At 51.4% G+C, this 57671-nt stretch carries 52 protein-coding genes, 1 tRNA gene and 1 riboswitch (2 of these 54 cut by a window edge); of the genes, 25 read left to right on the forward strand and 28 right to left on the reverse strand.

The genetic code is table 11. The features are described 5' to 3' along the window. Together OUY18_RS04940 and OUY18_RS04945 are read right to left on the reverse strand one after the other, a co-directional pair. Positions 1-918, reverse strand: partial view of a hypothetical protein gene (locus OUY18_RS04940; protein ID WP_268057623.1) — the 5' portion only. 429 nt of this gene lie to the left of the window's left edge; only the first 918 of its 1347 coding nucleotides appear in the window; the start codon lies at positions 916-918; its stop codon lies off the left edge, out of view. Positions 919-1311: 393 nt separating this feature from the next. Beyond that, entirely contained in the window at positions 1312-3753 is a 2442-nt protein-coding gene (locus OUY18_RS04945) for a DsrE/DsrF/DrsH-like family protein (protein ID WP_268057624.1), read from the reverse strand. Positions 3754-3960: 207 nt separating this feature from the next. Between OUY18_RS04945 and OUY18_RS04950 the strand changes: the two genes are divergently transcribed. From OUY18_RS04950 to OUY18_RS04960, 3 genes are all read left to right on the forward strand, one after another. Further along, positions 3961-4836 carry an NAD(P)/FAD-dependent oxidoreductase gene (locus tag OUY18_RS04950; protein ID WP_268057625.1) on the forward strand — a complete coding sequence of 292 codons (876 nt, stop codon included), beginning with the start codon at positions 3961-3963 and terminating at the stop codon, positions 4834-4836. A 216-nt stretch (positions 4837-5052) separates the two neighbouring features. Further along, positions 5053-5385: a thioredoxin gene (trxA, locus tag OUY18_RS04955; RefSeq protein WP_326492980.1), complete on the forward strand. Its 333-nt coding sequence runs from the start codon at positions 5053-5055 to the stop codon at positions 5383-5385. Positions 5386-5558: 173 nt separating this feature from the next. After that, on the forward strand, positions 5559-6242 hold the full coding sequence (locus OUY18_RS04960; RefSeq protein WP_268057627.1) for a Crp/Fnr family transcriptional regulator: 684 nt from the start codon (positions 5559-5561) through the stop codon (positions 6240-6242). 203 nt (positions 6243-6445) lie between these two features. On the opposite strand, the gene OUY18_RS04965 is transcribed toward OUY18_RS04960, so the two are convergent. Continuing rightward, on the reverse strand, positions 6446-7117 hold the full coding sequence (locus OUY18_RS04965) for a hypothetical protein (protein ID WP_268057628.1): 672 nt from the start codon (positions 7115-7117) through the stop codon (positions 6446-6448). Positions 7118-7361: 244 nt separating this feature from the next. On the opposite strand from OUY18_RS04965, the gene OUY18_RS04970 reads away from it, so the two are divergent. After that, positions 7362-9440, forward strand: coding sequence for a cell division protein FtsA (locus OUY18_RS04970; RefSeq protein ID WP_268057629.1), 2079 nt, complete (start codon positions 7362-7364; stop codon positions 9438-9440). A gap of 55 nt (positions 9441-9495) precedes the next feature. Here OUY18_RS04970 and OUY18_RS04975 read toward each other — a convergent pair whose 3' ends face one another. Both OUY18_RS04975 and OUY18_RS04980 read right to left on the reverse strand, forming a co-directional pair. Next, the gene (locus OUY18_RS04975) at positions 9496-10365 is read right to left on the reverse strand and encodes a flagellin (RefSeq protein ID WP_268057630.1); all 870 of its coding nucleotides are present in this window, start codon (positions 10363-10365) and stop codon (positions 9496-9498) included. 128 nt (positions 10366-10493) lie between these two features. Continuing rightward, entirely contained in the window at positions 10494-11738 is a 1245-nt protein-coding gene (locus tag OUY18_RS04980) for a serpin family protein (protein ID WP_268057631.1), read from the reverse strand. Positions 11739-11964: 226 nt separating this feature from the next. Between OUY18_RS04980 and OUY18_RS04985 the strand changes: the two genes are divergently transcribed. The 5 genes from OUY18_RS04985 (at position 11965) to OUY18_RS05005 (ending at position 17294) form a co-directional block, all read left to right on the forward strand. Continuing rightward, positions 11965-13251, forward strand: coding sequence for a galactokinase (locus tag OUY18_RS04985; RefSeq protein ID WP_268057632.1), 1287 nt, complete (start codon positions 11965-11967; stop codon positions 13249-13251). Positions 13252-13268: 17 nt separating this feature from the next. Continuing rightward, the gene (gene galT / locus OUY18_RS04990) at positions 13269-14240 is read left to right on the forward strand and encodes a galactose-1-phosphate uridylyltransferase (protein ID WP_268057633.1); all 972 of its coding nucleotides are present in this window, start codon (positions 13269-13271) and stop codon (positions 14238-14240) included. Beyond that, positions 14237-15235 carry a UDP-glucose 4-epimerase GalE gene (gene galE, locus OUY18_RS04995; RefSeq protein WP_268057634.1) on the forward strand — a complete coding sequence of 333 codons (999 nt, stop codon included), beginning with the start codon at positions 14237-14239 and terminating at the stop codon, positions 15233-15235. Before galT ends, galE begins: the two co-directional genes overlap by 4 nt. A 183-nt stretch (positions 15236-15418) precedes the next feature. Continuing rightward, positions 15419-15970, forward strand: a complete 552-nt coding sequence (locus OUY18_RS05000; protein ID WP_268057635.1) for an ArsR/SmtB family transcription factor — start codon at positions 15419-15421, stop codon at positions 15968-15970. Between the two features lie 37 nt (positions 15971-16007). After that, entirely contained in the window at positions 16008-17294 is a 1287-nt protein-coding gene (locus OUY18_RS05005; protein WP_268057636.1) for an MFS transporter, read from the forward strand. Positions 17295-17432: 138 nt separating this feature from the next. Here OUY18_RS05005 and OUY18_RS05010 read toward each other — a convergent pair whose 3' ends face one another. The 8 genes from OUY18_RS05010 to OUY18_RS05045 form a co-directional block, all read right to left on the reverse strand. Beyond that, positions 17433-19307 (reverse strand): zinc ribbon domain-containing protein, encoded by a 1875-nt coding sequence (locus OUY18_RS05010; protein ID WP_268057637.1) that lies wholly within the window; start codon positions 19305-19307, stop codon positions 17433-17435. A 108-nt stretch (positions 19308-19415) separates the two neighbouring features. Continuing rightward, positions 19416-20459, reverse strand: coding sequence for a galactose ABC transporter substrate-binding protein (locus OUY18_RS05015; protein ID WP_268057638.1), 1044 nt, complete (start codon positions 20457-20459; stop codon positions 19416-19418). 12 nt (positions 20460-20471) lie between these two features. Continuing rightward, positions 20472-21446, reverse strand: coding sequence for a substrate-binding domain-containing protein (locus OUY18_RS05020; RefSeq protein WP_268057639.1), 975 nt, complete (start codon positions 21444-21446; stop codon positions 20472-20474). After that, entirely contained in the window at positions 21443-23251 is a 1809-nt protein-coding gene (locus OUY18_RS05025) for a cache domain-containing sensor histidine kinase (RefSeq protein WP_268057640.1), read from the reverse strand. The genes OUY18_RS05020 and OUY18_RS05025 overlap by 4 nt, the downstream gene beginning before the upstream one ends. 51 nt (positions 23252-23302) lie before the next feature. Beyond that, entirely contained in the window at positions 23303-24916 is a 1614-nt protein-coding gene (locus OUY18_RS05030) for a response regulator (protein ID WP_326492978.1), read from the reverse strand. 139 nt (positions 24917-25055) lie between these two features. Further along, on the reverse strand, positions 25056-26279 hold the full coding sequence (gene mglC / locus OUY18_RS05035) for a galactose/methyl galactoside ABC transporter permease MglC (protein ID WP_268057641.1): 1224 nt from the start codon (positions 26277-26279) through the stop codon (positions 25056-25058). A gap of 28 nt (positions 26280-26307) precedes the next feature. After that, the gene (locus OUY18_RS05040; protein WP_268057642.1) at positions 26308-27807 is read right to left on the reverse strand and encodes a sugar ABC transporter ATP-binding protein; all 1500 of its coding nucleotides are present in this window, start codon (positions 27805-27807) and stop codon (positions 26308-26310) included. Between the two features lie 109 nt (positions 27808-27916). Continuing rightward, positions 27917-29008 (reverse strand): galactose ABC transporter substrate-binding protein, encoded by a 1092-nt coding sequence (locus OUY18_RS05045; protein WP_268057643.1) that lies wholly within the window; start codon positions 29006-29008, stop codon positions 27917-27919. Between the two features lie 376 nt (positions 29009-29384). On the opposite strand from OUY18_RS05045, the gene OUY18_RS05050 reads away from it, so the two are divergent. The 10 genes from OUY18_RS05050 to OUY18_RS05095 all read left to right on the forward strand — a co-directional run bounded on the left by OUY18_RS05050 (position 29385) and on the right by OUY18_RS05095 (position 40037). Continuing rightward, positions 29385-30146, forward strand: coding sequence for a serine hydrolase (locus OUY18_RS05050; RefSeq protein WP_268057644.1), 762 nt, complete (start codon positions 29385-29387; stop codon positions 30144-30146). Between the two features lie 176 nt (positions 30147-30322). After that, on the forward strand, positions 30323-31435 hold the full coding sequence (locus OUY18_RS05055) for a dipeptide epimerase (protein WP_268057645.1): 1113 nt from the start codon (positions 30323-30325) through the stop codon (positions 31433-31435). 26 nt (positions 31436-31461) lie between these two features. Next, the gene (locus tag OUY18_RS05060) at positions 31462-33318 is read left to right on the forward strand and encodes a peptide ABC transporter substrate-binding protein (RefSeq protein WP_268057646.1); all 1857 of its coding nucleotides are present in this window, start codon (positions 31462-31464) and stop codon (positions 33316-33318) included. Positions 33319-33578: 260 nt separating this feature from the next. After that, complete coding sequence (locus OUY18_RS05065; protein WP_268057647.1) at positions 33579-34520, forward strand: ABC transporter permease; 942 nt, start codon at positions 33579-33581, stop codon at positions 34518-34520. Then, a complete protein-coding gene (locus OUY18_RS05070; RefSeq protein WP_268057648.1) occupies positions 34520-35515 on the forward strand; it encodes an ABC transporter permease in 996 nt (331 codons plus the stop codon). Before OUY18_RS05065 ends, OUY18_RS05070 begins: the two co-directional genes overlap by 1 nt. Before the next feature lie 12 nt (positions 35516-35527). Beyond that, on the forward strand, positions 35528-36568 hold the full coding sequence (locus OUY18_RS05075) for an ABC transporter ATP-binding protein (protein WP_268057649.1): 1041 nt from the start codon (positions 35528-35530) through the stop codon (positions 36566-36568). Next, complete coding sequence (locus OUY18_RS05080; protein WP_268057650.1) at positions 36561-37496, forward strand: ATP-binding cassette domain-containing protein; 936 nt, start codon at positions 36561-36563, stop codon at positions 37494-37496. The genes OUY18_RS05075 and OUY18_RS05080 overlap by 8 nt, the downstream gene beginning before the upstream one ends. A gap of 4 nt (positions 37497-37500) precedes the next feature. After that, the gene (locus OUY18_RS05085) at positions 37501-38415 is read left to right on the forward strand and encodes a S66 peptidase family protein (RefSeq protein ID WP_268057651.1); all 915 of its coding nucleotides are present in this window, start codon (positions 37501-37503) and stop codon (positions 38413-38415) included. A 4-nt stretch (positions 38416-38419) separates the two neighbouring features. Next, a complete protein-coding gene (locus OUY18_RS05090; RefSeq protein WP_268057652.1) occupies positions 38420-39220 on the forward strand; it encodes a serine hydrolase in 801 nt (266 codons plus the stop codon). A 1-nt stretch (position 39221) separates the two neighbouring features. Further along, positions 39222-40037, forward strand: a complete 816-nt coding sequence (locus OUY18_RS05095) for an NlpC/P60 family protein (protein ID WP_268057653.1) — start codon at positions 39222-39224, stop codon at positions 40035-40037. Positions 40038-40188: 151 nt separating this feature from the next. On the opposite strand, the gene OUY18_RS05100 is transcribed toward OUY18_RS05095, so the two are convergent. Further along, positions 40189-41388: a peptidoglycan-binding protein gene (locus OUY18_RS05100; RefSeq protein ID WP_268057654.1), complete on the reverse strand. Its 1200-nt coding sequence runs from the start codon at positions 41386-41388 to the stop codon at positions 40189-40191. A 21-nt stretch (positions 41389-41409) separates the two neighbouring features. Then, positions 41410-42660, reverse strand: coding sequence for an ATP-binding protein (locus OUY18_RS05105; protein ID WP_268057655.1), 1251 nt, complete (start codon positions 42658-42660; stop codon positions 41410-41412). Positions 42661-42808: 148 nt separating this feature from the next. Here OUY18_RS05105 and OUY18_RS05110 point away from each other — a divergent pair, with 148 nt between their 5' ends. Next, positions 42809-43630 carry a hypothetical protein gene (locus OUY18_RS05110; protein ID WP_268057656.1) on the forward strand — a complete coding sequence of 274 codons (822 nt, stop codon included), beginning with the start codon at positions 42809-42811 and terminating at the stop codon, positions 43628-43630. A gap of 67 nt (positions 43631-43697) precedes the next feature. Here OUY18_RS05110 and OUY18_RS05115 read toward each other — a convergent pair whose 3' ends face one another. Further along, positions 43698-44408: a hypothetical protein gene (locus OUY18_RS05115; RefSeq protein ID WP_268057657.1), complete on the reverse strand. Its 711-nt coding sequence runs from the start codon at positions 44406-44408 to the stop codon at positions 43698-43700. A 15-nt stretch (positions 44409-44423) separates the two neighbouring features. Then, positions 44424-44870 (reverse strand): cell wall hydrolase, encoded by a 447-nt coding sequence (locus OUY18_RS05120; RefSeq protein WP_268057658.1) that lies wholly within the window; start codon positions 44868-44870, stop codon positions 44424-44426. Positions 44871-45254: 384 nt separating this feature from the next. Here OUY18_RS05120 and OUY18_RS05125 point away from each other — a divergent pair. After that, positions 45255-45343, forward strand: a tRNA-Ser gene (locus OUY18_RS05125). 188 nt (positions 45344-45531) lie between these two features. On the opposite strand, the gene OUY18_RS05130 is transcribed toward OUY18_RS05125, so the two are convergent. The 7 genes from OUY18_RS05130 to OUY18_RS05160 form a co-directional block, all read right to left on the reverse strand. Further along, the gene (locus OUY18_RS05130; protein WP_268057659.1) at positions 45532-46779 is read right to left on the reverse strand and encodes a tyrosine-type recombinase/integrase; all 1248 of its coding nucleotides are present in this window, start codon (positions 46777-46779) and stop codon (positions 45532-45534) included. After that, entirely contained in the window at positions 46776-47060 is a 285-nt protein-coding gene (locus OUY18_RS05135) for a helix-turn-helix domain-containing protein (protein WP_268057660.1), read from the reverse strand. Before OUY18_RS05135 ends, OUY18_RS05130 begins: the two co-directional genes overlap by 4 nt. Before the next feature lie 29 nt (positions 47061-47089). Further along, positions 47090-47422, reverse strand: coding sequence for a recombinase family protein (locus OUY18_RS05140; RefSeq protein WP_268057661.1), 333 nt, complete (start codon positions 47420-47422; stop codon positions 47090-47092). Further along, entirely contained in the window at positions 47391-47795 is a 405-nt protein-coding gene (locus OUY18_RS05145; protein WP_268057662.1) for a type II toxin-antitoxin system PemK/MazF family toxin, read from the reverse strand. Before OUY18_RS05145 ends, OUY18_RS05140 begins: the two co-directional genes overlap by 32 nt. Before the next feature lie 520 nt (positions 47796-48315). Further along, positions 48316-48765 (reverse strand): sigma-70 family RNA polymerase sigma factor, encoded by a 450-nt coding sequence (locus OUY18_RS05150; RefSeq protein WP_268057663.1) that lies wholly within the window; start codon positions 48763-48765, stop codon positions 48316-48318. 397 nt (positions 48766-49162) lie between these two features. Continuing rightward, positions 49163-49254, reverse strand: a riboswitch (cyclic di-GMP riboswitch). Between the two features lie 199 nt (positions 49255-49453). Continuing rightward, positions 49454-50014, reverse strand: a complete 561-nt coding sequence (locus tag OUY18_RS05155; RefSeq protein WP_268057664.1) for a flavodoxin family protein — start codon at positions 50012-50014, stop codon at positions 49454-49456. 53 nt (positions 50015-50067) lie between these two features. Further along, a complete protein-coding gene (locus OUY18_RS05160; RefSeq protein ID WP_268057665.1) occupies positions 50068-50391 on the reverse strand; it encodes a KR domain-containing protein in 324 nt (107 codons plus the stop codon). Between the two features lie 122 nt (positions 50392-50513). Here OUY18_RS05160 and OUY18_RS05165 point away from each other — a divergent pair, with 122 nt between their 5' ends. After that, the gene (locus tag OUY18_RS05165) at positions 50514-51101 is read left to right on the forward strand and encodes a TetR family transcriptional regulator (protein ID WP_268057666.1); all 588 of its coding nucleotides are present in this window, start codon (positions 50514-50516) and stop codon (positions 51099-51101) included. 15 nt (positions 51102-51116) lie between these two features. On the opposite strand, the gene OUY18_RS05170 is transcribed toward OUY18_RS05165, so the two are convergent. Further along, the gene (locus OUY18_RS05170; protein WP_268057667.1) at positions 51117-51836 is read right to left on the reverse strand and encodes an SDR family oxidoreductase; all 720 of its coding nucleotides are present in this window, start codon (positions 51834-51836) and stop codon (positions 51117-51119) included. A gap of 85 nt (positions 51837-51921) precedes the next feature. Then, positions 51922-52641, reverse strand: a complete 720-nt coding sequence (locus OUY18_RS05175; RefSeq protein ID WP_268057668.1) for an SDR family oxidoreductase — start codon at positions 52639-52641, stop codon at positions 51922-51924. A 162-nt stretch (positions 52642-52803) separates the two neighbouring features. On the opposite strand from OUY18_RS05175, the gene OUY18_RS05180 reads away from it, so the two are divergent. Continuing rightward, the gene (locus OUY18_RS05180) at positions 52804-53706 is read left to right on the forward strand and encodes an AraC family transcriptional regulator (RefSeq protein ID WP_268057669.1); all 903 of its coding nucleotides are present in this window, start codon (positions 52804-52806) and stop codon (positions 53704-53706) included. 202 nt (positions 53707-53908) lie between these two features. On the opposite strand, the gene OUY18_RS05185 is transcribed toward OUY18_RS05180, so the two are convergent. Next, on the reverse strand, positions 53909-55276 hold the full coding sequence (locus OUY18_RS05185; protein ID WP_268057670.1) for an MFS transporter: 1368 nt from the start codon (positions 55274-55276) through the stop codon (positions 53909-53911). Between the two features lie 13 nt (positions 55277-55289). Beyond that, entirely contained in the window at positions 55290-56048 is a 759-nt protein-coding gene (gene aiiA / locus OUY18_RS05190) for a quorum-quenching N-acyl homoserine lactonase AiiA (RefSeq protein WP_268057671.1), read from the reverse strand. 273 nt (positions 56049-56321) lie between these two features. Here aiiA and OUY18_RS05195 point away from each other — a divergent pair, with 273 nt between their 5' ends. Together OUY18_RS05195 and OUY18_RS05200 are read left to right on the forward strand one after the other, a co-directional pair. Further along, on the forward strand, positions 56322-56921 hold the full coding sequence (locus tag OUY18_RS05195; protein WP_268057672.1) for a TetR/AcrR family transcriptional regulator: 600 nt from the start codon (positions 56322-56324) through the stop codon (positions 56919-56921). Between the two features lie 395 nt (positions 56922-57316). After that, positions 57317-57671: the beginning of an amidase gene (locus OUY18_RS05200; protein ID WP_268057673.1), read on the forward strand. 1034 nt of this gene lie beyond the right edge of the window; the window shows 355 of its 1389 coding nt (coding positions 1-355); its start codon is at positions 57317-57319; the stop codon falls past the right edge of the window.

Below are 57671 nucleotides of genomic sequence, written 5' to 3' on the forward strand. Positions count from 1 at the left end.
AATTGGTATTAGTACACGTTTATCAGAACCGCTTTGTTGGAAAATAAAAGTTATTTCCGATTTATCAATACCAGCGTCTATAAAGCTTTCAATTCCTAATATTGCCGAAAAAGCACCCGCCTTCCTTACATTTTTTTCACTTTTAGAAACTTGACCGCTAACAACATGATGATTAAGTTGGTTACCTGCACATACCTCTTCTTTCGGTATCCCCTGCAAATTTATCCCTAATGTTGCAGCCGCCCAGTCAAAAGCTATTTTGTTCAATCTTTTCTCATATACTGTTTTCCATGACTTTTCGATCTGGCAAGTATCTTTTGTATTCGGGACAACAATTGGATATGTTTCTCCGTTGTATATAATCGCTTGATTATCCTTAGCAATATATATACCTTTCTGTGCGCTTGTATAATCCTGTCCGGAAGTCAAACAAGTTATAATTCCGCCGTGCCACGATACAGCCACGCCTTCAACGCCGCTTATAACTTTAGAACCAACGTTTACAATAAGGTCTCCGGCTTGTTTCAGAAAACTTTCCAAACCTTTTGCGTTACCGATTACAGCGTATCCGATTCGCTCCAGCCAGTTTTCTTCGGCATTTGCGGATGCAAGCATAGCGCGGAACCGGTTTGTATAATCGCTTGACATCTGGAAAAGCCGTGCTTCCGTATTGGCATACTGACTTTTTGAAGAAGAAATGAACCCGCTCAACTCGTTCATTTCAGTATACAGCATTTCCATCTCTTTTTGAATATCTGCAATCGACCCGCCAATATTTCTTCTGCGCTTTATTTTTGGGTCTATACTGCTGAACACGCTGTTTATCGATGATTTTAAATCGCCCAATGTCAAGGCGACTGTTCTGATTTGTATAGCGCTGGAGTCGAGCCCGTCCAAATTTACTTTTATGGCGCTCAACTTTTCACCCTCCTTTTCTTTTCCTTAAAATAATTATATATTAGCATATTATTTTGGAATTGTATACCTGTTTTTTTAGAATATATATTGAATTACTTCTGCGTCACCAAATGTGCCGCCCTCCCAAGGAGAGCGGCACAAGAAGGCTCCTTCACCGATACAAGGCGCATTTGTAAGTCTGCCGGAGCAACAAAATGGCTCAGAACCAAAAACAATTTTTTATTGATATTTTTTCCTCGGGTTTTTCTTTTTTTGAAAACAACCGCAAAAAGCGCCGTTTGGGCTTAACCCTAAACGGCGCTTTGTCTGCAATCTGAACCGTCTGATAGACGGCTACAATTTATGAATTCTAGTTTCGCTCCGTGCGGCATAGCAGCAAACCGCATACTGTTATCAGATAAACAGATTTGTGTCCGACTGTTCCGCGGAACCGAGGAAAGTCGCCACTCCGGCGATTTCCACCCCGTCGATCAGTTCCTCCGGCTTGATTCCCATAATGTCCATGGACATCTGGCAGGCGACAATCCGCACACCGCTGTCTATTGCAGAGCGGAGGAGGTCCTCCAGCGAAGTCACGTTTTTGCTCTTCATTACGCTGCGGATCATTTTCGGCCCCATGCCGAGCATATTCATTCTGGAAAGCCCCAGCTTTTCGCTGCCGCGGGGCATCATCCTGCCGAACATCTTCTCAATAAAGTTCTTTTTTACGCTTACACGTTCGTTTTTGCGAAGGATATTCAGTCCCCAGAAGGTGAAGAACATGGTTACCTTCCTGCCCATGGAGGCCGCGCCGTTGGCGATAATCAGCGCCGCAATCGCTTTGTCGAGGTCGCCGCTGAACACAATCATACTTTTGTCGTTCCCGCTTTGGGCAGGAATGGCGGGCGCCACGGCTCCCTTCTGGATTTTAACAAGATAGGCGTTTCCTTCGCGTTCCACGCCGAGAAGCAGATTTCCGGTTCTTTCGCACCAGACGCGGATATCCGAAGCAAAGGCAGGGTCGGTTGCGCGAACCTGCAGGCATTCGCCGTCGCGGATGCTTTTGATTCCCTCCGAAACCTTCATGATCGGTCCCGGGCACTGTAAGCCGCAGGCATCCACCTCGATCATTTTTACATCCTGACAGCAGGCGGATTTCACCGGCTCGGCCGCCTCTTTTTTACAGCCGATGCAGTCCGTTCCGGTCGGCTGTTCCCGGTCGCCCTTTGCGGTGATATAGGTTTTGTAGCCGCCGCTGAGGTTTTTCACGTCATAGCCGTTCTGCATCAGGATACGCGCCGCGACATAGCCGCGCAGGCCCACCTGGCAGAAAAGATAGACCGGCTTTTCCTTCGGCAGCTCCTGCATACGGTCGCGCAGGACGTCCAGCGGAATTCCGATTGCGCCTTCAATGGTTCCCATCTGCATTTCCACGGGGGTTCTTACGTCCACAAGGCTGATTTTTTCGCGGTCGAGCGCATCGACCTCGTCGAAGTGGAACACCTTTACGTCCCCGCGTAGGATGTTGGCCGCTGTAAAGCCAAGCATATTGACCGGGTCTTTTGCGGAGGAATAGGGCGGCGCGTAGCAAAGCTCCAGCTTTTCCAGATCATACACCGTGCCGCCAAGGCGCAGCGCGGTCGCAAGCACATCCATGCGTTTATCCACGCCGTCGAAGCCGACCGCCTGCGCGCCCAGAATCTTTCCGTCCGGCGCAAACAGCAGTTTCATGCTCATCTGCGAGGAATCCGGATAATAGGTCGCATGGTCCGCCGGATGGATGTACGTCTTCTGATACGGAATTTTCTGTGCTTTCAACTGTTTCTCGTTCATGCCCGTGGAAGCCGCGGTCATTTCAAACACTTTCAAGATCGAGCTGCCCTGCACGCCGCTGTCCTTTTCGGTTCTTCCCAGAACATTTTCCCCCGCAAGGCGGCCCTGACGGTTTGCCGGCCCGGCGAGCGGAATCAGCGTATCGCCGCCGGTTACGAGCTGGCGCACGCAGACGGCGTCGCCCACGGCGTAAATGTCCGGGTCGGAGGTCTGGAGGGTATCGCTCACCTTAATGCTTCCGCCGACGCCCAGTTCCAGCCCGGCGTCCTTTGCAAGACGGCTGTCCGGCGCAACGCCGATGCTCAAAAGCACCAGATCGGCGCAAATTTCTTTATCTCCGGTCAGCTTTACTTTTAAATTCCCCGCCTTTTCGAAGCCCTGCACGCCTGTGCCGAACAGCAGACGAACTCCGTTTTCCCGCAGATGCCGGTGCAGGATCGCCGCCATTTCCGGGTCGAGCGAAGCAATGGCCTGATCCAGAAATTCTACAATGGTCACGTCGAGCCCGCGCTTTTTCAGGTTTTCGGCCATTTCCACGCCGATGAATCCCGCGCCGACCACAACCGCGCTTTTCGCCTTTGTTTCCCGGATGTACTCGTCAATCCGGTATGTGTCGGGAACCGTGCGCAGGGTGAAAATCCCCTCGCTGTCGATTCCCGGCAGGGGCGGGCGTTTCGGCTGCGCGCCCGGGGACAGGATCAGTTTATCGTAGCTTTCCTCATACGTCGTACCGTCGGCATGGTTCTGCACCGTGACCATCTTTTTTTCACGGTCAATCTTTACAACCTCGCTCTTCGTACGCACGTCAATGCGGAACCGGTCGCGCAGGAGCTGCGGCGTCGTTACAATCAGCCGCTCCTTCTCCCGGATCGTCCCGCCTATATAATAAGGTAAGCCGCAGTTTGCGTAGGAAATGTATTCGCCTTTTTCAAACAGAATAATCTTGGCGTCTTCGCTTTGTCTGCGAAGCCTTGCCGCCGCGCTTGCGCCGCCAGCAACGCCGCCTACGATCAATACCTTCATATTCTTTTCCGCCTTTCAATATCTCTATTTAAAAATTTTTAAAAGAACAGCAAAAACAGAGTGTTCTCTTTTCTGAATTTATGATATCATGAAAGAAATCCAAATTCCGTGACAAAATCACAGAAGGGAAGATTTGGTGATGTTATCACGGAATATTGCCGGACTTCGGCATATAATAATTTCAGAATGGCAAAGAGGTGTTAAAAAATGTCCGATGTTATTATTCTGGGAAACGGCCCCGCCGGAATTTCTTCGGCGGCGTATACGGCGCGCGCCGGACTGGAAACGCTGGTAATCGGGCGGGACAGCGGAGCGCTTTCCAAAGCGGGTGAAATTGAAAATTACTACGGCTTTCCCGAGCCGATTTCCGGCGAACAGCTTGTCCGCAACGGTCTGGATCAGGCTTCCCGGCTCGGCGTTTCCACCGTTGAGGACGAAGTTGTGGGAATCACCTACGACGGCAGCTTTACGGTTCAGACAAAAACGAATGAATATAAAGCGCCCATCGTTATTTTAGCTACAGGCGCGGCGCGCAGGGCGCCTAAAATTGAAGGTCTGCGCGAATTCGAGGGAAAGGGCGTCAGCTACTGCGCCGTTTGCGACGCATTCTTTTACAGGGGAAAGCACGTCGCCGTGCTGGGGGACGGAAACTACGCCCTGCATGAAGCGAAGGAGCTTCTTCCCGTTGCCGGTTCGGTTACGGTATTGACCAACGGCCATGAACCGACCGCCGCGTTTCCCGCCGAAATCCCGGTCGACAAACGCGAGATAGCCAGTCTGCGCGGCGAAAAGGTTTTGGAAATCGTTCAATTTAAAGACGGCACCACGCTGCCCGTTTCCGGCATATTCGTTGCGCAGGGCGTTGCCTCCAGCGGGAGTTTCGCCCGCACCATGGGCGCCGAAACCGACGGCGGCCGCATCGTGGTGGACGAAAACATGCAGACCAGCATCCCCGGGCTGTACGCGGCGGGCGACTGCACCGGCGGAATGCTCCAGATTTCCAAAGCGGTTTACGACGGCGCAAAAGCCGCCACCAGCGCCATTCAATATTACCGCAGGCAGAAAAGCGCCGTAAAAAAATAGATGTGTTTTTGTATATCACTGAAATCCGCAAAGTATTTCTTCTGTAACCCCTTCAAAGAAGCATCGGCGGGCAAAAGCTTTCCAAAACATTTTCCGTGGAGGAGCGCCGCTGTGCGGCGCAGAAAACGGCGAAAGACGCTGCGCGTCCGTCTGTGATTACGTCACGGAAAATAAAAACGCGATTCCGTATAATACAATAAAGAAAAACAAATACCAATTCCATATCAGAAAAGGAGAAGAAAGATGTCTGTATTAACATTAACAAAAGATAATTTTACACAGGAAGCCGTTCAGTCCGATAAGCCCGTTCTTATTGACTTCTGGGCGCCGTGGTGCGGCCCCTGCCGCATGGTTTCTCCCATTGTGGACGAAATTGCGGAGGAAACTCCGAATATAAAGGTCGGCAAAGTCAATGTGGATGAGCAGCCGGAGCTTGCCGCTCAGTTCGGCGTAATGAGCATTCCTACGCTCATCGTGATGAAAAACGGAAAAGTCGCGAATACCGCCGTCGGTTCCCGCAGCAAACAATCCATTCTGGGGATGCTTTAAAATTGATTGTCCTCCTGAAGCCCCGCGCCGCTTGGCGCGGGGCTTTGTTTTGCCGCGGACAAACCGGCTTTGTAAAATATCTGCCTGCTGTACTTTTTCGGTACCCGATATTGTAGTATAATAAGGATAATTGGCATATGCTGAAAAAGCATATGGAAAAGGGAGGCGGCTATATGGCGATCGCACAAACGGAACTGGAATTTATGAGAGAGGTTCTCCCTTTCTGGGGCTCTCTTACGCAAAATCAAAAAGAACGGCTGGAAAACTCAGCTTCTGCGTTCACCGTTAAAAAAGGGCAGAGCCTGCACGACGGTTCACAGGACTGCTTAGGGTTAATCCTTGTGAAAACCGGGCACCTTCGCGCCTATATCCTTTCCGAAACCGGCAAGGAGATCACCATCTATCGCTTGTTCGAGCGGGATATCTGCATTTTTTCGGCGGCCTGCATGCTGAAAAACATCACCTTCGACATCTATATCGAGGCGGAATGCGAAAGCCGCGTACTGCTGATTCCGACTGCGGTTTACAATGAGCTGAACGAGAGCGCGCTCGCGGTATCCAGTTTTACGAACCAGTTGATTTCCTCCCGCTTTTCCGACGTGATGTGGATTATGGAACAGGTTCTTTTTACAAGCTTCGACCGAAGGCTTGCGAACTTCCTTTTGGAACAGTCCGCCGTGGACGGTTCCGACACGCTCCATATCACACAGGAAACGATCGCGAACCATCTGGGTTCCGCGCGCGAGGTGGTCACCCGCATGCTCAAATATTTTCAAAGCGAGGGCATGGTCACGCTGTTCCGCGGCGGGGTTACGATCAGCAACCGAAAAAAGCTGGAAAAGCTTTCAGAGAAATGACGGAAACACAGGGAAACCGTAACGGTTTCTCCGCGCGTAAAAGCGGCATCCCTTCGAAAATGGAAACAATTAAACCTTTAAGGCTAAAAGGCGGCGGTGTCGCCCCAGCCGAAAAACAAAAGGCAGATCTCGCTTTCGCTTGATCTGCCTTTTGTTTTTTTGACCGGCCAAATGAACAACCTGGGTTCTTTTCAAATTTTCAATTACTGTAGATACTTATCTATAACCTGTTGATAAATTCTTTTATAGGTTTCCGGATTTTCCTGGACAAGATTCAATTCATTTTCCGACATGAGATTTAAACGGGAATAACCGCTGTCTTTTGTCCTGAGTACTGGATATCTGCCTGTTTCTTTCACCATGGGAGAATAGAATCCTCGCATAAATTCATTGCTGTCAATAGCTTTATTTAGAAAGAAAATATATTCTGTGCCAGGATTTGAAGGTGCATAGCCAAGTTCATAACGGGTAGTTTCTCCGTTTTCGTCTAACGTATAATACTTTTCTGCAATTGGTATCGTTTCGCCTGCATTTAACTTTCCTTTATAAACTTTAGAAATTTCCAACGAGGAGACTGTAACGCCATAGACTACAACTCCTGATTCAGGACTATACAATTTTTGCCTTGCGTCATCAAGAAGATGTCCTTTTACAATAAATTCAGATAAATTCTCCACTTCTTCGAGTGACTGAGGATCATAATAAGAGTCTCCTTTTTCCACAACCACCTTAGTATTCTTGGATGAAGGAATATTTTCTAAGGAAGATGGCACGACAGTTCTAGCCGAAGTAGTAGCTGAACCGCTTACCGAACAGGCTGTAAGCATCATTGTTAAGCAAACGATACAAAGCATTGAAATAATTTTATTACGCATAATGCTCTCCTCTTTTATCTTTATTCCAATACTGAATTTATATAATTCTAATATAAAAAATCGGTGTTGTAAATAGTTTTTTAGAAATAAAAAACTATGGTTCGCATTTGTCTATTCGTCTGCCTGTATCAGAAAGCCCGCAGTTCGGGAAACCGCCGATTCCATTGCAATTTCTGTGAATTTATAGTAAAATAAAATGGAATTTATGGTCGTAAACTGGAATTCTGCGAGTGGAGGCCGAACGATGCAAAAGGAAAAACAAAAGAAACAAAATACGGCTGCCGGGGAGACCCCGGAGAATTATGTGTTTGCGCTCGATATCGGCACCCGGAGCGTGATCGGCGTTGTGGGCGTGATGGACGGCGAAATGCTGCGGATATCGGCGGTTGAAACGGTCGAGCACCCGAAGCGTGCCATGATCGACGGGCAGATCGAGGATATCGAGCAGGTAAGCCGTATCGCGGGTCTTGCCAAAAGCCGGCTGGAAAAACGGCTGGGTTATCCGCTGCGCCACGTCTGCGTCGCCGCGGCGGGACGCGCACTCCGAACGCAGAAGGCCTCCTATGAAATGGAGCTGAAACCGTCGCAGTCCATCGACGAAGAAATGATCTGCCGTTTGGAGGCGGGCGCGATCGAAGCGGCGGAACAGCAGTTTGCCCCCGAAACCGGCGAGGAAAACCAGCCGGTATTCTACCTTGTGGGGTATTCCGTCGTCCAGTATTATCTGGACGATTATCCGATATCGAACCTCCTTGAGCACCGCGGGCAGCGCATCAGCGTAGAAGTGATCGCAACGTTCCTTCCGCGCGAGGTGGTCGACAGCCTGTATACGACCATGCACAAGACCGGACTCGAAGTCGCCAGCCTGACGCTGGAACCGATCGCCGCCATGAACGCGGCGATTCCGCAGAAGCTGCGCCTGTTAAACCTGGCGCTGGTGGATATCGGCGCGGGTACCTCGGACATCGCCATCTCCAAAGACGGCGGCGTGGTGGGCTACACAATGGCGACGATTGCCGGCGACGAAATTACCGAAGCGATTATGAAAAAGTACCTCGTCGATTTTACAACGGCGGAGGATATAAAAATGAAGATGAGCGGCGAAAGCGAGATTTCGTTCAAGGATATCCTTGGATTGGAGCATACCGTTACGCCGGAAGAAGTAAAGCAGGAAACCGAACCGGTTAAGCGAATCCTGTGCAAAGAAATCTGCGACCGCATTACCGAAGCGAACGGAGGCGCGCCCTCCGCCGTATTTCTGGTCGGCGGCGGCAGCAAGCTGCCCGGCCTGTGCGAATGCGTTTCCGAATACCTGAAACTGCCGGCAAGCCGCGTGGCGATCGGCGGCAACAACTTCCTGATGCATGTTTCCTCATCCGACGAGGACGTGACCGGGCCGGAATTCGCAACCCCGCTGGGCATTGCCGTATCCGCCGCGCTCAACCTGATTAACGACAGCTTTTCCATCCGGCTGAACGGCAGCCGAGCCAAGCTGTTCCGCAGCGGCAAGCTTACCATTCTGGACGTCCTTTTGATGAACGGATATACTTACAACCAGCTCATCAGCCGCTCCGGCCAGAGCATAATCATTGACCTGAACGGCGAGAAAAAAGTCCTGTACGGCGGGCACCCCAGCGCGGCGCGCATCCTGCTGAACGGCGCGGAAAGCAGCATTACCGCACTCATCAAGGCCGGGGATGAAATCGTGTTCGAACCGGCTGTCCCGGGCGAAAACGCGAACCCTTCTTTGGAGGATGTTGTGCATTTTCAGGCGCCCTGCAAGGTGCTTTTTAACGGCATGGAAGTGGAAATCGGCACCCGCGCAACCGTAAACGGCCAGCCCGCCGAGCCGGAGCAGCCGCTCTGCGCCCGCGACAAGGTGCGAACCTACTCCATCGGCACCCTGCGGGAGCTTCTTAAGTTTTTGGGCGAAGACGAAGAACAGGCTTTTATCATTAACGGGAAACCCGTAAAGCCGGATACCGCGCTCTGCAAGGGCGACCGGATTGAATACGCAAAAACGGACGCAGAGGCGCAGCCGGCAAAGCCCGAACCGCAGCCGGAAGCGAAACCGGCGCAGGAAACGGATGCGGAACCGCCGGAAAATAAGGTTCATATTACGCTGAACCACGCCCCCCTCTCGCTGAAACCGAAGCCGGACAAAACCCCGTACCGCCTGATCGATATGCTGAATCTGGTGGATATCGACCTGTCGAAGCCGCAGGGAAACATCGTTCTGCATGTCAACGGTCAGGACGCCGCGTACCTGCAAACGCTTGCGGACGGCGACTATGTCGACATCTATTGGGAAAAAAGACAGTAAATATAAACAGAAAAAGCTTCGGAGCCGATTTTCGGTACCGAAGCTTTTCTTTTTGCTATTTGTCGTGCTTGACGTAACAGGAATCCAGCAGCTTTAAAATTAGCTGCGGCTGCTGATTCGCCTGCGCCAGCATCGCCAGGCTTGCCTGCATAAGAACATTTTGCTTGGCAAGCTCCATCATTTCCGCCGCCATATCCACATCCCGGATACGGCTTTCCGCAGAAGTCAGGTTTTCCGACATGGTGTCGATGCAGCTCAGCGTATGTTCCAGCGCGCTTTGCGCCGCCCCCATATCCGCCCGGGCTTCTGAAACGTTGTCGATGGCCTTTTTAATGGATTCCATTGCTTTTCGGGCATCTTCCTGCGTAAGGATGGAGACATCGGCAATGCCGAGCGCGGCGGCGCCCATATTCGGAAGATACGTCGTAAACCGGCTGGCCGCGGAACCGTCTGCTCCGACCTGAAGCGTTAATCCGCCGGGTTTTGGGCCTTCCTTTTTCGCGAAATTGCCGTTCAGCAGATACTGGCCGTTGAACTGCGTCGTATTGGCAATACGGTCGATCTCATTCCGGAGCGCGTCGAATTCCTTTTCGGAAAACTTTCGGTCCGTTTCATTCTGATACGTCCCGTTGGCCGACTGTGTCGCAAGCTCCATCATTCGATCTAAAATGGAATGCACTTCGTTCAGGTTCCCCTCGGCGGTCTGAATCAGGCTGATTCCGTCCTGCGTATTATTCCGGGCGGCGCCGAGCCCGCGGATCTGGGAGCGCATTTTTTCGGAAACGGCAAGCCCCGCCGGGTCGTCGGCGGCCGAGTTGATGCGGTACCCCGAAGAGAGCCTTAGGATACTCCGTTCGCACAGCTTTTGATGGATTGCAAACTGCCGCAGTGCGAACATCGCGCTGAGATTGTGTTGGATGCGCATGGTTTTTCTCCTTAAAAATCCGTCCGCAGCGATTCCTTTCGCTGCGCCTACCTGCAAACCATAATATATATCGTCCGGAGCAGAGCAAATATTTATATTGAATCTAAATAATCATCCTAAAGAACATTTTACGGATTATAAGCCGCTCCCATAAAGACCGGTATGTTCGTTTCCGTGTCTACAATCGCAAAAAGGAACGGGCGGTCGAACACGATTTTGTTCCTATTTGGAATCGGCATACTTGTTGCCGATATTTCCACTTTGGTCGCAGCGCCCGCCTTGGCGCCCAGTTCATCCACCTGAATAAAGGTTTTGTGAAGCACGTTGCTGATAAAGAGCGGGCCGTTCGGCGAACTTCCCATGGGGCGGAAATCCGCCCGCCTATCGTCAAACGCGTCGGTCAGGCCCAGCGCTTTGAGCGCGCCGTTTAATTCGGTTCCGTATTCATACTTTAATTTCGGGAAACTGCACACGGCTGTTTCTTTATCCGAAGAACCGAGCAGTTTTGTAAAGCTGTCCCCGGTCATCTTGGAAACATAGGTGCTCAAATCTGTGCCGCTGTTCGGAAGGATCGCCGCGAAGGCAAAGCGGGAATCCTTAAATGGTTTCAGAATCCCCTGCGCGCCGCCGTCGTGGAGATACAGTTCGTCGGAATGAAGGAACGGCACCGTGCGGTCTTTTGCGGGCGAGTGAAACGTGCCGTCCTGAACATTATATTGGTAGTAAGGCTTCTTCCAGTCGGCTTCAAAATACAGGGCGTTCATCAGGTAAAGCATCGTGTCTTTATCGATTTTCCCCACCATTTTATCAATCTTTCCGCCGGTGTTCTCTTTAACCCAGCCGTTGATTTTATCGGACGCAGACGGGCTGGAAAAATCGAGCTGAAACGCACCGGCGCCGTAGTAATCGGCGTTCTTCTGGAGAAAGTCCTTTTCCACCTTTAAATTTTGGTTCCGGAACCAGATGGAATTGGCGGCCTGGAACTTTCCGTTCTGAATGGATTGCAGCCGGTTCTGCAAAATGGCGGAATTCTGATTCATCTCCGCAATATTGCCGCCCAGTACGTTTTCAAACTGTTTTAAAGTCGTTCCGCCCGCTCCGTTCGCCGTCATGCCGAGCGCAAGACTGACCGAAACCGGGGAAATCAGCGTGTTCTTATCCTTGATTGCGGTTTTCTGGAACAGCCGGACGGAAAAAGCCGTTTGGGAACGGATAAAATCCTTGCTTACCTGCGCATCCGCAGCCGGCTTTTTTGCCGGAACGTCCGTCATCAGGTTTTCCGCCGCCTGCACGGTCGCCGGTTTCATAACCCGTGACAAAACCACGCTGAACAGGATAAACAGCACAACTACCGCAGCAAATCTTTTATTCATAAACTCCCTCTTTTCTTTGCCCTTTTCTACACAAATGTAAATTTCTTATAATTATGATTTATTTTATCACATGCGAAAATAAACTGCAAGGAACGATTTTTCGGTTCACAACATTTCTCCATAAAGTTGAGAATTTTGTCCTTGCAACAACCGGAGGATAAGAATAGAATAAAGTCAGATATTCCATAATCTTTTGACAGACTTTATTGATACAGGGGGGATCGTGGTGCTTTCTTCAAAAGCAAAAGAATGGATTGCAAACGGAAACTTAGATGTAAAACTGGCTTATCTTTACGTCTGCAATCCGGATAAAGCGAAGGATTATCGAAACCGGCTGATAAAAGCGATCGAAAACTTTGAAAAACGATATGGTACGGATCGCGATATCCGTATTTTCAGCGCGCCGGGCCGCACGGAGGTCGGCGGGAACCACACCGACCATCAGCGCGGGAACGTGCTTGCGGCAAGCGTAAACCTCGATGTAATCGCCGTTGTCTCCAAAAGGGAGGACAGCCGGGTTCAGGTGGAATCCGAAGGTTACCCCGCGGACACGCTGGACGCGGACGATCTGGGAAAAAAGAAGGAGGAAAAGAACACTTCCTCCGCGCTCATCCGCGGAATTTTAAGCCGGTACGCCCAAATGGGTTACCGCGTCGGCGGATTCGAAGCCTATACCACCTCCAATGTGCTGTCGGGATCGGGGCTTTCCTCCTCGGCGGCGTTTGAGGTGCTGATCGGCACGATCGTAAACGATCTGTTCTGCGGCGGAAAGGAAAGCGCGCTGAAAGTCGCGCAGATCGGGCAGTACGCCGAGAACGTTTATTTCGGGAAACCCTGCGGCCTGATGGATGAGGCGGCCAGCTCGGTCGGCGGTTTTGTCGCCATTGATTTCCGGGACGCCGAAAATCCGACGGTGCGAAAGGTCGATTTTGACTTTGCCAAATGCGGCTATTCCCTGTGCATCATCGATACCAAGGGAAGCCATGCCGATTTAACTCCGGATTACGCGGCGATTCCGGCGGAGATGAAGGCGGTTGCGGCGTACTTCGGGAAAGAGGTTCTCTCCGAAGTCGGCGAGGATGCGTTTTACCGGGAGATTGCGGAAGTAAGGAAGCAGGCGGGCGACCGTGCGGTGCTGCGCGCCATCCATTTTTACGCGGACAACAGAAGGGCGAAGCAGGAAGCCGAAGCCTTAAACCGCGGCGATTTTGAAACATTTAAAAAGCTGATTATTGAAAGCGGCTATTCGTCTTATATGTATCTGCAAAACGTCTTTTCCCCGTCGCATGTGCAGGAGCAGGGCGTTTCCCTTACGCTCGCCCTCTGCCAGAAATATCTGGACGGAAAGGGCGGAGCGTACCGCGTACACGGCGGAGGATTTGCCGGAACGGTTCAGACTTTTGTTCCCGACGGATACCTCACGGAATTTGTCGGCAAAATGGAGGCCGTGCTCGGCGAAGGAAGCTGCCACGTACTGTCGATCCGGCCGGTCGGCGGCACAAGGATTTTATAAACTACGGAGGATTTTTCATGGCTGAATTAAGATGGCACCCATTAATAAAAGACTGGATCATGATTGCATCAAACCGGCAGGGCCGCCCGCAGATGCCGAAGGACTACTGCCCGTTCTGCCCCAGCTTCGGCAACGTGCCGGACTACGAGGTAATGGAGTACGACAACGACTTTCCGGCGCTCTCGCAGAACCCGCCCGAGCCGGACAGCGTTGCAACCGATTTCTTCAAGGTAAAACCGAGCTACGGCAAATGCGAAGTGATTCTGTATTCCCCGAACCACACCGAAACCCTGCCGGAGCTTTCGGATGAGCATATGCGCAAGCTGGTGGACTTATGGTGCGAACGGTTCGCTTTTATGCGTACGGATGAAAAAATTAAATATATTTTCCCGTTTGAAAACCGCGGCGACGTGGTGGGCGTAACCATGCCCCATCCGCACGGCCAGATTTACGGATATTCCTTTCTTCCTAAAAAGCTTGAACTTGAAACCGGCTCGGCAAAAGAGTATTATGTAGAAAAGCACAAATGCCTGTTCTGCGACATGCTGGAAAATGAACTGAAGGAAAAGAAACGCATTATCTTTCAAAACAGGTATTTTACCGTGTTTCTTCCGTTTTACTGCGAATATCCCTACGGCGTGTACATCCTTTCCAACCGCCATACGGAGTATATGACGGACTTTACCGAAGAGGAAAAAACCGAACTGGGGCTGACCATCCGCGACACCGTCGGGATGCTGGACAATTTATTCGGCTACCGGTTCCCCTACATGATGTGCATGCACAATGCTCCGGTCAACATGGGTGATTATTCAAAGGATTTTCATTTCCACATTGAATTTTTCCCACCGATGCGGAGCGCGGAAAAGCAGAAATTCAACGCTTCCAGTGAAACGGGCGCATGGGCGTGCTGTAACCCAACCTGCCCCGAAGAAACCGCACAGGAGCTTCGCGAGGCATACAAACGTTATAAGGAGAATTCAAGATGAGAGTATTAGTAACCGGCGGAGCAGGATATATCGGTTCCCATACCTGCATTGAACTTCTGAACAACGGCTATGACATCGTTGTGATGGACAACTACAGCAATTCCTCCCCCGAAGTCGTAAAAATCGTTGAAAAACTGACGAAGAAAACCTTCCCGGTTTACGAGTGCGATATGCTCGATTACGATGGATTTGAGAAAATCTTTCAGGAAAATAAAATTGACGCCGTCATCCATTTTGCCGGGCTGAAAGCCGTGGGTGAATCCGTTGAAAAGCCGCTGGAATATTACCACAACAATCTGACCGGCACCCTTAACCTTCTGCGGTTAATGAAGAAATACAAGGTCTATCAGCTGGTATTCAGTTCTTCCGCGACGGTTTACGGCATGAACAACAAAGCGCCGTTCAACGAGGATATGCCCCTTTCCACCACCAATCCTTACGGCACAACCAAGCTGATGATTGAAAACATCTTACGGGACGTCTGCTTTGCGGACAAAAACTTCAAGGTTGCGCTTCTGCGCTACTTTAACCCGATCGGCGCCCACCAGAGCGGTCTGATCGGCGAAAATCCGAACGGCATTCCGAATAACCTGATGCCGTACATCATGAAGGTTGCCGTCGGCAAGCTGGAATGCCTGAACATCTTCGGAGACGATTATCCGACACCGGACGGAACCGGCGTACGCGATTACATTCACGTATGCGACCTTGCAACCGGCCATCTGAAAGCGCTGGAGAAGCTCCCCCATATTGAGGGCGCGCAGGCTTATAACCTTGGCACCGGCAAAGGAAGCAGTGTTCTGGACGTTGTTCACGCCTTTGAAAAGGCCAGCGGCAAAAAGGTAAAGTACACCATTGCCCCGCGCAGAGCCGGCGATATTGCCGAATGCTACGCCGACGTTTCCAAAGCGAAAAAGGAACTCGGCTGGGAAGCAAAGTATTCCCTTGACGACATGTGCAGGGACAACTGGAACTTCATTAAAAACAATTCCTAAGCTTTCTAAAATGAAAAGAGCCGCCCGAAAGGCGGAACGCCGATACCCCCTGCAATCTGATCATTCAGATTGCAGGGGGTATTTGTTTTATTACAAAGAAAATATGCAAGACTATTGACATTACATATTATGTAACGATATAATATATGTAATGTTGAATAGTATTATAAGGGGGAAACCGTTATGCCTACTCATATTACATTAACTACGCGAAAGCAATTGGATATCTATATGAATCCCCAGCGGCAGCGTCTTTTAAAAGTCATGGATATCCACGCAGCGCCCATGACCTCTAAACAATTATCCGACCAGCTGGGCATCTCCGCCTCCGCCGTCTCTTACCACTTAAAGAAGCTGGCGGAGCTGGGGATAATCGGTCTGGACCATACGGAATCGATCCACGGAATCCAAGCGAAATATTACAAACGTCTTCCTGTCGTAATCAATCTGGGCAATGACAAGAACGATGATTTAAAAGCAGAACGCGCCCTGCTCTCGGACTATTTCATGAATGAGATTTGGAACGGTTTTAAGGAAAATATGGAGCAGGTAAAAGACCGAAGTAACCTGATGGAAACAGGCGACACCATGAACGGTATCCTTTATTTAACGGAGGAAGAAGCGAAGCAGATGAAGAAATTCATCATGGAATTTTATGCCGATCATATGGAGCCTGCCCCCAACACCGTCCCATGGGAAACCGCTGTCATCGCATTTCCTCATAAATCTAGCTAAGTTGCGGTCACTTTCTCAGAGAATAGGGAGGATTGACATGGAGCCAAGTCACAAAATTATCTTTTTTACAAATTCCTTTCGTATAGGAATCATGACGCCGGTGCTTTCTCTGGTTCTGCTCTCGCATGGCGCAACTCTGAAAACATTATCGCTTTGTATCGGTATCTTTGCGGCTATGGTGGTGGTTCTGGAACTTCCGAGCGGAATCCTCACCGATTTTATCGGGCGGAAACGAATCTTCCTGATTTCCCAGTGTTTCATCCTGTGCAATTTCCTGTTGATTCTTTTTAGCCGTCATTTCCTTCTCCTGGCGGTTGCCTGCGGCTTTCAGGGAATGGGCCAGGCTTTCAGTTCCGGGTCCATCGAAGTATTGGAGATAGAATCGTATATAAAAGAAAACGGGGAAGAGGGAATTCCCAAAATCAGCAGCACGCTGGCGGTCCTTGAATGCGCGGGATTAGCCTCCGGCTCTCTCTGCGGAGGCTTTCTCGGATATTTCGATCCCACCTATACTCTGCTTCTAACGGTCTGTATCCTCCTTGAATTCCTGCTGTTAACCCTCACCGTTCTTTTTGTGAAGGAGACATGGGAAAAGCCAATGGACGGAACGCCCGCCGTGCAATTAAAAAATCAAATACGCTCCCTTTTTTCTTCCATACAACACTCCAAAATTGTCATGACCATACTTGCCATGTCCGCCATGCTCGGCCTTGGCCTCTGCACCATTGAGACCTATTGGCAGCCCACACTAAAGCTTTATCTGCCGGAACACCTGAGCTGGGTTTTTGGAATCATTAATTGCCTGGGATATTTCGGAGCGAGTCTCGGCAGCAAAGGGGCGGAGCAGCTTTGGAAGTATTCGCATGCGTCCGAAGAGACCGGGCGGTCGATGATGGGTTACTGGTCCCTGCGGCTTTTGCTTCCATTCATCATTCTCTCATTGGGATTATGCAGAAACATATTTCTCTTTATTTTCTTATTCGTCCTGACTTATACCGTTTTAGGGGCCGGCAACTTATTTGAAAACACGATACTTCATGCTTCCATTGAGAACAGCCATCGGTCCAGCATGCTGTCCTTATCCTCCCTGTCTGTAAGAAGCGGAGCAATCCTCACTTCCGTTCTTGGCGGTCTGATTCTCACAGAATTTTCCTTAACTTACGTTTGGATTCTGCTTTCGGCAACGATGGGCGCCGGAATTTTGCTTTGCATGGTTCTCTATCGGGGCGTCGGCCACAATGCCCCTGCCCGGCGGATTCTCCGGTTTATAGGGCGTGTCGGGAAGGGCGAGGATGACGGCGGTGCCGATTCCGAACAAACCTAGGTGCATGGCCCGGTCTTGTTCGTAATCCATCCGGCCGCCTTCTTTTTGAACGTAGGATACCGGAATTCCGCCCGAAAGAAACAGAGAGAAGCAAAAGCGCCGCTCAATGAGCGGCGCTTTTGCATTTATCTGAATTTCTTATTGTAACTGCGCGCGGTAATAATCAATGATAGTCTTATTGATTCCGAATTCCTGCAGCAGATCCGCCAATTCCTTATCTTTGCCAAGCTGCGCGGACAGATACGTCATCACTTCACCGGGGAATTTTTTCTGCAATTCGTATTGCTGGGCTCCGGTTCCGGAAGTGTCCAATTTGATGGCTTCGTCCTCTTTAACGGACGGAATCGTAATCGCGCCGCTGGTTTTCTGCTTCGTTTCGCCGGTCAGCTTCACGGTTGCAATGCCTTTTATATCCAGCGTACAATTCGAATGGAATGTATCGCCCTGCATCGAGCATTCCAGCTTGAGGGTTGATTTCAGCAAATCCTTTGCCCATGGATTCTGCCCCACGGAGGGCAGGAATGCGTTCTGAAGCGTCCCCTTCGGGTCGGAAAGGGAGACATTAAATTTCCCGAGCAGGGTATCCTTGTTCGCGAACTTTGCTTTTTTAACATCCGAAAAATCAATTTTCAATCCCATATCCCCGGAAGTGTCCGGATCCTTGACCGAAACCTGCATTACGCCGCTGTCCGCCGTATGAAAGAGCAGCTTCGCCGAAAAATATTCCTTATCGTTTGCGATGACGTTCGCCGCAAACTGTTTTTGCTGAAAGATGAAGTTTACTGCGCCTTTGGTGGATGCGCTGCCGTCATTAAATTCATAACTGCGGGCAACCTGCGTATCGTCCGCCAGAACATATGCGGAAACCGTAAAGGTTGCCTTGGTATCGCTTTCAATCTGTTTGCTGTATTCGTCGAGCATTTGCTGGAATTTCTGTTTATCCATCTTCTCCGTTGTGGAAAACAGGTTGTAATTTTCGGAAAGATAGGTGCAGAGGTAATCGTCTTTCTTCATTGTTTCCAGCGTTTTTTTCATAACCTGGTTTAACTGTTCCTCGGTAAAGGTTACGGAAACCTTCGCCGCGTTATTGACCGATACATCGCCTACCTTCAGGCTCTGATTCTTCTGAACCGTAACTTTTCCGTTCTGTACCGCTTCCACATACGGCTGAGTCAGGGCACGGAGGCTTGCATTCAGCTTATCGTGATCATAACTGAGGTTGGAAGCAGCCATTACCGGGTTGCGGACGCCCTTGTTTTCCATAACGAAATAGGTTTTCGAAATTTCCGGCATCTGCATCAGATACTTGCCGTCTTTATCGATAAACATATTCACGGAAAACAGTTTTCCGGATTTGTCCTTTACAACGGTATTGGACTGCATCTGCTGATTATTGATATTGGAACCGGCTTCCATGGAGATTGAGTTTATGTAGTCGAGTGTTTTATCCAGGACTTCCTCTTTGCCGCCAAGCTGCGGTTTCACCATCTCTTTGAAGGCATTGTCCAGATCAACGTGGAGAGAAACTTTACCCTCCTCCGCAATATTGTTATTTTTAGTGGGAAGCTGCTGCATCACCATGTCAACGGCGCCAACCGTCTGGCCGGCGAGCGCTTCGGCCGTACTTCTTTCCATGGACTGCATGTATTTGCTGTTTCCCATGACGAGCATTTTCAGATCACGGGCAAAATACGTTTTTGCGGCAAATCCGCAAAGTAAGAGAAACACGGCGCAGCACGCCACAATAATCCCTATTTTCTTCGACTTCTGTAAAGGTTTGCGCTCCGGCTGTAAATGGGAGTCCGCCGGGTGCTCTCCCGCTTCCGCCGCATGTTCTTCCTCCGGGTGCTCTTCCACCGCGTTTTCTGCCGGTGTCAGGGGTGTGCTTTCTAAGGTTGCCTCGCTGTCCGCAGCGGCAGGCCGGTCTTTCGGCTGCGCCACAGGCTCTCCGCACTGTGGGCAAATCGTCTGGCCATCCTCCATTGCAGCGCCGCATTTTTCGCAAGTTGCCATTTCCTATCTCCTGTTCGTAGTTTATTTTTTTCTAACTATATTATTATATAGAAATTTGAAAAATTTGTCAAATAAAAGAGAATGGGAATGTATGGCAAATGGATTTATTTAATTTCGAAGAATATTCATAATATCATCCGCGTTCTGCTTGGTTACCATTCGGTAGGGCACCCATACATAATGCCCGTCCTGCAGCTGCACTTTTTCAGACGGGTCGCCGCCGGTGGCAAGGGCGTAGGAAAGATCGAAAATCGCTTTGGCCTGCCCCTGCGCGTCGTTATAGACCGTTCCGAACATGCTGCCGTCCTCTATGGCGTTCAATCCGCTTTCCGTCGCGTCGATTCCCACAACAACCGGCTTTTGTTTAATCTTGCTTTCTTTGATCGCATCGATTGCGCCGAGCGCCATATCGTCGTTGTTGCAGAACACGACTTCAATCCGGTCGCCGTATTTTGCAAGCCACTGGTTCATTTTTGCCGTTCCCTGCGCGCGCTGCCAGTTTGCAATATCGTCGGCAAGCTTTTCCACTTTTATGCCCGCCCCGGTCACCGCCTTGATGGAGTATTCCGTGCGGAGCAGGGCGTCCTGATGCTCCTGCTCGCCCTCCAGCATGGCATACTGGATTTTTCCGTCCCCGTTCCGGTCGATCAAAGCCGGATTTTTCGCGAACGCCTCGGCAATAATCTGCCCCTGCAAGCGGCCGGACTGCGCCGCGTCCGCGCCGACATAATACGCGCGGTTCCACAGCCGGATATCCTCTTCGACCGGCTCGCGGTTAAAGAAAACCACCGGAATATCGGCGGCCTTCGCTTTATTCACAATCACCGCGGCGGACGTGCGGTCGACTTCATTGACGCAGATTACGTCGTAGCGGCGGGAAATAAAGCTGTCCACCTGATCGTTCTGCAGCGCCTGGCTGGACTGCCCGTCAACCATGTTAATAACGATTTTTTTACCGGACTCGGCTTCCTTCTGTTTCGCAATTTTTTCAAGGTCACTGCAAAGGCTCGCCACAAAGGTATCTTCCTTGCGGTAAAGTGTAACGCCGATTTTAATCGTCTCCACCTTTTCCCCTTTGCCGGCGGGATGGCAGGCATCGAGCGGAAAAAGCAGGAGAATCGCGGCAAATACCGCCAACATCACTCTTTTCATAGAACCCTCCTTTTATCTTGAAAACGGGAAAAGCAGTCTCTGGTTTTCGGGGCTGTACATGTTCTTCCGGTTTACAACGGCAAAATTGATGCTGGGATAGTCCGTGTTCTGTTTTTTATTGATTTTATCCACTGCGGTCTGAATGCTGAGGTAGCCCAGATTGTACTCGTTTTCCACGCCGATCGAATCAATAATCTGTCCGTCCAAAAGGGAAACGATCGTGTTCGTCCTGCCCATCCCGAAAATCTGCACTTCGGCGCTGCCGGTTTTTAAAAGGTCCTGCTCCGCTTTTGCCGCGGCTTCCAGTGTGGAGGCGTCCAGCGCGATAATGGTGTCGGCCATGCTGCTCTGGAGCATTCCTTTCGCCGTGTCGTACGCCTCCTGGCTTCCGTTTGGAATATCCCAGTACTCGATTTTATTTTTGCCGGAGCCGAGTATCTTCATTACGCCGGAATACCGCTGACGAATGCTGCTGCAGTCCATGCTGTTGCGCAGGATGGCAATCCGGCGGGGGACCCTGCCGTTTCCCGCGGCCGCCTGCGCAAGTGCGCTGCCCAGCTTTTCGTTGTCGCAGGAGATAAGCGGCAGACCCTTGATGGATTCCACCGTCGACTGCATGGCGACAACCGGAACGCTTTTCATCGCTTCCTCCACCGGCTGCTTCAAATCCTCCGAATTGACGGGCGATATGACAATCGCGTTTGCGCCGTTGCGGATTTCCCTCTTTAAAAGGGAAACCTGCTCTTCGGCGTTGTTTTCCCTGGAAAGGGTAATGAAACTGATTTCCGCATTCAGGTCCTTCGCCGCCTGATCGATTCCCTGCCGGACGGAAGTACTGCTTTCCGCGCTGCCGCTCCGGCAGATCACCGAAATTTCGTAGGGGCTGCTGATCTTCTTGCCGAAATAGCGGTCCCGGTTTAAAAGGGTAAAGGAACCGATAAACGCAAAAAGAATCAGGAAAAATACAAAAATCTTTTTCCGGGTCATTTGCCGTCGCCTCCCTTATCGAGTTCCTCGAGCGTTTTCAGCGGAAGGTGAATCCTTGCGGTTGTGCCCTCGTCCGGTTCGCTGTAAATCGCAAGGCCGTAATCACTTCCGAAGTAAAGCTGGATGCGCTCCTGTACGTTTTTCAGCCCGATGCCCGAGCCTTTCCCGCGCACACGCGTCTCCGTTAAAAGCGCGTCCGCCTGTTCCTGCGGCATCCCCAGCCCGTTGTCGATGATATCGATATACAGGCTGTTTTCCTTCTGGTAGGCATGAATCCGGATTTCGCCGTCCCCGCCCATAAACTCCATGCCGTGATAAATGGCGTTTTCCACCAGCGGCTGAACAATCAGCTTAATCGTGGCATAATGGAGCGTTTCCGGCTCGGCGTCGATCTCATAAACAAATTTATTCTTATAGCGCATCTTCTGAATGGTCAGGTAATTCCGCACATGCTCCAGCTCATCCGCGACGGAGATAATGTTCTTCCCCTTGGACAGGCTGATGCGGAAAAGCCTTGCGAGCGCCGTAACCATGGTGACCGCGCCGTCGTACCGCTCGTTTTCGACCATCCAGATAATGGAGTCCAGCGTATTATAAAGGAAATGCGGATTGATCTGCGACTGGAGCGCGTCCAGCTCGCTTTTGCGCTTGGATTCCTGTTCGGCAACGATATCGTCCATCAGCTTGTGCAGCTGGTCCACCATGGAGCGGATCGTCTTTCCCAGATGCTGAACCTCGTAGGAACCGGAAACGGAAATGTCCACGCTGTTCAGGTTTCCCTTGTCGAGGTCCCGGACCGAATGCTCCAGCTCCTTAATCGGGTTGGCGATGCGGGAAGAAAGGAACATATTCAGAAAAACCATCAGGAAGATGGAGAAGAAAACAAAGAAGCCCGCAAAAATCCGAATCTGCTGGTAATTGGAGGTAATATCCTGCATGGGCGTTACGGCAATGATTTTCCAGCCGGTATAGCCTACGGTTTTTACGGTGACCATCCGCTTCTGCCCCTGGAAGGTTTCGCTGTGGCTGCTATCGTCGTAATGCGCCGCGGCCGCGTTGTTCTCCTGCATCAGGTTCGAGTAGATCAGCTGCTGCCTCGGATGGTAGATCAGCTCGCCGTCCCCGTTGGTCAGATAAATGTATCCGGATTCCCCCATATCCACGTTTTTGCAGATTTGCTCAATCCCGCTGAAATTCATGTCCACCAGCAGGACGCCGTGGGTAATGGAACCGGCGTTGGTGAGTTCCACGGCGCGGCTGAGCGAAACCACCCAGTGGTATTTATTGTCCGGATCGGCAAAGAGGTTCTGGACATGCGGGGTGGAAAAATGGCTGTTTTCAATTTTCTGGGAAGCGTTTGTAAACCAGCTCTGGTCGGTTACGCCGGAGGATGGCTTTAACTGCGCGAGCGGCTCGGCGGCAATCACCTTGCCGGAATTGGAAAATACCCCGATACTGATCAGCAGGTCGTGGTTCGTTTCATACAGCAGGCTCATATCGTTGCTGATATTATCGGTGGACAGATCCGCGTTTTTAATGACGCGGTAATACATGGAATCGGAAATGCGCATCATGTTGCGGAGATAGGTATCCAGATTCAGGTTCACCTGGTTGACCATGTGCGTGTTGTCTTCGGCGATCATTTTTTCGCTCAGGTTGATATACCGCATGGACAGGGAAAGCCCGACAATCAGCATTCCGATAACCGAAACGGCGGTAAAGGTAAGCGATATGGTAAACTGAAGACTTCTTTTCTGAAGGAAATGCGTGATTTTATCAAGTATTTCCCTTGCTTTTCTTCGCATGGAAATCCACTCCGTTCCACAGGGGTTGTACGGTAATCGAAACAGCAAACCTTACTGACCTCTGTATTTTGACGGGGACACGCCGAACTTCTTCTTAAAGACATAGCTGAAATAATTCGGTTCGATGTAGCCGACCTTTCCGGCGATGATGTACGTTTTATCATTTGTCGTATTTAAAAGGCTGACCGCCTCCTGCAAACGCACTTCCGTAAGGTATGCAACAAAGCTCATGCCGGTTTCCCGCTTGAAAACGGTTGAAAAATAAGTGGGGCTTACGTGAAGAAAGGAACACAGGCTCTCCACGGAAAGCTCCGAATTCTGATAATTTTCCGCAATATACTGTTTTGCGTTCTGCGCCAGCACCCGGGTGGAATGAATCCGCTCATGCTTGACCAGCGCGCTGATCTTAATACAGCATTCAATGCACCACTGCTTCATTTCCGCGGGTGAACGCAGGGCTGCAATCGTGTTTGCATAATTGAAATGTTCCCCGAAGATTTCCTCCGTGCTCAGCTCATACGCGTGCATTACCTTGAGAAGGGAAGTCATCATTTCCATCAGATAAATCTGGTACTGGTTCGGCGGAAGAAGCAAGCTTTCGAAACGGGCGAACAGCGCGCCGATTTTTTCCCGGATTTCCTCTTCCGAACCCATTTTGATGGCGTTGGAGAGATCCCGCTCATCGTGTTCGTCAAACTGGAGCTTTACGGAAGTTTCCGGCTCCACGTCCGAAATATAAATCGCCTTGCCCGCGCCCATGGCCGCGCAGTAGTCCATCGCGTTCTGCGCCTCGCGGTAAGAGTGGCGGATATCCGGCAGGGAGGAGCAGGGCGTTCCCACGCCGGAAAGCATTTTTACCCCCAGAACGAGTTCCGCGTACTTGCAGACCTCGTTCATCCCGTTGATCAGCGGCACCACGCCGGTTTTCGGGTCCAGCTCCGCAATCACCGTAACGCAGTCGGAGTAAAGGAACCCGGCGAAACGGCAGTAATTTCCCAGTATATCGTCCACGGTTCGCTTGAGGGAAATCGGAATCAGTTCCTCCTCGCGCAGGGCGGCGCCGTCCCGCGGCGAGCAGTCCGCGCGCACAACCGCGGCCGCCCAGCCGCCCTCTGCGAGGAGGTTAATCTGAAACAGCGGCGCCTGCGCCCGCATCCGCTCCTCCGAAATGCGGCCTTCGATCAGGCCCACAAGGAACTGCTCGCGCAGCACCGGCAGGCTGTCCATATAGCTTTTGCGCAGCATTTCCACGTCGCGCCGCTCCGCAAACTCGCTGTCGAGCTGCTGCTTCATCTTTTTCAGCGTTTCCGTCAGCTCATTTGCATTGATCGGTTTTAACACATACTCGGCCACGTTGATTTTTATCGCCTTCTGCGCGTATTCGAAATCATCGAAGCCGGAAAAAATGATCAGCTTTGTGGATGGCATGGAAACCCGCAGGCGGCTTCCCAGTTCCAGCCCGTCCATAAACGGCATTTTAATATCCGTCATCACAACATCCGGGTGCAGATGCTCGGCTTTTTCCAGCGCGTCCAGCCCGTTTTCAGCGTCGCCCACGACCGTATAGCCTAAATTTCCCCAATCTATTTTCTTTATGATGCCCTCGCGTATCTCCTCCTCGTCGTCGGCAAGAAGGATACGGTAAAGTCCCATAAAATTTTTCACTCCAATTCATGCTATTTTGTTCTATTGTAACATACTTGCTTCTCTCTATTTTTCATAGAAAAGATTTTTCTGCAAAAAGCCCGCGCAGAAATCTGCGCAGGCTTTCTGAGAAATGGTATGAGGCAAAAATAGGTGTTGTTTATTTTTTTCTGTATTTCGAAAGATCGATCGCAACCGCAATGGCGATGATGATTCCTTTGATAATCTGCTGCCACATCGGGCTTACGTTGATAAACTGAAGGCCGTACTGGATAACCGTAAAAATCAGAACGCCGGATACAATACCGCCGATTTTCCCGACGCCGCCGTTTAACGATACCCCGCCGACCACGCACGCCGCGATGGCGTCCAGCTCATAGCCGTTGCCGTAATTGTTGGTAGCGCCGGCGGTTCTTGCCGCTTCCAGCACGCCGCCGATGCCGTAAAGGCCTGCGGCCAGAATAAAGATGCCCATAATGGTAGCGTATACGTTTACGCCGGATACGACGGCCGCTTCCCGGTTGCCGCCGATTGCATAAACATTTTTGCCGAACACGGTTTTATTCAGCACAAACCAGATAATTGCCGTGATAAGCAAAGCAATCGGAATCAGAATCGAAATCCCTCCGGCAAAACCTTTGAAAAACTTGAACTGACCCAGAATGGTAAAGTCGCTGCGGATACCGCCGATCGGCTGGGAATGGTTCGGGGGCATGTCGAAATACAGCGAACACGCGCCGAAAACGATAACCTGCACAGCCAGTGTTGCAATGAACGGATGCATATCAAACTGCGCGACCAGAAAGCCGTTCAGCACGCCGAACAGCAGACAGGCAACGACCGCCGCCACAATGGCATATATGACCGGAATCTGCGACAGTCCCGGGTAGAACCGGTTCGCGTAGTCCGCCGTCTGCATCATGGAGGTGGAAATAACCGCCGCCAGACCGACCATGCGGCCTGCCGAAAGGTCGGTGCCCGCGATCAAAAGGGTAAAGCAGATTCCCAAAGCGATAATCAGCCTTGTGGAAGACTGTGTCATAATATCCAGCAGAACCCGGATCTGCATGAAACGGGGCTGGATAAAGATGATGATGACAACCAGTACGAGCAGTGCGAGGATAATCGCATAATTCGTTAAAAAGGTTTTCACCGTTTTTCGGGAAATCACAACGTCGGTTCCGATACGATTTGCGTTCAGAATCTGCAGTCCGCCGTAAATTCCGAGACATGCGCCGATTCCGACCAGAAACCACGGCATATCATACATTTTCTTTGTGTACAGCAAAAATTTCAGGATAAAGCCCAATACGAAAAGGATTGAGCCGGCAATTATGTATATCAGAGCAAATTTTTGCCTGGGGATGACTTTTTCTCCTTGCATATACGCAACCTCTCTTTCTTTTCTGATTCTACTGGGCAAACTTCGTGGCCAGCTGCATGACTTTGATCTGATCCGCCTCGTCGCGGTTCAGAACACCGGATACACGGCCTTCACACATAACCATAATCCGGTCGGATATGCCCAAAAGCTCCGGCATTTCAGAGGAAATCATAATGATGGATTTTCCCTGTTTTACCAAATCCAGCATAATCGTATAAATTTCGTACTTCGCGCCGACGTCGATGCCGCGCGTCGGTTCGTCCAGAATAAGGATATCCGGGTGGGTCAGCAGCCACCGCGCAATCAGCACTTTCTGCTGGTTGCCGCCCGAAAGGTTCTGCATCAGCGTTTCCAGCGAAGGCGTTTTTACATTGAGCTGCCGGTTCGATTCCTCCGCCGCTTTGACGCGCTTACGCTTTTGGAGCACGCCTTTGTTCGCGTAGTTCTTCTGGCTGGCAATTACGGTGTTGTCCAGTACGGAAAGAATACCGAAAACGCCGGTTGCGCGGCGCTCTTCGGTCAGAAGGGCAATGCCGTGCCTCTTTGCGTCCTGAACGGATTTCACCTTAAAGACCTCGCCGTCCTTTTCCACTTCGCCCGATTCAATGGTGCGAAGCCCGAAAAGCGCTTCCACCACTTCGGTGCGCTGCGCGCCCACGAGGCCGCCGATTCCCAGGATTTCCCCCCGGTGCAGCTCAAAGCTGACATGCTGGAAGGACCTTTTCAGCGGCGAGCACAAATCCGTAACCTTCAGTACGACTTCCTTGCCCGGGGTGTGCGTTCGGGGCGGGAACCGGTTTGTCATATCACGGCCGACCATGCGGCTGATGATAAGGTCGGTGGTCAGCTCACCGGCAGGCCAGGTTCCCACGTACTGCCCGTCGCGCATGATGGTGACTTCGTCGGCAATCTTCAGAATCTCCTCCATTTTGTGGGAGATATAAATGATTGCACATCCCCCTGCTTTCAGCTGACGTATAATTTTAAACAGATGCTCCGTTTCATTATCCGTTAAGGAAGATGTCGGTTCATCCATAATAATAATCTTCGAATTGTAGCTGACAGCCTTTGCAATTTCCACCAATTGCAGGTTGGAAGCAGACAGGCTGCCCGCGAGGACCTCCGGATTGATGTCCAGTTCGATTTCCTTAAAAAGCTCTTTTGTTTTACGGATCATGGCCTTTTTGTCGACTGCGATTCCCATCATGGGGAAGCGGCCGAGCCAGATATTTTCCATAACCGGTCTGAAACGGATTGGGTGAAGCTCCTGATGGATCATGGATACGCCCAAATCGAGGGCCTGCTTTGAACTGGTTATATTTTCACGCTTGCCGTCTAAAATAATTTCCCCGCCGTCTTCCTGATAAATCCCGAAAAGACATTTCATCAGCGTGGATTTCCCGGCGCCGTTTTCGCCCATCAGCGCGTGCACGCTGCCGGGGCGGACTTTCAGGCTGACGTTGTCCAGCGCTTTTACGCCCGGGAAGACCTTTGTAATGTTATTCATTTCCAACACATATTCGCCCATACACCATACCTCCTTTTACCAAAATCAACGGGGAACGGAAAGCGGACGCTTTGCCGTTCCCCGTTGAACAGATATCGCCTTGAATCGCTATTCAGCAGGGAACCAGCGCTTATTTCTGGAACTGCTTGTAGTTTTCTGCTGTTACCTTTACATAAGGAATCCAAACGTATTTGCCGTCTGTAACATCATAGCCGACGTTTGCCTTGTTGATTTCCTTGCCCTGTGCAGCGGCAGCCGCAATGTTCACAGTCGCTTTGCCCTGGTTTTCGCCGTCGTTCAGAACCGTGCCGAGCATGGAACCGTCCGCCATTGCCGCCAGCGCCGGAGCCGTCGCGTCAACACCGACAACCGGGATATACTTGGCTTTGTCGCCCTTGTTGTAGCCCTGTGCCTTCAGTGCTTCGATTGCGCCGAGAGCCATGTCGTCGTTGTTCGCGAGGACGGCTTCGATCTTGTCGAGACCCTGGGAGGAGATGAAGGTGTTCATAAGGTCTGTGGCTTTAACTTTATCCCACATTGCCGTATCGGCGGCCAGTTTCTGGGTCTTAAAGCCGGCGTCTTCGATCGCCTTGACGGAATACATGGTGCGGAGGGTTGCGTCCTGATGGCCAGGCTCGCCCTGCAGCATAACATACTGGATTGCGCCGTCGTGGTTCTTGTCGGCTTCTTTATTCTTCTTGAAGTAGTCCGCGATGAGTTCACCGGACATGGTTCCGGACTGCTCCGCCTTCGCTCCGACATACCAAACTTTGTCGTAGCTCTTCATAACGCTTGCTTCCGGCTCACGATTGAGGAATACGATCGGGAGACTAGCCGCTTTTGCCTTCTCGACCAGCGGAGCAGCCGCGGTGCGGTCAACCGGGTTGACTGCCAGCGCGTTAACGCCCTTCGTTATAAATGTATCCACCTGCTCGTTCTGGGTAGGCTGTTTGTTCTGGGAATCCACGATGTCCAGCTTCGCGCCCAATGTACCGGCCTGGGCAGTCATATTGTTGCGGACACCTGTCATGAATGTATCGTCGAACTTGTAGATGCAGACGCCGATGTTTGTATCGGAAGCATCCGCCTTGCTTTCCGCGGCACTCTCCGCCGCCTTGCTCTCCGCCGGAGCGGCTTTGCTTTCCGCCGATGAACTGGAGCAGCCGACTGCCGCCGATGCCATCATCAATACGGCAAGAATTAATGCAGCCATTTTTTTCATTGTAAAATCCCCTGCTTTCTTTTTTATTATTGTGCAGACTTCTTATTGTGCATTTGCACAAAATTCAATCCGTTTGCACTGTTCTATTGGATAGTATAACTTTCGGAAATTCGGAAATCCATATAATTTTCTTTTGACTTATATTAAATTTCTTTGCATCTATAGCAAATTCTAACGTAAGACAGGGAAAATATTTGTATAATTTATACAATCAGAGCTTAGAATTTGTAATATTTGTTCGGATCGTGAATCATTATAAGCAGAACCTTGCCGCCGCTCTTTTTACTTATGAACCACTTTAAAGCGAGAAATCTTCTTGTATTGCTATAGGAATCCGGTTATAATGTAAAAAAATAAGGAAATGGAAGCGAACGTCATGAAGGAAAAAATCCTTTCCATGCTGAGGGAAATCCCCGGCAAAACAGGATTTTACTATAAAGATCTGATAACCGGCGAAGAGTGGGGCCTGAACGCCGACCGGGAACTGATGGCCGCGAGCGTCATCAAAATCCCCGTCCTTACCGAAGTTTTTGCGCAGCTTGCGGCGGGCACCGCCGACAAAAACGAGCGTTTCCGCATCCGGAAGGAAGATAAGCTGCCCTCCTGCGGCGCGCTGAACTATCTGCACGAAGGCCTGGAGGTCACCCTTGAGGATTTATACACGCTGATGATCATTCTGAGCGACAACACCGCCACGAACCTGCTGATTCGAAGGTTCGGCATGGAAGCCGTGAACCGCCGCATGCGCGGGCTCGGCCTTAAGGCAACCACGCTGAACCGGCTGCTTTTCGACTCCGAAGCTGCGGCAAAAGGATTGGAAAATATGATCAGCGCAAAGGAAATCGGTTTTCTGCTGGAACAGATGTACCGCGGGGAGCTGGTTTCCCCGGCGGCCTCCGCCGAAATGCTTTCCGTGCTGAAAAATCAGCGGCTGAACGGAAAAATGCCGTTTTATCTGAAGGGCAAAGCGGAAATTGCGCATAAAACCGGCGAAGACGACGGCATTACGCACGACGTCGGCATCATTTTTGCGCCCCGCCCGTTCGTCGTGTGTTTCTGCTCGAACGAAACGGACGTGCCGTGCTTTGAACGCGCCATTCAGGGCATTGCAAAGCTGCTGTACGACATGCATTCATAAACCTTCACTTATGAAGTATGACAAAGCTGTAATGAAACTTTCTGAATTTTCGGCTTCATTTTTATAATCCTCTCCTTTACATTTATCCCTTACAGTGGTATAATTCATCTATATTTTTTTGAAAAAATGAATTTTTATTTTTCAATAATTGCATTTCATTTTTGGGAGGCAGCCGTTTGAAGATAGCAGAAATTGAGGTCGGCGAGATTTTTGTTCCGCTTGTAACGCCGTTTAAAACCGCACTGCGCACCGTGGAGGCCATTGAGGATATCGTCGTAAAGATAACCGCGGATACCGGCGAAACCGGTTACGGCGAAGCACCGCCCACCGCGGTTATTACCGGAGACACCAAAGGTTCCATTCTCTGCGCCATCCGCGATTACATACGCCCCGCCCTTCTGGGCATGGAAATTGAAAATATCGACGGGATTATGCAAAAGCTTCACTCCTGCATCCAAAAGAATTCCAGCGCCAAAGCCTGTGTGGACATGGCGGTTTATGACCTTTTCGGAAAACGCTATGGCGCGCCGCTGTACCGCCTGCTGGGCGGTTACCGCCGGGAACTGGAAACGGATTTGACTATCAGCGTCAACCCGGTTGACGAAATGGTGCGCGACAGCCTTGCCGCCGTAAAACGCGGCTTTCGTATTTTAAAGATCAAGGTCGGCAAAGAGGGCGAAAAGGATATTGCGCGCATTGCCGCCATCCGGGACGCGGTGGGAAAAGACGTGAAAATCCGCGTCGACGCAAACCAGGGCTGGACCGCGAAAGAAGCCGTCCGCATCCTTTCGGTAATGGAACGCGAAGGGCTTGCTATTGAGCTCTGCGAGCAGCCGGTAAAGGCGCACGACATCGACGGCCTGCGCGCTGTGACGAAAGCGGTCTCCACCCCGATTCTGGCGGACGAAAGCGTCTTTTCCGCCGGGGACGCGCTGGAAATTCTCCGCACGCACGCGGCGGATTTAATCAATATAAAGCTCATGAAAACCGGCGGGATTTACAATGCTTTAAAAATCTGCGCCATTGCGGAAACCTATGGCGTGGAATGCATGATGGGCTGTATGCTGGAAAGCAAGCTGGCCGTCAGCGCGGCGGCGCACCTTGCCGCAGCAAAGGGCATTATTACGCGCGCCGATCTGGACGGCCCGTCCCTCTGCAAAACCGACCCGTTCGAGGGCGGCCCGGACTTTCTTGAAAACCGCATCGTAATGAACGACCTGCCCGGTATCGGAATCCAAACAGTTCCCTCATTTAAATCCGGCGGCAGTCTGCCGCCGTTCGAAAAGTGATTATTTTAAAGAAAAGGGGATTAAAAATGAAAAGGTTTCTGTCCATACTGCTCTGCGCCGCGATGCTCCTCGGTACACTGGCGGGATGCGGTAAAAAAAGCACGGATTCCGCGGATAGCTTCCGCAAGCTGTATTCCAGCGAATTCACCACGATGAACTATCTGACCACCGGGACGCAGGCCGAGCAGGCGGTCGCGGCAAACTGCGTGGACGGCCTGATCGAATACGACAAATACGGCGTGGCGCAGCCCGGCCTTGCCGAAAAATGGGAAACGAGCGCCGACAAGCTCACCTGGACTTTCCATCTGCGCAAAGGCGTGAAATGGGTGGATTATAAGGGCAAGGAAGTTGCCGAAGTCAAGGCGCAGGATTTCGTCGACGCGGCAAAATACCTGCTGGACAGCGCAAACAAATCGGAAACCGCCAATATCTTTTACAGCGTCGTTAAAAACGCCGAAGATTACTACAACAAAAAAATCACCGATTTCTCTCAGGTCGGCGTAAAAGCGGTAGACGATTACACCCTGACCTACACGCTGAATAAGCCGACTCCCTATTTCCTTTCCATGCTGGTTTATGTATGCTTCCTTCCGGCAAACGGGGATTTTCTGAAGCAGAAGGGCGCAGGCTTCGGAACCGACAACACCTCCCTGCTTTACAACGGCGCCTATATCCTTTCCACCTTCGAGCCGCAGATTTCCCATGTTTTCACGAAAAATAATGCCTACTGGGACAAAGATAAAGTTTATATCAACAAAATCACCGAAACCTATAATAAGGAAATGAACACGCTCGGGCCGGAAATGTACAAGCGCGGCGAAATCGACAAGACTTTTATTTCCTCCGATATTCTGGACGACTGGCTGAAAAACGCGGACACAAAAAATCTGGTAAGCCCCAGCCGCAGTCAGTGTTATTCCTATTTCTTCTGCCTGAATTTCGACCCGAAATTCGACGCGAAGTACGAGCCGGACAACTGGAAGAAAGCGGTGAACAACGAAAGCTTCCGCCTGTCGCTGCTCTGCGGCCTCGACCGCGTAAAGGCTCTTTCCGTCAGCGAACCGATCAACCCCAAGAGCCAGCTTCTGAACACGGTTACCCCGCCCGATCTGGTTGATTTAAACGGTACCGATTATACGAATATCGGCGACCTGAAAGCGATTACCGCGCGGGATTCCTATCAGGCGGACAAGGCGAAGCAGTACGCCGAAAAGGCCAAAGCGGAGCTGAAAGCCGCGGGCGCGACCTTCCCGGTTAAGATTCTGATGCCTTACAATCCGTCAACCGCCAACTGGGATAAGGAGTGCCAGGTAATCGAGCAGCAACTGGAAAACACGCTGGGCAAGGATTACATTGATATTGTTCCGGAAGCCGGCCCCTCGACCGGATTCCTTTCCGCGGTTCGCCGTTCCGGCAAATACGCGGTGATGAAATGCAACTTCGGCCCCGATTACGCCGACCCGCAGACTTTTGCCGACCCGTTCCAGCCGAACGACGCGAACGGGGAAGGCGGAGGAAGCTACAATAAGCCGGAAAAAGTGCAGGGCTATACCGAATCGAACGGCGAAAAGACCTACTCGACCCTGCTGAAAGCCGCCGAAGCGCAGTCCACCGACCTTTCCGCGCGCTACAACGCGTTTGCGAAAGCGGAAGCGTTCCTGATTAACCACGCGTTTGTCATTCCGTACGGCCTGAACACCGACGGCTATCAGGTTACGAAGCGGAACGAATTCGACTACCAGTACGCCCCGTTCGGCGTTTCCATTCTTCGCTACAAAGGGCAGCACCTTCTCGCGAAGCCGATGAGCATGGACGAATATTATGCCGCCGAGAAAAAGTGGAAAGCGGAACGCGCCGAAGCGCTGGCGAAAGCCAAGAGCTAACACTGCTCACGAGAGAATTCATTTCTTTTCTGAATAATGGCTCCGCTGTTTTTCGGCGGAGCCATTACAGGTTGTAGACATACAGAATGTGACAAATCCCCGCAAGGCACCGTGCACCCCCCGTACCTCTTTTTCCTATCATTTCTGTTGCCTCAGAGGATGGTATCAATTTTTCGTCTCGCGGCGGAACCACCAATCTGATTGACAGGGCTATGTGAATCAACCCGGTTTGCGTATCCCGCTTTAAAAGGAGCATTGCCATGTTGAAATACGCAGCCAAGCGTTTGATTCAATCGCTTGTCACGCTCGTCATTATTATTACCATTGTGTTTTCCCTTCTGCGGCTCATGCCGGTGGAAGGGTACTTCCAGAACTTCGACAAGCTGGACAAGAACCAGATTCACGCCGCCCTTCTGAGCATGGGCCTGCTGGACCCTCTGCCCGTACAGCTCAAGAATTTCTTCGTCCAGTTGCTGCATGGCAGTCTGGGGAATTCGCTCATTTACCGCCCCAATGTGCCGGTACTGGACATTATCGCCGACAAAGCGCCGGTCTCGATTTTCATGGGCCTTGCTTCCATGGCAATTGCGCTCCTTCTGGGACTGCCGCTCGGTACCGCAATGGCGCGGAGTAAAGCGAAATTCTGGGATAAATTCGGCACCGCGTTTATTGTGTTTGTTACCGCCGTGCCCGCCGCCGTCTATTACCTTTTAATTCAGGTGTATTTTACGGACTGGCTCGGGCTTCCGATTCTGTTCAGCGAATCCGACCCCGTAAGCTGGATTCTGCCGACGGTTTCCCTTTCGCTCGGCAACATCGCCTACTACGCCATGTGGCTGAGGCGCTATATGGTGGACGAGCTGAACAAGGATTATATCCGGCTGGCGCGGGCGAAGGGCGTGGACAGCAAAACCATCATGAAGAAGCATGTTTTCCGCAACGCGTTTGTCCCGATGGTGCAGTACCTGCCGACTTCGCTCCTTTACACCATCGCCGGTTCCATTTACATAGAATCCCTTTATTCCGTTCCCGGCATGGGCGGGCTTCTGGTCAACGTGATTCAGCGGCAGGACAACAACATGGTGCAGGCGCTGGTCCTGATTTACTCCGCGATCGGTATTGTCGGCCTTCTTTTCGGGGATATCCTGATGAACCTGATGGACCCCCGTATCAGCTTCGAGAAGAAAGGGGGCGCCCGCTGATGGCTTTACGGCATAAAAAAACCGCCGCCGTGGAGGAAAGCATCAACGAATCCTTCAAAAACCTCCCGGACGACGAGTTGTTTACCTTCGCCGGCTTCGACGAGGCGGCGGCTGAAAAAACGGGCTATTCCGATTATTCCTACTGGCGCTCCACCTTTCAGGTGTTTCTGAAAGACCGGGTCGCCGTATCCCTGCTCATTCTGATCGGCATTATTCTTTTGTTTGCCTTTTTACAGCCGCATCTGCCCGGGCAGCGTTCCGCCACGCAGATTTACAACGACGCTTCCGGCATGCAGATCCGCAACCTGCCGCCGAACGCGGAGTTCTGGTTCGGAACGAATTCCATCGGACAGGACTTATGGAGCCGCGTCTGGAGCGGCACGCGCACGTCGCTGCTGATCGGTTTCGCCGTCGCTTTAAGCGAAGCGGTGCTCGGTATCCTGATGGGCGTTCTGTGGGGCTATATCCGCAGGCTCGACCGGCTGTTCACCGAAATTTACAATGTGCTGGACAATATTCCGCAGACCATCATCCTCATTCTGTTTTCGTATATCATGCGCCCGAGCGTCTCTACGCTGATTATCGCCATGTGCCTGACCGGCTGGCTCGACATGGCGCGCTTTATCCGCAACCAGATTCTGATTATCCGCGACCGGGACTACAATTTAGCTTCGCGGTGCCTAGGCACACCGTCCCGCCGGATTATTCTCCGCAACCTGCTGCCGTATCTGGTATCGGTCATTATGCTCCGCATGGCGCTCGCCATTCCCGCGGCAATCGGCAACGAGGTATTTTTAACCTACATCGGGCTGGGCCTTCCCGTCAGCATTCCGTCGCTCGGGAACCTGATTAACGAGGGCCGCGTGCTGATGACCTCCGCCGCGCTCCGGTATCAGCTGTTCTTCCCGGCGATTGCTCTGTCCGTTGTAACGATATCCTTTTACATCATCGGCAACGCGTTTGCCGACGCGTCCGACCCGAAAAACCATATTTAAGGAGGTTGAAGAATGGAACAGGAAATTCTTTTATCCGTTAAAAACCTGGAAGTAAAATTCGACCTTCGCGGGCGGACGCTCAACGCAATCCGCGGGATTTCCCTCGACCTTTACAAAGGCGAAAGCCTCGCTATCGTTGGGGAATCCGGTTCGGGCAAATCCGTTCTGGTAAAGACCTTCATGGGGCTTTTAGACGCGAACGGCCGGATTACGGACGGCGAAATTTTGTACAACGGGCAGGATTTCACCAAATTCAAGACCGAAAAGGAATGGCTTGCGATCCGCGGAAAGGAGCTGGCCATGGTCTTGCAGGACCCGATGACCAGCCTGAACCCGCTCAAAACCGTCGGCTTTCAGATCTGCGAGGCGCTGGAGCTTCATCAGGGGCTGAAAGGCGCAAAAGCGAAGGAAGCGGCGGTTTCCATCCTGGAGGACGTCGGCATCACCGAAGCCGGGCGCCGTTTCAGCCAGTATCCCCATGAATTTTCCGGCGGCATGCGCCAGCGCGCGGTCATCGCCATCGCCGTTGCATGCAGGCCGAAAATCCTGATCTGCGACGAACCGACCACCGCGCTGGACGTAACCATTCAGGCGCAGATTCTGAACCTGCTGAAGGATTTAAAGGCTAAATACGATTTAACAACAATATATATTACGCATGACTTAGGCGTGGTCGCCAACGTGGCCGACCGCATCGCGGTGATGTACGCGGGCGATATCGTGGAAATCGGCAAATGCGACGAGGTTTTCTACAATCCCCGCCACCCCTACACCTGGGCGCTGCTTTCTTCGCTGCCCCAGCTCGGCGTAAAGGGCGAAAACCTGTATTCCATCAAGGGCGCGCCGCCGAACCTGTTCACGCACATTGCGGGCGACGCTTTCGCGCCGCGCAACCCGCGCGCTTTGAAAATCGATTTTGTGAAGCGCCCGCCGTATTTCGACGTAAGCCCCACCCACAAGGCGCGCACCTGGCTTCTGGACCCGCGCGCGCCCAAAGTGGACCCGCCGGAAAGCATCCGGAAGCTGCGACAGGGGGTGAGCGCGAATGGCTGAGAACCGGGAACCGCTGCTTCAGGTAAAAAATCTGGAAGTCACCTTCGGCACGCGCAGGCATCCGTTTCATGCCGTCAACGGGGTAAGCTTCGACATCTACGAAGGGGAAACCTTCGGGCTGGTCGGGGAATCCGGTTCGGGAAAAACGACCATCGGCCGCTCGATTATCCGCATTAATCCGGTCTCCGGCGGCGAAATCCGGTATAAAAACCAAAAGATCAGTGGAAAAATATCCAAGGAGCTCGACCGCCGCCTAACGCGCGAGATTCAGATGATTTTTCAGGACCCGATGGCGAGCCTGAACGAGCGCGCCAAAGTGGATTATATTGTATCGGAAGGACTTTATAACCTCGGCGGACATTTAAGCGAAGCCGAGCGCCGGGATAAAGTTGACACGGCGCTGACGGACGTTGGGCTTCTGCCCGAATTCGCCAGCCGTTTCCCGCATGAATTTTCCGGCGGACAGCGCCAGCGCATCGGCATTGCGCGCGCGCTCATTATGCAGCCGCAGTTTATTATCGCCGACGAGCCGATCAGCGCGCTCGACGTTTCCATCCGCGCGCAGGTATTGAACCTGCTTTCCGATTTGCAGAAAAAGCGCGGCCTTACCTATCTGTTTATTGCGCACGACCTTTCCGTCGTCCGCTTTATTTCCGACCGCATCGCGGTCATCCGCAAAGGCGTTCTGGTTGAACTTGCCGAAACGGAAACGCTGTTCGCGCACCCGCTGCACCCCTACACCCGCGCGCTGCTTTCCGCGATTCCGCTGCCCGACCCGCAGGCGGAAAAGAACAAGAAGCTGCTGGTATACGACCCGGGCATGCACGATTATTCGGTGAAGAAACCGGAGTGGTGCGAAATGGAACCCGGGCACTTCGTACTGGCGAACGAACCCGAAATTGCGGAGTATAAAAAGGCATTGGAGTGATTACATGTTTACACCGAAACCCTTGTTCCCGGGCGCGCGCGTTGCGCTGATTGCGCCCGCCGGCCCGGTTCCGCCGGAAAAATTCGGCCCCGCCGTCCGGGCGGTGGAGGAACTTTCCTTAAATCCCGTTATTTATGAAAGCTGCCGCCGGGCGCACGGCTACCTTGCCGGCGACGACCGTATGCGCGCCAAAGACGTCTGCGACGCGTTCGCGGACGATACCATCGACGGCATTTTCTGCATCCGGGGCGGGTACGGTTCCCAGCGCCTGATGAACTTAATCGATTGGAACCTCATTCGCAGAAACCCGAAGGTTTTCTGCGGTTACAGCGACATCACCGCCCTGCACATCGTCTTTAATCAGAAATGCGGCTTCGTCACCTACCACACCCCCATGCCCTCCACGGAGCTTTGCATGAATCCGGACGAATACACCCTTTCCAGCCTGAAAAAGGTGCTGTTTGGGGAAAAGATCGGCGAGCTGCAAAACCCCGCGAACAAGCCGCTGGAAACGCTTGTGGGCGGCTGCGCCCGCGGAATACTGACCGGCGGCAACCTTTCGCTGGTTTCTTCGTCGCTCGGCACACCGTATGAAATCGACACCCGGAATAAAATCCTGTTTCTGGAAGACGTCGGCGAGGAACCGTACCGGATTGACGGAATGCTGAACCATCTGAAAGCGGCGGGGAAATTCCGCGACTGCGCCGGAATCCTCCTTGGAAGCTTTACGAAAAGCGAAGCGGAAAATCCGGAAAAATCCCTTACGCTGGAAGAGGTGTTCCAGGAACTGATCGTACCCGAACACAAGCCTGCGATCATGAATCTGGCCTGCGGCCACAGCATGCCGGCCCTGTCCCTGCCGCTGGGGAAAACCATCGAAATGAACTCTATTTCCTGCAAAATAAACGTATTGGACTGATATTATGAAACTGAGGGAATTACGCGATTACGCGGAAAATGAAATCAACGATATCAACGCGGACGTTTCTTTGCTTGTCCATGATTTTACCCGCAGCGAAACTCTTCTGTCCTTTGAAGCCGGAAAGAAGGTCGTTTCCGCAAGCACCATCAAAACGCTGATTCTGCTCGCCGCGCTCAAAAAGGTGCGGGACGGCGAACTGGAGCTGAACCAGACGGTCGTCGTTCCCGCGAAGGAAATTCTGGAGGACACCCGCGTGTTCGACCGGGGCGTGCGGGAATACCGTCTGGAGGAACTGCTCACCTGGATGATCATTACAAGCGACAATACCGCCACAAATGTGCTGATCGAGCTGCTGGGTATGGACGCCGTCAACGCGTACTGCCGGAAGCTGAAACTGGAATCCACGGTTCTGGAGCGCAAAATGCTCGACTGGGACGCGGTGGAGCGGGGGCGCAACAATTACACCAGCGCCGTCAACCAGCTTACCGTCTTTGCCGCCCTGCACCGCAAGGCCATCCTGACCCCCGCGCTCTGCGACCGGGCGCTCGGAATTTTAAAGCGCCAGCGCGATTACAGCATGGCGTTCCGGTATATTGCGGACGAGTCGTTCACCGCCGCGCACAAAACCGGCGGTCTGGATTATTTGAAGCACGATTCGGGCCTGTTTTATCTGGATGATAAAGTCTACTATTTCGGCTGCTTCGTTTCTCAATCCATGGACGACACGGATGAGAATCCGGTTTCCAAAAGGCTGATCGGCCGGATTTCCCGGGCGGTCTACGAATATTTTCAAGAGGCGTAAAATGGAATACGCATTGATTAAGTCCCCGATCGCCCCCTTGATGGAAGCGCCGCCGCACGAAAACGAAATTACGGACGAAGCGCTCTGCGGCGTGGCCGTGGCGGTGCTGGGCCGGTGCGGCGCGTGGGTTCACGTGCGCACGCATTACCGGTACGAGGGCTGGGTAAACGAAACCCATCTCTGCTTTCACCAGACTCTGGTACAGCAGTGGGCGAACGCGCCGAAAGCGGTCGTTTTGCAGGCTTGGGCCGACGTTCTGGACGCGCCTAAGGTACAGGGGCACCTCATCGGCGAAATCCCGCGCGGCGGCCTTTTAAGCCCCGTAGGGGAAGCGCAGGACGGCTGGCAAAAGGTGCGCTTCTGTGACGGGCGCGAAGGTTTTCTCTGGGGCGCGTTTCTGGGGGAATACCGTACCGCGTGGCAAAAAGAAGACGAACCGGCCCTGCGGAAAGCGTTTACGGAAACCGCGCTTTCCTACCTCGGCACCCAGTACCGCTGGGGCGGGAAAACCCCGCTCGGCATCGACTGCAGCGGACTTTGCTCCATGGCCTATCTTTTGAACGGCGTCGTCATTTACCGCGACGCGCATATTTTGCCGGATTTCCCCGTGCATGAAATCGACCGGAGTGAAATCAAGGAAGGCGACCTGCTGTATTTTCCCGGCCATGTCGCCATGTACCTTGGGAACGGGCGGTATATCCACTCCACCGCGGGCAACAACTGCCACGGCGTGGTGATCAACAGCCTTGACCCCCAGGCGCCCGACTACCGCGCGGATTTACCCGGAAAGCTTACCTGCTGCGGCAGTATCTTTTAGGGTTGTTCCGCGCTTCCCTCTACAAAACCGGTACGCGGTTGACCGGTTGATGCACCGTCGCTTGAATGGAAAAGAAAAGCATTAAATGAAATGCATAAACGCCCCGTACATCGCATAGGGATTGTACGGGGCGTTCTTCTTCTGTTCTTTTTTACGGTGTCGTGCGTTTTTTTACGTTGTCGGAAAACAGTTTTTGCAGTGTTTTCGGCTCGGCAACGCCGGTTGCCGGCAGGCCGTTCAGGAACTGGAAGTCCTTCACGCTCTGTTCCGTGCCTTCCGCAAATTCACCGGACGGCTTCACAAACATATAGCCCAGCTCCTGCAGGCGGTTCTGCATTTTCAGGACGTTGTCGTTCTTATCGCCCTTTTTCAGCGTAATCGACGTATCAAACGTTCCGGAAGCGCCTGTTCCGGGGGAAGCGCTTCCTGTGGAAGACGTGCCGGAAGCATTCGTGCCCTCCAAAAGCTGGGGATAGACTTTTCCGGCGATAAAGGTAACCGCATCCACCATTCCTCTGCCCTGCAGGAGCATCAGTTTCGGATCCATTTCATAAACCTTGCCCGACTTCACCGCGTCCAGTTTTTTATATTCCGGGGATTCGGCAAGCTTCGCCTTCACACCGGTCGGGCAGAATATGTACTGCGGATTCGCAATCAGCAATTCATTCACGGGCATTTTATTGCCGGTTCCGTCCGAAGCGGCATTGATCAGACCCGCCGCTTCAATCAGTTTCCCCTGCAAAGTGTCGCCGGTAACCACCCCGCCGTCCGTGTCGTAAAGATAGGCTACCGTGATCGGCTTGTTGCTTTTGGGGATGATGCGGCTGATATCGTCAATAGTAAGGAAGATACTCTGGGAAGCCTTCTTGCTGTGTTCATAACCAGTTTTCGCGCCTTTCAGCGCCGACCCCACCTGCGAATAAAGCCGGTCAAGGTCTTCCCGCCCGGTTGCTTTGGCAATTGTTAAAACGGTGATGCCCGCTTTATTGAATGCTTCCATCTGCGCCTCGGGGGGCTTCGTATCGGTCAGTACCAGATTGGCGCCGAGGTCCTTTATCTTCTGCGCTTCGTCCATTGTTACGTTCGGCAGGACCGCCAGATCGCTCTGCGTACAATCCGCACTCTTGGCCTTTAACGAAACCTCGTAATCCATCGTCAGAATCACGTCGGCAAGATTCGGCGAAAGCACCGCCACGCCGGACGGTTCCTGATTAATCGTTACCTCCCCGATCTTAACGGGGAAATCCTTTTCGCCCGCGCCGGAAGAGATATCGTTTTTGGGTCCGCAGGCCATCAGCATGCCGGCGGCAAGTATCGCGCTCAGAAAAAGCGCCGTTAATTTTTTCAGCATATTCGCTCCTTTCCGCAGCAGCTACGAAAGCTCCTGCCCGCGCCGGATGCGCGCCTCCGCATCGCGGATAAACTGCCTTGCACAGCGGGGCGAACGCCCGCCGCGCGCGGTTGCCCACCGTTCTGCACCCATTTCCAGTTCGTCTCTTTGAACATCCAGCTTCCTCTGTTTCGCAAGCTGGCGGACAATTTCCAGATAACGTTCTTTATCCGGCAGGGTAAAGCCGATGGAAAGGCCGAACCGGTCGGCCAGCGAAAGGCTTTCCTGCATGGTGTCGCCCCGATGCACCTCGTCCCCGTCGCGGTCGGAGAAGGTTTCCCGAACCAGATGGCGCCGGTTGGAAGTCGCGTAAATCAGCGTGTTTTCCGGCCGGGCAGCAAGTCCGCCTTCCAAAACCGCTTTCAGCGCGGCGTATGTATCGTTTTGTTTGGAAAAGGACAGGTCGTCGATAAAAATAATGAATTTCATCGGGATGGCGGCAATCTGGTCTACCAGCAGCGGAAAATCCATCAGATATTCCTTCGGCATTTCAATCATGCGCAGTCCCTTCGGATAATACTCGTTTAAAAGCGCCTTCACCGTGGAGGATTTGCCCGTTCCGCGGTCGCCGTAAAGCAGGCAGTTATTCGCGGGCAGGCCCTGAAGGAAGGAAAGGGTGTTGTCGATCGCCAGACCGCGCTGCACCTCATAGCCTTTTAAATCGGCAAGCACGGTTTTGTCGGGATAGGCAACCGGCTCGATTTTTTTATCACGCCAGATAAACGCGCGGTAACGTGCGTACATACCGCAGCCGTTTTTTTGGTAATATTCCGTCATTTTACGGATGCAGTCTTTTAAATTGCCCTTCAGCGCGCCGACCGGTTCCCCGGTTTTCCACTGCGGCAGCGCGAGGGATTCCACCTGCTGCTCGAAGCGGCAGCCCTTTAAAAGCTCCTGCGGGGTAACGGCGGAAATCTCCAGAATGATTTTCAAATCGCGCTCCACCGCTTCCATCATGGTCGGCGGGAAATCCGTTTTCCCCGCGGCCGCGGCAAGCGAATACGCGTTTTCATCAAACAGCGCCGTACCGGTAATGCATTCGGCAAGGCTTTCGCTGCACCCGCGTTCGCACAGCACGGCGAAGAAATTGCCCCAGGCGGTCAGGAATTCCTGCTCCGTCTTATCGCAGGACCAGAGAAGACGATAAAAGGCCTTTGGAACGGTGCGGTTTAAGATTCCTTTATAAATGGAAAGGGACGCCATTTTCATTGCGGCCCGCTTCATTTCATTCATATTTTGCTCCTTATGTCGTATGAGACTGCTATCTTTGTTATTTTACCCTTATCGCAGGTATTATGTCAAGTTATCGGGATGATTTGGGTTGCGATTCCAGTAAAAATTTGATATTATGATTAGCAGAAGTAAAATGAAGAGGGTTACCATGAAATTGAAAAAAGCAATCCTGTTTCTCTGCGCGGCGGTTCTCCTTCTGGGCCTGTCCGCCTGCGGAAAAAAGGCGGACGCCGACGTACTGATGCGCGAGGCAAAAACCAACGCGAACGCAATCGAGAATTGCAGCGCCTCCTATGTGAGCGAACTGGTCTTTACCGCGAACGGAAAAGAGAGCGTTTTCAAGACGAATGCAAACTGCGTTTACCGGGCAAAGCCGTTTGCGCTGAAATCCACCCAAAACACCCTGCTGGGCAGCACGGCAACCGGCAGCGTCAGCTATACCGTAACCGACCCGGACGGCGTATGGTTTTACTCCAACACCGGCAGCGGCTGGCAGAAAACCTCGGCCGAAGACGTGGGCACCACGCCTTTGGAGCAGATCGATATCCTTCGCCTGACGGAGAGTATCTCCGGCCAGAAATATGTTCGCGAAACGGAAATCAATTCCCGCAAGGTACATAAAATCGAACTTACTTTTCAAAGCAATGCGCTTCGCAGCACCGTAGAGACGATCGTTACCGCAACCGGCATGGGGCAGGGCTCGAAAACCATCGTACAAACCCTGCTTGAAAACGCCCCCGCCGTTTACGGATACGGCTACGTCGACGAATCAACCGGACAGCTCGTCCGGTTGGAGCTGGACGCTACGGAAGCGGTGAATAAAATATTCCAGTCAATCGACGGCAGCGGAATCAAAGTGAACGTATCCCGATGCGTAACCAGCGGGGATATTACGAATATCGGCAAGGCTCCCGCCATAGTGCTGCCCGCCGATGCCGCCGCCGCGCAAACAGTGCAAGCCGCCGGTTAAGCAATCGCCGGTTTTACTCCCTTGCGGGCCTGCCTTTCGGCACCGCCCGTCAAGGGAGACAAAAAATTTAATAGTAAAATTTAATAAACTTGATATTATAGAAGTCGCATGCCAAAAGATCGTCGGTTTCCGCTTCCTGCAATAAAATATAGTTTACGCCTACGCCGAGCAGCGTGCCCGATTTATCGACCAGCGTATTGGTGCCGATCAGGAAGTCCACGAGGACAGGCCTTCCGATCTGCGTGCGCAGAAAGCCATTCAAATATTGCAGACTCTCCGAGTTGATTGTAACCGGCTGTGTCAGAGTCGGATTTAAAGCGCCCGCGCTCATCGTCCCGCCCGTGCTCGCCGGAAGCAGGGCCGCCTGAGCCGCCGGGGAAGCAGGCATCCTTTGGGGCTGCCCGAAGGTTCCGGGCATCTGCATGCCGCCGGCCGGGGTCATTGCGCTCCCGGCAGCCGGTGAAGGGAGAAGTCCCGGGAACTGCCCGGAGGTTACAGGGGCCGGTGCGCCGCCCATCTGCGCGCCGCCGGTTCCGGCAAACATCAGGGGCGGCGGTGCTCCCATACGGTTTGGGCTTGGGATGGAAGGATGGCCTTTCCCCATTTCTTTGAGCTGCTGGCCGAACTGCTGCTTCTGCAGCGGATTCATATAGTTATAGCTTGCAACGTCCTCTATCGTAGGCGTTGTACTTTGCATGGAAAGTCCTGTCGGCATGCCGGGCCCCTGGCAGTTGCCGCAGGCCGGCGCAAATTCCGAATTGGAACGGTTGTTGTCCATAATGTCCTCCTTTTATCATGTGCTCGCATAAATACTGGTTGGGGTATAGAAACAATGCTGATTGATCCGGTTGAAAATGACACCCGCCCGGTTTGACGGAAAATACGGGGGGCACTGGGGATTGTACGGATTAAAGTAAAAAAGGGACGAACCGACCGAGGAAGCCGTATTGCCGGAAAGCGCCCAATCCGTTATTTCGTATTGAATTTCATCCGGATCCATGTTAAAAACGTTTTGCGAATTGTAGACACCGCCTATTGTTTCCAACATGCATGTAAACTGATCGGGCTGTACAATGATATTGCGTACGTTCCCTCCCTGGCTTACACGGGAAAATTCTCCGTAATCCACATTGGCCCGGTTCATAACAATAGAAGCCACCGCGCGCATGCCGTTGTCCCCTTCCCCTCCGGCCTCGCATTTCAGGAGCTTTGCAAAGAGTTCTCTGGTTGTTAAGGGCATATCATCACCTAATTCATAAGTTGTTTTACTGCATAATATGTCCCCCTTGGTCCGCATGGCACAAGAACCCTTCAAATTGCAGAATATTTTAAAGATTTTGGGAAAGAGGAAAACACTTGACATTTTACGAACAAATCCGTAAAATGTATAGGTAGCGTTTTTGCGCAGGTTTAAATTTTATAGGGAAGCGTATCGAAGTGGTCATAACGGGCCTGACTCGAAATCGCGTGTGGTCGGCGATGGGACAGGTTCGAAGAAGCCTGATTTCATGCGGGTTTGCGGCTTCAATTTTACAACGGTTCTAATTTTCATCTTGCAGTTTTCTTGCAATTTTGCAATCAACTGAATATTGCCTTTTCACCGAGCAATCGGTTGAAAATACATGGAGAGGTATCGAAGTGGTCATAACGGGGCTGACTCGAAATCAGTTTGACGGCAACGTCACATGGGTTCGAATCCCATCCTCTCCGCCACATTTGTCCTAAAAGTCCGAATATTCCGGGCTTTTAGGACATTTTTATGCCTATTTTCACATTGTTTCCCCCACTTTGGCAGAAATCGAGGCAAGCGGGTTTGCAAATTTTCTGGGGATTTTCTGCAAGAAAACTGCAAGATGGGAAAGTCTTCTGCGACATTGCGTGGGTTCGAACCTTCGGAGAGCTTACTCCGGTTTTTCGTCCTTGTCGTTCTCCGGATTATCCTCGTCTTCAGTCGCTCCAAGCACTTCTTCAATCATGTTTGCGCTGGCCAGCTTGCTGGAGCTGTCGATGTGGGAGTAGATGTTGGCGGTGGTCGCCATGTCGGAATGCCCCAGCCAGTCTTGAATCATCTTCATGGGAATATTGTTTGCCAGCAGGAGCGAGGCACAGCTGTGCCTCAAATCGTGGAAGCGGATTTTTCGAAGCCCGTTATCTTTTAAAATGACCTGAAAATGACTGCTGACATACTGCGGGGTGATCAGGCCGCCCAGCGCGTCTACGCATATGTACTCCGAATATTTCTTGTCATAAGCGCCGCGCATGACTCTTTGCATTTCCTCCTGCCTCGCCTGCTCCGCCAGAAGCTCCTCCTCAATGTGAGGAATCAGCGGCAGGGTGCGGTAGGAGGATTTTGTTTTCATCACGTCGTAGCCCTTGAGCACGACACCGCTCTTGGTTTCCTCCTCCAGAATCTTGTGCCGGATGCTGATCGTTTTGGCGGTGAAATCCACCGCGGACCATTTCAGCCCCAGCACCTCGCTGCGGCGCAGACCGTAGTAGGCCGCCAGCATGATGACCAGGCGGATCGGGTCCCCCTCGACGCAGTTCAGAAGCCCCTTCAGCTCCTCGGCGTTGTAGTAGCTGCCAATGAACGGCACGGATTTGGGCCTGTCGGCCTGCAGGCAGGGATTCGTGGGGATGATGCGCCGTTTTACCGCCTGCTGGAAAGCCCTGTGCAGCATGGCGTGGTGGCGCTGCGCCGTCGTGCCCTTCAGCCCGTCGGAGCGAATCGTCGTGTAGTAGGCGTTGATTTCGTCGCCGGTGACCTCCTTTACCTTGAGCTTCATCGGCTTGAAAAAAGCTGTCATCCTGCCGTTGATCATTCTCTTGTAATTCAAGTAGGTGGAGCTTGAAATATTGGGCTTGTGCTGCTCCAGCCATTCCGGAAGATAATTTTCCACCAACATATTGGCGATCCGGTTGCGTTCCCGTTCCGCGTGGGTCATGTTTTCCTGAAGGTATAAATCCCCGACGTTGTACTGCGCTAATACCTCGGCAAGCCGGTGGTTGGCCTCCGTTTTCGTGCCGCGCTTGTCCTCCAGGTCAAGACTGACCCATCTTTGCTTGCGGACTCCATCTGTGTCATACAAATTTAATACGGCGTACCATTTCTGATTTTTCGTGGCCAAACGGCCTGTGATTCGTTTCATTTCCGTTCTCCTTTCGCGTGATTTTCTCCGGTACTGCCGTCGGCAGTACACACAATACCACACTCAGACGGAGAAAGCCAGGTGTCAAACGGTACAAACCTGCACGGGTTATTTTCGACCAGAAACGCCACAACAGACAGCTTGGGGACCAAGACCTTGTTGGTCACCCGGATGCTCCCCAATCGGCCGCTCCGTGCCAAGCGATAGGTCTGATTGATACCGATGCGCAGCAATTTGGCGGCTTCCGGAATCGTGAGAACCTCCGGCTCATCCCTGAACATGGAGAGATACACCCGCTCGGAAACGGCAATCATATCAAACCCTCCCCCGCGGAAATATGTCCTTCCAAGGGAGAAAAGACTTCAATTCCAAAGCTTTGAAATTCATGCACCCAGGCAAGCGCCTGACGGCGGTCACGATGAATATGGAACAGGCTGGTGACAAGGAGAGCATCAAAACGTTTCACGTCGGCATCCTGTTTCAGCTTCTCCAATTCCGTATTCTGATCAAGATCAACGCTTACTCCGGTAACTTGATATCCCAACTGTTCCGCGAAATCATAAAGCTGCTTTTCCTGTTTCTTTAATACGCTGTTTCGATCCTCCGGCGCGTCACCACGGCAATAAAGCCATGCTCGTTTCATACTGCTCCTCCTTACTCTCAGCTTGTCTGATAAAAAGCCCCAGGCTGACGCCCAGGGCTTCGTCAACCTTCCGAAGGCACTCGCCGCCGATGCGGCCCAGATACGCGCGCAGGCGGGAGCGGTCAATGGTGCGGATTTGCTCCAGCATGACGATGGAGTTTTGCCGCAGTCCGATATGCTTTCCCGTCAGGGGTACATGGGTAGGCAAAGGATTCTTTTCCATACGGCTGGTGACCGCCGCCACAATCACGGTGGGGCTGTATCGGTTCCCGATATTGTTTTGAATAATAAGGACGGGGCGGATGCCGCCCTGCTCGCACCCGATGACCGGCATCAAATCCGCATAGAAAACATCTCCTCTGCTTACATTCATGCCAAGCACCTCCGTCACTGTATGTAACAAGGGACAGCCGGTTGGACATGGCTGTCCCTCAAATCTATATAAAGCTTGTTCTTCATTTTATTGGTCTGATGCTTCTATTCGGCACTGCTTCCCGAAACTAGGGCGGCAGCATAAACGGTTTGCCGGTTAAGCAAACGCCATAGGAATCTCACCTCTCCCAGGATCTCTGCGAGCCGCCCCCATTGCTTGAGTCTGTGGCTGGACGGAAGTAGCGTTGGCACTGTCCGTTTCATTGCGAGACAGCCCACCACAGGCTGTTTTATGACCGGGCCTTGCCGCTCGTCGCCTTCGATGCCATCGGTTCGACGGATGTCTGTCACCCATCCGCAGGTAGTCTTGGCGTGCCCGTCATTGTCGCTGCCGCTCATCACGGCCGAACAGATCATGTATTTATGCTGCCGGATATGAAATTTTCAAGGAACAACGAGGGAATAGAAAAACCCCCTCACTTACTTACACGCTGAGCGAGGGGGTTGCACGGAAAAACTTTTTACTTTTCCATCAGTTTTTTTAATTTGCCGAGAATTTTTATTTTTCTGTCATGGATGGTCATAAAATGAATGCCTGTTTCTGCAGCCAACTGTCGCTCACTTTTGCTTTTGAAAAACAACTCGGTGATTAGTTCCTGCTCCTCTTGGGTGAGTTGCTTGAGACAGGTCAGCATTTTTTCAATCATCACGGTCTTAATCACGGCATCATCCACATCCTCGCCAGCGGTGGCAAACTGCCTATTTTCCTCCAGAAGCCGTTCATAGGAGTCCTCCCGGCTGGGGAGATATGTAACGGTACCGCTGGCAGAATCAATCCGGCATCGCTCGACTTTGATGTCATACTGCAGGTATTCCATCTGACGGTCGCTCTTTTCCAAAACTTCAATGATTTCTCTGCTCACACCGGGATACTTCGCCTGGTAATCCGTTTTTTTCTGATACTTTGCCATAAGGCTTGTCCTCCATTTCAATATTTTTTGAACTTGAAAATGAAGAACAGGCGGAGAGCGACAGCAAAGGCATTTTCCATTGCTTCCCAAGCACATCCAATGAAATGCAAAGGAGATACAACCAGGTCGAAAACGCATGAAAAAAGTCGAATAAAAAAAGTCAGCAGTTTGCATAGTGCCAACTGCTGACTTTTTTAGGCTTTTATATTGTTGGTGTTCTCTGAGAGCGAGGTCTTTATTTCAACCTCCGCACTTGATCAGTGCTTCTTTTCATTTGTGAAGCGCCTCCTATAGCCGCAAGCAAAAGGAGACAGAAGCCCACAGTATCAAAAAGCACGTATACATGTCATAAAAGAGCAAAAGCCCACCCATGGATGGGCAGGCTTTTGTTACGACAATCGGCAGCCAGGCTGTCATAGCGCTTTAACCAGCACCTTAGATCCTATGGCTTTGCGTCTCTGCCTTTTGGCAGATTTGCTCTTGGCGTATTTTATTTTTGATAAACGAAAGGACTATTTAACTGTGACTGGATATAATGAGCCAGGCGCCTTTACTCAGACGTTTCAGGCCGGAGTTCATTTTGCAGTAGTACATGGATGCTGAAAAGTACAAGCAGTTGCCGCTCCAGTTACCGGACCTTGAAAAGCGGGTCGCTGTATCTTTACCTCATATTCATTGATGCGTATGATCATTTTAGCTTTCTGCCCACATCTTCGGCGGACTTCAAAATATCCCGCTGGTTGAGAACATCATCTTTGCCTAATACATTGCCAACGATAATGTTACCTGAATTTTTCATCTGAAATGCACCTTCGAAAAGCTGATTCAGATATTCCGTAACATTGTTGAAGGCCCCCACAGGCGCGCCGCTGCAGGTGACCGTGATATACTTTTTCCCCGGCAAGCATCTCGCGGTGTGGTTCGACTGAACATAAAACGCAAACAGCCTGTCAATAAAATTCTTCGCAGTCCCGCTCAGATGCATCATGTAGACGGGCGTTCCCAAAACGATGCAGTCCGCGTCCGCGACCTTCGGCAAAAGAGCCGTCACCCGGTCGTCAACCGCGCAGTATTCCACTTTTCCTGCCTGACATGAGCCGCAGGCCCGGCATCCCTTGTTGTCGAGTTCCGACAAATTGCAGATTTCGACCGAATGCCCGCTCTCTTTCATACCCGCGCAAACCGCGCCGACTACTTTTGAAGTATTTCCGTCCGTTCTCGAGCTACCAACAAAAGCTATTACTTTCATTTTGCTTCCTCCATAAATTCATCTTTTCGTTTGAAACAATCTCCGCTGCGAAGCTATTTTTGAAATGCGATCCCGGAATACCTCTCACACGCGGCAAGAAACCGCTCCTGCGTCTGAACATCGTCTGCTGCAGATGATGCGCGTGTGCCGGCCGCCAGCCATACCTGCGTTTTCGGCGTTTCCTTCAGACTGTCCAGCGCGCCTTTCACGGCATTCTTCGCACGTTTACCGTTACGGGCATGCAGAGCGACCCGATGACCGGATTGAATGAGAAGATTCGCGGTCCGTTGTCCCAGGCCTCCGGCAGAACCGGTTATGAAAATCCGGGAGATGGTTTTCCTCCCTTCTAAAAACGGATACCTGTCTTTGCCGGACATTTGTAATCAATCAAAGTACATATTCTATCATTTGTAACTTTGATTCATGTGATACTATTTGAAATTTGTAACATGACGTGCTATAATACGGAAGCAAATCAATTCAAGATGGGGGTGAGGAAATGAACCGTTTTGTATTGGATAAAGAGTCGATCCTGCAGGCGGCGGAAAATGCTATCCGGCGGTATGGCCCGTGCAAAACGAACCTTACGGATATCGCCAAAGCTTTGAGCGTCAGCCATGCCGCGATCTACCGGTACTACGCGGACAAGGCTGATCTGCTGGAAGCCGTTACGGAACGATGGCTGGCGCGCACTTTCCGTTCACTGGATCCGATTATGCGGGAAAACGCCCGGCCGGAAGAGAAACTTCGGCACTACCTGCAGGAGCTGTGCCGAACAAAACGCGCATGCGCGGCGACTGATCCGGAGATGTTCGAAAATTATGCCGTTTTGTCGGAAGGTTCCAGCCGTGCCCTGAAGGAACACCTCCATCATATTCTCAATCAGATGGAGTCGATTATCCAGCAAGGCATTCACAGCAAGGCGTTTATTGATCAAGATCCGCGGCAGCTGGCCATCTCCGTTTTTATCGCCACCAGTCGGTTCCATCATCCCGCTTTTGCTTCGGAATGGCAGAATCCCGATATTGAAAATCGACTCGACGCCGTATTGAATTTGATTCTATCCGGAATGGAAATCAGAAATTAAACGGATGCCATTTGGTTACCACGGAACGGTCTGGCCAAGATAGTCGAGGTATTCCAGACCGGCGTGCCCCTGCTTTTTAAGCAAGACGTTTACTAAGTTCGGGATGCTTTCCTCAATGTTCAAGTGCGCATTCGGTCCCCCCAACTCCGTCTTGACCCAACCGGGAGCCATCAATACCATCGCGCGCGGGGTTTCCGCGTTGCGGGCCGCATAGCTCCGCATGAATTGGTTCAGGGCCGCCTTGCTCCCGCGGTAAACTTCATACATTCCTGTGGTGTTATTGGTAATGCTGCCCTGACCAGACGACATCACGCCGATCAGGCCATCTACGGGAACGAGATCCTGAAAAGATTCGATGACCCGCATCGGGCTCAGCGCGTTTGTGAGCATGATGCGTATGAATTCTTCAGTTGACGACTCGCCAACGGTTTCCGTCTCGCTGCCGCTTGTGACGCCGGCATTTACGAAGAGCATTTCAAACGTTCTGCCCGACAGACGTTTCCGCAATGCCGCCACCTGATTCTGTTCGCAGATGTCCAGCATTTCCACCTCCAGCCGTCCCTTGAACTTGTCCACAAGATCATGCAGCTTCGTCCGGCCCGATCCCGGCCGTACCGTGCCGACGACGTTCCAGCCTTTTTTAAGGAACTCCTCCGCCATAGCGAGACCCAGGCCCCGTGACGCCGCGACGAGCAGGATTGCAGGATTCTTTCGATTTGAGATCATCGACGCCATTGTATTCAATCTCCTTGGTTATAAATTTTCTGTCGGATCAATTTTATCCAGAATGGAAACCGGGGAAGAAGTAAAAGCAGTTGTGTTACCACGGAACGGTCCGGCCAAGATAGTCAAGGTATTCCAGACCGGCGTGCCCCTGTTTTTTAAGCAGAACGTTCACTAAGTTCGGGACGCTTTCCTCGATACTCAGACGCGCATCCGGTCCGCCCAACTCCGTACGGACCCATCCGGGAGCCATCAAAACCATTGCGCGCGAGGTTTCTGGGTCGCGGGCCGCATAGCTCCGCATGAATTGGTTCAGGGCCGCCTTGCTTCCGCGATATACTTCGCGCAACCCTGTAGTGTTGTTGGCGACGCTGCCCTGGCCCGACGACATCACACCGATCAGGCCATCTGCGGGAACAAGATCTTTGAAAGTCTCAATTACCCGCATCGGGCTCAGCGCGTTTGTGACCATCACATGTACAAATTCCTCGGTCGATACCTCTCCGATCGGTGCCATCTCGTTGCTGTTCGTGGTGCCGGCGTTTACAAAAAGCATCTCAAACGTTCTGCCCGACAAACGTTCCCGCAAGGCCGCCACCTGACTCTGTTCGCAGATGTCCAGCGTTTCCACTTCCAACCGCCCCTTGAACCTGTCCGCAAGATCGTGCAGTTTTGTCCGGCCCGATCCCGGTCGTACCGTGCCGACGACGTTCCAGCCTTTTTTCAGGAATTCTTCCGCCATGGCGAGGCCCAGGCCCCGTGAAGCCGCGACGAGCAGAATCGTAGGATTCTTTTGATTCGCAATAGTAAATGCCACTGTATTCAACCTCCTTGGTTTTGTCTTGATTCATGGTGATGCATTTAGTATACCATCGCGCTTTTATAGAGAAAATTCCCAAACGTCCACATTTATTGCCTAAAAGTCCACGATGGTTTATAATACCAATAGACTACATTCATATGACTGGGAGGTTTTACAATGGACTTACGGTATGAGTTGGCAAAAGCGATTCATGCTTCCGCTCCTGAGGATGGTGTGAACAAAACGTCTCTTCCCGGCGCGTATTGTGTTAAATTTTCTCATTCGGACTGCCGTTGGCAGCGCTGGCACGCATCTTTATGCATTGTTGTTCAGGGGCATACGGAAATCACATTGGACAGCGAAGTTTACCGATATAATGGGGTTCATTATATCGCCACTCCAGTTGATCTGCCTGTAAACAGCCATCTTTATGCGGAGGGTCCGGGGCAGCCTTTTTTATGTCTCAAAATAATGTTTGATTCGGCGATACTGAACGAGCTTGCGGCGCAGATTGAAACGGACTTGCCGGCAGAGATGGAGAAGTCCATGCGCGCAATGTTTATCGGCAAAGTGGGCGACCCGATGCTGGAGACTGCCATCCGATTAGGAAAGCTTTTTCAGGCTCCGGAAGACGCGTCGGTACTGGGGCCTTTGGCGGTCAAAGAGATATTCTACCGTCTCTTAAAAGGTCCGGACGGACCGGCACTCCGGCAGTTTATTCGTTCCGGAAGCAAGATGTACAAGATATCACAGGCAATTTACACGCTTAGAGCCAACCTCAGCGGAGAGATAGATGTGGTTTCATTGGCAAAAACTGCGAACATGAGCCGTTCTGCCTTTTTTAAAGCTTTTAAAGAAGCGACGGCAATGAGCCCGATCCAGTATCAGAAGCGCCTCCGTTTACTGGAAGCACGGCGTCTGATGGCGGTTGACGGGGAAACCGCCGAAGGCGCTGCCTTCAGTGTGGGGTATAGCAGCGCGTCGCAGTTCAGCCGGGAATATTCGCGCCTGTTTCAGTGCTCTCCCATGCGGGATGTGCTGAAAATTAAAGAAAACAACGATATTTACCAATTACTTTAGGGGATCATAAAGAAACGAGACTCCGTTTCCGCAACCACTGAAAAACGGGAGTAGATACCCCGCATAGTCCTGTCTAGATAAAAACTCGCCCAGATCGCTCATGTTTTTTTCACGTCAATGCCTCTATACCAAAATATAAATGGCTCGTTGCGGGAGAACTCCATTAAGTTCGCTGCTGCAACGAGCCATTTCAACACGCAGATTAATTTGAAACCGTCTGCTCTTCCTTTTTTGAGAACGAGGACGTCTGATCCGTTTTGTCCTTTGTTTCCTGTACGAATAGCGTCAGCAAAAAGGATACCAGCCCAATGACCGCGAGAATTATATAAATCATTTCAAACGACATATTCAGGTCAATGAACCGCCCGACCAGCGCTGGCCCGAATGCTCCACCTAAGAGGTAAGCAAGTGTAAAAATGCCCATTCCCATGCCCAACTCCGATTGATCAAGCGTCAAGGAAATGAGTTTTCCTGAGGCAGTCAGCATTCCATTCGTACCAATCATCGGCAGAATAACCAAGAGGGCAATGACCGGCGGTGAAAGCTTAGAGGAAAAACTTAGCAGGATAAATCCTCCTATCATCAGCCAATGTGAAATTTTAAGAACCCGGCGACTTCCGTACCGATCACTCCACAGCCCGATCGCAGAGCCCAGCAGCGTGGCTGCCAAAGCCCCGGGAATCATGAGCAGTCCGATCTCACTTGTTGGCATGCTGAAAGCGCTCTTCATGATGATCGGAAGGAAAAACGTCAACCCTGTGTTGCATAAAAATGTGATAAATGCAATCCAGAGCGTTCTTCGGTAATACGTCTTTTTTAACAGACCCGCAGAAATAAACGGGTGGTCGACTTTATTGATATAAATCCAAAAGGCTCCCAGCACCAACAGCCCCACAAGACAGAGAAAGGGATTCATGGTGATTCCCAGCATAAAAAAAGTGATTCCCGACGAAAACAGCACCATACCTGCTATATCAAAAGGCTCTTTTTGGCGGGCCGCGTCGGGAATGTATTTGAAGATAAACGGGAGCACCAACAGGCAGGAACCCGAAACTAAAAACAGGGCGTGCCATCCGGCGTATTCTTCGACAAATCCGCCGAATACCGGGCCGAACCCCGATGCGAAGGCAATGGTGGCCGACAATGCGCCGAGCACCCTGCCTCTTATGCTGGAGCGGAAAAAACGAGTTACAATCCCATAGGACAGCGGCGATATGGCGGCGGCTCCCGTCGCCTGAATAATGCGGCCAATCATCACCTGTGTGAACGATGTGGCCAAAAAGCCGAACAGAGAGCCCACCGTAAACAGAAGCAGTCCGACGACATATAAGAATTTGAAGGAAAATCGGCCCGTGAGTTTACTGTAGACCCCTGCCCCAACCGCCAATATGACGGTGTATCCGGCCATAATCCAGCTCACCTGTGAAGTGGAAAGGGAAAACGCCGATGAAATGGATGGAACCGCCAGATTAAACATGGTAAGATTTATTTTTGCATAAACAATCAGAATGCACAGTGTTCCAATTAATTTTTTATCATTTTTAGATAATGAAACTGATTGATCTTTCACAATAGGTTCTCCCTTATAAAAAATTGGGGTATAAAACATTCCAATCCTTTGCCTGCACTCCGTCGTGCCCAAAGAATATGACTTCGGGATGAACCTCCTGAACAAGCTTTTTTATTTTTTCGATTGAATTGGAAGCCATTTTGGAATTTGCCGATAAAAATGGAAGATCATGATTAAAAATATCCTTATTGTACGCCAGATCAATTGTCAGGAGAACATCCCCTGACCGCTCGGTTTTTACAAGCACCGATTGATGCCCCACGGAGTGGCCTGGTGTAGATAAGATCTGCACGCCGGGTACCAATTCAAAATCTCCTTCAATAAGCTGATAGTTTAAATCCGGAATTCTGCATTCCTTTGGTGAATAGTCCTCGTTATGGATTGCAAAATCAAATTCCGATTTTTGAAGCACAATTGGCGCTTTACGAAAGTGTTCGTTTCCTCCCGCATGATCCAAGTGAAGATGAGAGGATATCACAGTCTGGATATCGTCGATCTGATAGCCGACCCGTTTCAGGATATTTTCAATTCGGTCATCTTCCGTCATCTTTGGGACGAGCCGGCCTTCTCTTCGGGTTCCTTTATAGTAATCCGGGTTGTTCACAAAAGGATCCGGCATTCCTGTATCAATCAAAATCGGTCCGTCCGTTGTCTCCAACAAAAAACACCATACCGGCATTTCAATCAGTTTCCCTGCGGGAAGATTCCCGTTCACAAGCGACTGGTCAAGAAAACAAAAACCAGCCGGCAAAAAATACAGCTTTTTAACCATAATTGACACCCTTTCTTTTTCCTGTTAACTGCAACATAACATTTCATCCTTAGATTCAACAGCAGTATGACATTGCCTTCCACACAGTTTGCAGGCGGCAAAAAGTATCGTAAAGCAACCGGATTCCTCCCTCCATAAATTTCTTGCGTTTTGATGGACGTTATGTTATTATGATTTCGGACACATTGTCCGACTCACGCTTTTTATTATATCGGACATGTTGTCCGATTGTCAAGTGCAGCTTAAAAATTATTTTTAGTGGAGATTTTTGAAATGACTAACGAAACAAAAACTGGAAAGCTCTCGAGGGAAGAGCTCAATAGAATACGCATTTTGGAGGAAGCTAGAAGATTATTTATTGAACACCAAGGGCCTGAAGGTGTAAATATGCACCAGATTGCAACAGGAGCCGGAGTAGGGCAGGCAACCCTTTACCGCAGATATACGGAAATGGGTGACATATGTATAGAGATTGTAACGCAAGAGTGCAAGCCGTTGTTTGACGAGCTCAGCGACTATTTAGACTGCAATTCAGAAATGCCGCCTTTAGACAGGCTTTATTATGTGATACAAAAATTTGCCGAATTTTTAAAGACTAAGAGTCCATGGCTTTGCGCTGTCAGCCGCGCTATCCTGGGATATCGTCCCATGCAAACCCCCCTGTATCAATGGATGCGTGATACATGCCTGTCGCTGTTCGAGGAAGCAAAACAAGGCGAAGAGCTTTCCGCCGATGTGGACATTCCATACACGGTGGAGGCTTTGTTATCCGCACTTCACGATATCGACTTTCATTTACATGATCACGGCTTTTCCTTAGAAAGAATCGTGAAAGGTCTGGACCGTATTTTCATCAAAGGATTAAAATTGTAAAGGAGCAAGGTAAGCCAGATTTTTTATCTGGGCAATGCAGGGAAACTGCGATCAGCCATATGAAAATCGGGGCCGGCAGAAAACATCCCTCTATAAGGTACAGCTCCATAACGATGGAGAGTGAGTTTTAAAAGCACAGAAATTCAGATTAATAAAGTTGGCCAGTGGAAAAACAAACTTCCCACTGGCTTTTTTCTTATTCTTAATGAATTTCATTCTGCCATTAGTCCTCCTTTCAGGAATTATCGATCAACTCCATTCTTTTAAAATAAATAAACTTTAATTTTCTATTGACATTCGGACAACATGTCCGTTATAATTTTAAAGGGACAACTTGTCCGAATCGAGTCGTGCCAAATTTCCATGCAAAAATTAGATTCAGGAGGAAACTGCATATGAAAGAATTAGATTCCAGGCTTTCCTTCGCCACGATCAGCGATCTGGCGAAACAGATTCAGAGACATGAATTGTCTCCTGTTGATCTTACCGAGCAGGCGCTTGAGCGCATCCAGCGGCTGAATTCCAAGTTCAATGTATTTGTTACTCAAACCGCCGATCTTGCAATCAGGCAGGCAAAACAGGCAGAAAAAGAAATTATGCAGGGACAATATAAGGGCCCTCTGCACGGCATACCGATTGTTCATAAGGACCTTTATTATACCAAGGGCATCCGAACCACTGCGGGCTCTAAAATATTAAAAGACTTCATCCCTGATTATGACGCGACTGTTGTAGCCAAATTGCAGGAAG

Source organism: Caproiciproducens galactitolivorans, assembly GCF_026672255.1.
Taxonomy (GTDB): domain Bacteria; phylum Bacillota; class Clostridia; order Oscillospirales; family Acutalibacteraceae; genus Caproiciproducens; species Caproiciproducens galactitolivorans_A.

What these genes read in the sequence shown, in the direction of transcription:
- OUY18_RS04945 (WP_268057624.1), bottom strand. Translation starts at nt 3,753, where the DNA reads ATGAAGGTATTGATCGTAGGCGGCGTTGCTGGCGGCGCAAGCGCGGCG.
- OUY18_RS04950 (WP_268057625.1), top strand. Translation starts at nt 3,961, where the DNA reads ATGTCCGATGTTATTATTCTGGGAAACGGCCCCGCCGGAATTTCTTCG.
- OUY18_RS04960 (WP_268057627.1), top strand. Translation starts at nt 5,559, where the DNA reads ATGGCGATCGCACAAACGGAACTGGAATTTATGAGAGAGGTTCTCCCT.
- OUY18_RS04965 (WP_268057628.1), bottom strand. Translation starts at nt 7,117, where the DNA reads ATGCGTAATAAAATTATTTCAATGCTTTGTATCGTTTGCTTAACAATG.
- OUY18_RS04970 (WP_268057629.1), top strand. Translation starts at nt 7,362, where the DNA reads ATGCAAAAGGAAAAACAAAAGAAACAAAATACGGCTGCCGGGGAGACC.
- OUY18_RS04975 (WP_268057630.1), bottom strand. Translation starts at nt 10,365, where the DNA reads ATGCGCATCCAACACAATCTCAGCGCGATGTTCGCACTGCGGCAGTTT.
- OUY18_RS04980 (WP_268057631.1), bottom strand. Translation starts at nt 11,738, where the DNA reads ATGAATAAAAGATTTGCTGCGGTAGTTGTGCTGTTTATCCTGTTCAGC.
- galT (WP_268057633.1), top strand. Translation starts at nt 13,269, where the DNA reads ATGGCTGAATTAAGATGGCACCCATTAATAAAAGACTGGATCATGATT.
- galE (WP_268057634.1), top strand. Translation starts at nt 14,237, where the DNA reads ATGAGAGTATTAGTAACCGGCGGAGCAGGATATATCGGTTCCCATACC.
- OUY18_RS05000 (WP_268057635.1), top strand. Translation starts at nt 15,419, where the DNA reads ATGCCTACTCATATTACATTAACTACGCGAAAGCAATTGGATATCTAT.
- OUY18_RS05005 (WP_268057636.1), top strand. Translation starts at nt 16,008, where the DNA reads ATGGAGCCAAGTCACAAAATTATCTTTTTTACAAATTCCTTTCGTATA.
- OUY18_RS05010 (WP_268057637.1), bottom strand. Translation starts at nt 19,307, where the DNA reads ATGGCAACTTGCGAAAAATGCGGCGCTGCAATGGAGGATGGCCAGACG.
- OUY18_RS05015 (WP_268057638.1), bottom strand. Translation starts at nt 20,459, where the DNA reads ATGAAAAGAGTGATGTTGGCGGTATTTGCCGCGATTCTCCTGCTTTTT.
- OUY18_RS05020 (WP_268057639.1), bottom strand. Translation starts at nt 21,446, where the DNA reads ATGACCCGGAAAAAGATTTTTGTATTTTTCCTGATTCTTTTTGCGTTT.
- OUY18_RS05025 (WP_268057640.1), bottom strand. Translation starts at nt 23,251, where the DNA reads ATGCGAAGAAAAGCAAGGGAAATACTTGATAAAATCACGCATTTCCTT.
- mglC (WP_268057641.1), bottom strand. Translation starts at nt 26,279, where the DNA reads ATGCAAGGAGAAAAAGTCATCCCCAGGCAAAAATTTGCTCTGATATAC.
- OUY18_RS05040 (WP_268057642.1), bottom strand. Translation starts at nt 27,807, where the DNA reads ATGGGCGAATATGTGTTGGAAATGAATAACATTACAAAGGTCTTCCCG.
- OUY18_RS05045 (WP_268057643.1), bottom strand. Translation starts at nt 29,008, where the DNA reads ATGAAAAAAATGGCTGCATTAATTCTTGCCGTATTGATGATGGCATCG.
- OUY18_RS05050 (WP_268057644.1), top strand. Translation starts at nt 29,385, where the DNA reads ATGAAGGAAAAAATCCTTTCCATGCTGAGGGAAATCCCCGGCAAAACA.
- OUY18_RS05060 (WP_268057646.1), top strand. Translation starts at nt 31,462, where the DNA reads ATGAAAAGGTTTCTGTCCATACTGCTCTGCGCCGCGATGCTCCTCGGT.
- OUY18_RS05065 (WP_268057647.1), top strand. Translation starts at nt 33,579, where the DNA reads ATGTTGAAATACGCAGCCAAGCGTTTGATTCAATCGCTTGTCACGCTC.
- OUY18_RS05070 (WP_268057648.1), top strand. Translation starts at nt 34,520, where the DNA reads ATGGCTTTACGGCATAAAAAAACCGCCGCCGTGGAGGAAAGCATCAAC.
- OUY18_RS05075 (WP_268057649.1), top strand. Translation starts at nt 35,528, where the DNA reads ATGGAACAGGAAATTCTTTTATCCGTTAAAAACCTGGAAGTAAAATTC.
- OUY18_RS05080 (WP_268057650.1), top strand. Translation starts at nt 36,561, where the DNA reads ATGGCTGAGAACCGGGAACCGCTGCTTCAGGTAAAAAATCTGGAAGTC.
- OUY18_RS05085 (WP_268057651.1), top strand. Translation starts at nt 37,501, where the DNA reads ATGTTTACACCGAAACCCTTGTTCCCGGGCGCGCGCGTTGCGCTGATT.
- OUY18_RS05090 (WP_268057652.1), top strand. Translation starts at nt 38,420, where the DNA reads ATGAAACTGAGGGAATTACGCGATTACGCGGAAAATGAAATCAACGAT.
- OUY18_RS05095 (WP_268057653.1), top strand. Translation starts at nt 39,222, where the DNA reads ATGGAATACGCATTGATTAAGTCCCCGATCGCCCCCTTGATGGAAGCG.
- OUY18_RS05100 (WP_268057654.1), bottom strand. Translation starts at nt 41,388, where the DNA reads ATGCTGAAAAAATTAACGGCGCTTTTTCTGAGCGCGATACTTGCCGCC.
- OUY18_RS05105 (WP_268057655.1), bottom strand. Translation starts at nt 42,660, where the DNA reads ATGAATGAAATGAAGCGGGCCGCAATGAAAATGGCGTCCCTTTCCATT.
- OUY18_RS05110 (WP_268057656.1), top strand. Translation starts at nt 42,809, where the DNA reads ATGAAATTGAAAAAAGCAATCCTGTTTCTCTGCGCGGCGGTTCTCCTT.
- OUY18_RS05115 (WP_268057657.1), bottom strand. Translation starts at nt 44,408, where the DNA reads ATGGACAACAACCGTTCCAATTCGGAATTTGCGCCGGCCTGCGGCAAC.
- OUY18_RS05120 (WP_268057658.1), bottom strand. Translation starts at nt 44,870, where the DNA reads ATGCCCTTAACAACCAGAGAACTCTTTGCAAAGCTCCTGAAATGCGAG.
- OUY18_RS05130 (WP_268057659.1), bottom strand. Translation starts at nt 46,779, where the DNA reads ATGAAACGAATCACAGGCCGTTTGGCCACGAAAAATCAGAAATGGTAC.
- OUY18_RS05135 (WP_268057660.1), bottom strand. Translation starts at nt 47,060, where the DNA reads ATGTTCAGGGATGAGCCGGAGGTTCTCACGATTCCGGAAGCCGCCAAA.
- OUY18_RS05140 (WP_268057661.1), bottom strand. Translation starts at nt 47,422, where the DNA reads ATGAAACGAGCATGGCTTTATTGCCGTGGTGACGCGCCGGAGGATCGA.
- OUY18_RS05145 (WP_268057662.1), bottom strand. Translation starts at nt 47,795, where the DNA reads ATGAATGTAAGCAGAGGAGATGTTTTCTATGCGGATTTGATGCCGGTC.
- OUY18_RS05150 (WP_268057663.1), bottom strand. Translation starts at nt 48,765, where the DNA reads ATGGCAAAGTATCAGAAAAAAACGGATTACCAGGCGAAGTATCCCGGT.
- OUY18_RS05155 (WP_268057664.1), bottom strand. Translation starts at nt 50,014, where the DNA reads ATGAAAGTAATAGCTTTTGTTGGTAGCTCGAGAACGGACGGAAATACT.
- OUY18_RS05160 (WP_268057665.1), bottom strand. Translation starts at nt 50,391, where the DNA reads ATGTCCGGCAAAGACAGGTATCCGTTTTTAGAAGGGAGGAAAACCATC.
- OUY18_RS05165 (WP_268057666.1), top strand. Translation starts at nt 50,514, where the DNA reads ATGAACCGTTTTGTATTGGATAAAGAGTCGATCCTGCAGGCGGCGGAA.
- OUY18_RS05170 (WP_268057667.1), bottom strand. Translation starts at nt 51,836, where the DNA reads ATGGCGTCGATGATCTCAAATCGAAAGAATCCTGCAATCCTGCTCGTC.
- OUY18_RS05180 (WP_268057669.1), top strand. Translation starts at nt 52,804, where the DNA reads ATGGACTTACGGTATGAGTTGGCAAAAGCGATTCATGCTTCCGCTCCT.
- aiiA (WP_268057671.1), bottom strand. Translation starts at nt 56,048, where the DNA reads ATGGTTAAAAAGCTGTATTTTTTGCCGGCTGGTTTTTGTTTTCTTGAC.
- OUY18_RS05195 (WP_268057672.1), top strand. Translation starts at nt 56,322, where the DNA reads ATGACTAACGAAACAAAAACTGGAAAGCTCTCGAGGGAAGAGCTCAAT.